We start from the raw sequence: 57,671 nt of genomic DNA, 5'->3' as shown, positions 1-57,671 counted from the left end.
GCGATCTACCGCTTCTGTTAAGATGGTTTCTTGGTCCATCTCTACTTCAAAATTGGTGGGTATGTCTAAATCTTTGGCAAACGTGCGTAACAGCCGGTGGGTAAAACCATCTATTGTAGAAACTTCAAAGCCTGCATAATTGTGCAATATTTGCTCTAATATTTTTTTTGATTTTTGCTGAATTTCCTCTGCGCTTAAATTGGTTTGGCTTTGTACTTGCTTAAATAACGGCGATGTTTTTTCGGCAGAATTTGTTTCCGCGAAAGCGCGCAAACTATCTATAATTCTGCTTTTCATTTCGGCCACAGCCTTATTCATAAACGTAATAGCCAATATATTTTGGTAGGCATCCAAACGTTTTTCTGAGAGTAAAATACTCAAGTAGCGACTAACGAGCGTGAAGGTTTTTCCGGAGCCGGCCGAGGCATCGTAAATTTTAAAAGGAGAGTTTTGCTGCAAGATGAATTTTTGTCTAAAAATAAGAACTGCAAACGGTAATCAAAAATTTTATTCGGGTTGGTGCTTAAATTGTAATTAAATTTTAAAAAGACGCTGCCTATCCCTTATTTTTAGGTAATTTATAACATTTTAAAACCTTTAGTGTAGCAGATAATAGTTAATTTTGAGAGAAACTAAAGTTTAACAATTAAAAAAAATTAAATTATGGCTTTTGAACAACCAAAACTGCCTTACGCATACGATGCATTAGAACCTAATATAGATGCCGAAACCATGAAAATTCATTATGGGAAACATCACGCAGGTTATACCAAAAAATTAAATAATGCAATAGAAGGAAGCGACCTTGAAAACAAATCTATAGAAGAGATTCTTAAAGGTTTAGATATGTCTAAAAAAGCGGTTAGAAATAACGGCGGCGGTTACTATAACCACAATTTATTTTGGGAAGTAATGTCTCCTAACGGTGGCGGTAACCCAAGCGGAGATTTAGCTAAAGCAATAGATGATGCTTACGGTTCTTTTGATAAATTTAAAGAAGAATTTTCTAATGCTGCAGCAGGACAATTTGGTTCTGGTTGGGCTTGGCTTTGCGTACACAAAGGTGGCAAAGTAGAAGTTTGCTCTACACCAAATCAAGATAACCCATTAATGCCAGATACCGGTTGCGGTGGTTATCCAATCTTAGGTTTAGATGTTTGGGAACATGCCTATTATTTAAAATACCAAAACAAACGTCCAGATTATATAGATGCGTTTTTTAACGTGATAAATTGGGATAAAGTTGCAGAGAAATATAACGAGGCTAAGTAAATTTTAGTCCATTTTTAGAAACTGCCTAAAAAGTATAATTTGTCACTTTTCGCTTTACGCGGAAGTTTTACAAAACTACTCTTTAGGTGGTTTTTTTATTTCTTAGGAATTGCAATGCGCACCAACGTGCCATATGTTCCATCTTTATCAACATCTAAATCTTTATAAGTTACCGAAAAATTATACCGGTGATTCTTGTAAAAATTGGTAAGTAACTCTTTGGTAATTTTAATACCTACAGATTTTTTGGTAGATTTCTTTTTGGCATTTGTAGAAGCCGCTTGTTTTCTGCCAACACCATTGTCTTTAACTTCTATAAGTAAATGCCTGGCATCTTCTAAAACACGAATGTCTAAGTTTTTTTCCCCTTCTTTTTTAGCCAATAGACCGTGCCACAAAGAATTTTCTATAAAAGGTTGTAAAAACAACGACGGCACAAAAATATCTTCCAAATCATAATTGGTTTCAATAGCGGTTTTAAAAATAATCTGTTGGTCAAACCTAATATTTTCAATTTGTAAATAAAGCGTGGCGGTTTCCAGTTCTTCTTTTAGTGAAACTTGCTTAGATAGAGAAGACTCTAAAATCTTTCGCATTAGTTTAGAGAATTTGTTGAGGTAATATACCGCGTTCTTTTTGTCGTTTTGAATTACGTGCAATTTAATAGCGTTAAGCGCATTAAAAATAAAATGCGGATTCATTTGAAAACGCATTAATCGCTGCTCTAATTCTAAGATATTTTTCTCTGATTTTAATTGCCGCTGACGGTAAAATAAGTAAAAACTTATTAATCCTAAACCAGTCAAAACCGCAATTACAATCCAGATATTTTCTTTGCGCTCATGTTGCAATTGGTTTATTTTATTTTGCGCAGAAAGAGTTTTTATTTTCTCTGTTTTTTTAACCGACTCATATTTAATAATCAAGTCGTTAATGTATTTTGCTTTTTTTAATCCGGTAAGCTCATTCTCTAACTTCTGGTATTGTTTAAAATGTTTTAGAGCATCTTGTGGTTGTTTTACTGCTTCATAAAGCAGAGTAAGATGTTGGTGTAAAGAAACCTCTAAATCTTGTAGGCCCTTTTCTCTAGTTTCAGTTAGGCTAGACAAGAATATTTCTTCTGCCAAGTCATAATCTTTTGTTGCAAATGCCAATTTGCCAGCGTTTATATTTACTAACAAAAGATAGTAATCACTATTAACGCTTTTTGCTATAGGCCTTGCTTTTTCTATAAACTCTTTAGCTTTAACAGAATCTTTTTTTTTGAGGTAAATACTTGCCAACCTATTATAACAAATCATTCTTCCAAAATGGTTGCCTAATTCTGTGTCTATCTTCAAAGCTTTATTAACGTGAAAAATCGCGTCATCGTAGTTTCCTAATTTCTCGTAGGTTTTACCAATGTTCTCGTTGTTTATAGAAACAGACCATTTATTACCAGATTGCTCTGCTATGCCCAGAGCTTTTTGAAAACTTTCTAATGCCAAATCATATTGCTCCAGCAAAATATAAATATTACCAATAGAGTTGTAAGATACCTCTGTACTTCGTAAAATTCCTTTAGAAGGGTTTTCTATTTTTTCTGCAATAGTAAGCGCTTTTGTATGGTAATCTATAGAAGATTCGTAGGCATTCATTTTGCGATAATCTACCCCAATCATATTCAAACTAAAAATCTCGAATTCTTGATTATTGGCTTTTTTCGAAAAATCTAGCGCTTTAAAATGCATTTTTAAAGCTGGTTGGTGTTTGGCAAATTTTCTATATATGTTACCCAATTTGATTGCTTCATAACTTGCGCCGGTGTAGTAAGTTTCTTGATCAAAACGCTTAAGCGCTTCTAATACTTTTACAGAATCTCGTTGAAAAAATTTAAGCCGGTCGTTTATATTTTTATACGTCTGCGGCCTATCTGTTAAAATGCTGTCTAATGCAGAAGAGAAATTGCCTTGCGCTGCTAATTCGAATTGAAATAATAGAAAGCAAAAGATTGCCGTAAGTCTAACAACTTGTATTTTTAAAGCCATTTTTTTAATCTATGTAGCGAAGGTAAACTTTAAAAACGAATTAAATAAAAAAGGTGATTATAGAAACCACCTTTTTTGCCCCAAATTTTACCATAAACTTAACCTACTTAAATTATGGATGATAAATATATAAATTTTATATCAAATTAAGAAAAACAATATCGTTATTTAAGATAAAGTGTTTTAAAAACACGGTTATAGTTACTTAATAGGCTCTTTTTTTATTGCCTTCATAAAAGTTAATAAAGGCTTGGTTTACTACTCGGTTTCCGCCAGGGGTAGGGTAATTACCTGTAAAATACCAGTCTCCTAGATTTTTTGGACAGGCTTGATGAAGTTTTTCTATACTTTGGTAAATAACCTCTAAAGCCGCATTTAATTTATTATCACTTAAAATTTCGGCTATTTTGGCAGATATTTCTTGTGGACTAAAAGGTGCATAAATTTCTTTTACAAAATTTTGTACTTGGTTGTCGTCTAAGTCTACTTGCTCTTTGCATTTTGTATAAACGTTTTCTACAACGTGATATTGGTCACGCTCTTTTAGCAAAGCCAGGGCAGCTTTAAAAGCAACAAAATCTTCTAAACGCGCCATATCTATCCCATAACAATCGGGATAACGTATTTGTGGGGCAGAAGAAACTACAATAATTTTCTTGGGTTCTAATCTATCCATCATTGTTAGAATACTTTTTTGCAAAGTAGTGCCTCGCACAATACTATCGTCTATAATTACCAGATTGTCTTGTGGCTTTACCACACCGTACGTCACATCATAAACGTGGGCAACCAAGTCGTCTCTACTACTATCTTCTGTAATAAAGGTTCGTAATTTTGCATCTTTTACCGCAATTTTTTCTGTACGTAAACGGCGCGATAAAATTTCGCTTAAACGGTCATTAGTTAAATTTTCTTTTTCTTCTAGAATAGCTTCATTTTTTTGTCGGTTTAATTCGTCTTGCGCCGCTTCTACCATTCCGTAAAAAGAAGTTTCTGCCGTATTAGGAATAAAAGAAAATACAGAGTTTACCGTATCATGATTTATAGCCTCTAAAACATCTGGCATAATAAATTTCCCCAAATTTTTGCGCTCTTCATAGATTTCTGCATCGCTTCCGCGGGAAAAATAAATACGCTCAAAAGAACACGCTTTGCGTTCTAGAGGTTCTATTATTTTTTTTATTGTAGTGTTCCCATTTTTTTCGGTAATTAATGCGTGGCCGGGTTCTAACTCTTTTACATCTTTAAATTTGACATTAAAAGTAGTTTGAATTACCGGTCGTTCTGAGGCCGTTACCACAATCTCATCGTCTTTATAATAATATACAGGACGTATGCCAGATGGGTCGCGCAGCACAAAAGAATCTCCGTGGCCCAACATTCCCGCTATAGCATAACCGCCGTCCCAGTCTTTAGAGGACTTTCTTAATATTTTGGCCAAGTTTAGCTTTTCTACTATATGGGGCGAAGCCTCTCGTTTACTGTAACCTTTCTTTTTAAGTTTTTTGTATAATTTGTTTACTTCGGCATCTAAAAAATGACCTATTTTTTCCATTACCGTGACCGTATCTGCTTTTTCTTTAGGATGTTGTCCTAGCTCTACTAATTTATTAAATAGCTGAAAAACATTGGTCATATTAAAGTTTCCTGCAACAATAAGATTTCGATGCATCCAATTGTTTTGGCGTAAAAACGGATGCACATTTTCTATGCTGTTTTTCCCAAAAGTGCCGTAGCGTACGTGGCCTAAAAAAACTTCTCCTAAATAAGGAATATTGTTTTTTTGTAACCCCGTATTATCCGCGTACTCCGGGTGTAATTCTAGTTCTTGGTTTATTCGCTCGTTAATTCTAGCAAAAATATCTTGTATGGGTTGCGCATCGTTAGAGCGTATTCTGCTAATGTATCGTCTACCGGGCTCCATGTTTAATTTAATGCTGGCCAATCCGGCACCATCTTGTCCGCGATTGTGCTGCTTTTCCATCATCAAATACATTTTATTTAGACCATAAAAACCTGTGCCGTATTTTTCTTTATAATACTCCAAAGGTTTTAAAAGTCTAAGTAATGCAATACCGCATTCATGTTTTATAGCGTCGCTCATAATTGTTGTGTTGTTATGTCTTTACTAATAAAAACGCCCTGAAATTTCAGGGCGTGTAATTTTAGTTTAAGTCTATCTTAAATTGCGTTAAGGATTTAAAAACCTTTAGACGCTCGTCAATTTCTTCATCAGAGAGATTTAGCATTCGTTCTGTGCCAAATTTTTCTACGCAAAACGACGCTAAGTTAGAACCGTAAATAATTGCGTTTTTCATGTTTTTAAAAGAGGTGTTATTGGTTTTTGCCAAATAACCGGCAAAACCTCCTGCAAATGTATCGCCAGCTCCGGTTGGATCAAAAACTTCTTCTAAAGGCAAAGCAGGAGCAAAAAACATTTGATTGTCATGAAAAAGCAATGCGCCGTGTTCTCCTTTTTTAATAACCACAAATTTTGGACCCATTTTCTCTATTTTCCGGGCAGCTTTTACCAACGAGTATTCTCCCGAAAGCTGTCTGGCTTCTTCGTCGTTAATGGTTAATACGTCTACTTTTGCAATAACTTTCAGTAAATCTTCCAGTGCATTGTCCATCCAGAAATTCATAGTGTCTAAAGCTACCAGTTTCGGATTTTTTACTTGTTCCAAAACGCTTAATTGCACCAATGGGTGCAGATTACCCAACATTACAACTTCTGCATCTTTGTAATTTTCTGGTACTTTGGGCTGAAAATCTGCCAAAACATTTAATTGTGTGTCTAAAGTATCGCGTGTGTTCATATCGTTATGGTAACGCCCGCTCCAGAAAAATGTTTTACCTCCTTTTACAACTTCCAGACCTTCTAAGTTTACATTTCTGTCTTTTAAAAGTTGCATATAATCTTGTGGAAAATCATCTCCAACCACCGAAACAATTGCGCTGTCTACCCCAAATTTTTCGGCTGCTAAGGCAATATATGTGCCGGCGCCGCCTAATATTTTATCGGTTTTTCCAAAAGGGGTTTCTATCGCGTCAAAGGCTACGGTGCCCACAATTAAAAGCTTGCTCATGTTTGTTGTTTTTTGCAAATATAAGGTGTTTTTCAAGGAATAATTAATAGGAAGATGTTTTTTAGTACAATAGCTTAAAAATTACCAAAGAGCCTTCAAGTAGAAGGCTTGATTATTTAAACTTTACGGAAGAAAAAATTCTAAAATTTATTAGGTTTAGCTTTTCCGTAAAGCAATTTAAACTTCGCTATTTTCTGCCAAAATCTGCTGGAATTTCTCCCCAGGTCTTGGTGTTCCACTTTATAATGCGGTTTTGATAGTTGTTTTTTTGCAACCAGGTTTCGGCTCTTTTTATCAAATCAAATAGAGCTGCATTTTTGGCATTTGGTGTTAATTTAGTATTGCATTTTCTTTTGCGTACCCAAGCCATGGCGGTTTTAGAATCTGTATAAATAATATAATTGCTGTCGTTTTTTTGCAAAAAAGCGAGCCCGTGTACAATAGCCAAAAATTCGCCAATATTATTGGTGCCTTGGGCAAACGGTCCTTGTTTAAATAGTTCTTTGCCTGTTTTGGTAACCACGCCGCGATATTCCATTTTTCCCGGATTTCCGCTTGAAGCGGCATCTACGGCAATAGATTTAAAGTTTACTTCCTTTAATTTTTTGTGTGTTTGTTGTGCAGTTGTAGCTTTTGGTTTGCTTTTGTAGTCTTCAAACTTCCCGTCAAAGGCTTTTTTTGCTAATTTCAAATCGGGGAAAGCTTTGTATTGCGCGCCTTTAAAATTATCTATTTGTTCTTTGCACGCTTTCCAAGATTGATAAATGCCAGGTTGCTTGCCTTTCCAGACCACGTAGTATTTTTTGGTTTTGGCCATACTTGCTTATCGGTCTAAAAGTTTTTCGATTACTTTAGGGAAATGTTTGTGTTCCAGTTTTTTTATTTTCCGCGTAAGCGAAGTTAATGTGTCGTCTGGAGTGATTTTTACTTTAAATTGTTTTATTATTTCGCCTTCGTCATATTTCTCATTGACATAATGAAAACTTATTCCTGTTTCTGTTTCTTTATTTTCTAAAATAGCTTTGTGCACACGCTCACCATACATGCCTTTACCTCCATATTTTGGCAAAAGCGCCGGATGCACATTAATAATTTTATTAGGAAAAACCTCGATTATCTTTTCTGGCATTTTCCATAAAAATCCTGCTAGCACTATTAAATGCGGATTTGCATCTTTAAGTACATTTAAAACTTCGTTGGTTTCATAAAGTGCAGCGCGATCAAAATGCAAAGCATTTACTTCTAGATCGTGTGCGGTTTGTAAAACTTTTGCTCTAATGTTGTTAGATAATACGTGCACTACCTCTACAGCATCTGTTGCTTGAAAGTATTCTATAATATTTTTTGCATTGCTTCCTGCTCCCGAAGCAAAAATTACAATTCTTTTGGGAGAATAGGTTATATTTGTATCCAAAACGACTGAAATTAACAATTATTAAAACGTAAAAATAGTTACTCTATTTAAAATTATGTAAATTGACGCCACATTTTTGGTATTAAAACTTGTTTTAAACTAAAGTTTTTTATTTTTGCCACTTAATCAAATTTAAAAATTAAAAGATTATGTCAGACATTGCATCAAGAGTAAAAGCAATTATCGTTGATAAATTAGGAGTTGACGAGAATGAAGTTGTAAACGAAGCAAGCTTCACAAACGATTTAGGTGCCGATTCTTTAGACACCGTAGAATTAATTATGGAGTTTGAAAAAGAATTTGATATTCAAATCCCAGATGACCAAGCAGAAAACATCGCTACGGTAGGTCAAGCTATTTCGTACATTGAAGAAGCAAAAAAATAACAAGCTATAACTATGGAGTTAAAGCGAGTAGTAGTTACAGGTTTAGGTGCATTAACCCCAATTGGTAACAATGTTGAAGAATATTGGGACGGGTTGGTAAATGGTAAGAGTGGGAGCGCTCCCATAACCTATTTCGATACCGAAAAATTTAAAACGAAGTTCGCTTGTGAAATTAAAAACTTTGACTTCAAATCGTATTTTGACCGCAAAGAAATTAGAAGGTTAGACAAATTTGCTCAATATGCTTTAATAGCTTCTGATGAGGCTATAGCCGACTCTAAAATAGATTTAGAGACAGTAAATAAGCATCGTGTTGGGGTAATTTGGGGCGCCGGAATTGGTGGCTTGGAAACATTTCAAGAAGAAGTGAAGAATTTCGCAAATGGAGACGGAACTCCTCGTTTTAACCCTTTCTTTATTCCCAAAATGATAGCAGATATTGCTCCTGGTAATATTTCTATCAAACACGGCTTTATGGGGCCCAATTACACAACGGTTTCTGCGTGCGCATCTTCTGCTAATGCAATGATAGACGCTCTCAATTATATAAGATTGGGATATAGCGATGTAATTGTAAGCGGAGGGAGCGAGGCTGCCGTCACACAAGCCGGTATGGGTGGTTTTAATGCCATGCACGCTCTATCTACCAGAAACGAAGATATGGAAAAAGCTTCCAGACCTTTTGATGCCACTAGAGATGGTTTTGTTTTGGGAGAAGGTGCCGGAGCTCTTATTCTAGAAGAATATGAGCACGCTAAGGCAAGAGGAGCAAAAATTTATGCAGAAATAGTTGGCGGCGGAATGTCTTCTGACGCTTACCATATGACAGCGCCACATCCGGAAGGAACAGGTGTTGTTGCAGTTATGGAAAACTGTCTGCAAAATGCCGGTCTAAAACCCGAAGATGTAGATGCCATTAATACCCACGGTACTTCTACGCCTCTAGGGGATGTTGCAGAACTAAAAGCGATTAAAAAAGTTTTTGGCGAACACGCAAAATCTATAAATATCAACTCTACCAAATCTATGACAGGTCACTTATTAGGTGCTGCAGGAGCTATAGAGGCAATTGCTTCTATTTTGGCTATGCGCGATAATATTGTGCCACCTACTATTAATCACGAGGTAGCAGACGAGAATATTGATCCGGAATTGAATTTGACCCTAAATAAAGCGCAAAACCGCGAGGTGAATATTGCTATGAGCAATACTTTTGGTTTTGGAGGGCATAATGCTTGTGTTTTATTTAAAAAATTGGGCGAGTAAACCCGCTTTTTATGAGCCTTATAAGTAATATATTAAGTTCCCGTTCTAAAAAGGACGGGAATTTTTTTTCGGCTATTCAAGATATTATTGGTTTTAAACCCAAAACCATAAAACCTTATGAACGCGCTTTTATTCATCGTTCTTTAAATAAAAAAGACGAGCACGGGAACGCATTAAATTATGAACGTTTAGAATTTTTGGGAGATGCGATGCTTAGCTCTATCATTGCAGCATATTTGTTTGATGAAGTGCCAGAAGGTAATGAAGGTTATCTTACTAAAATGCGCTCTAAAGTGGTGAGTAGAAAGCACCTTAATGAACTGGGGAAAGACCTAAATTTACTAAAATTTGTAAAAACCAATTTACCAAAAGAGCATTTTGGCGAGAATATTCATGGTAATCTTTTTGAGGCTTTGGTAGGTGCTATTTATCTAGATCGTGGTTATAAATATTGCGAAAAATTTATTTATTCTCGAGTAATCAAGCCTTATGTAGATATTGAGCAGCTAGAAGGGAAAATTATAAGCTATAAGAGTTTATTGATAGAATGGTGCCAAAAAGAAAAAAAAGATTTTAATTACGAAATTTACGAAGATACTGGCAAGGCAGAAAATAAACATTTTGCCGTAAAATTATGGATTGATGGTAAAGTTGTGGCCAAAGCCAGAGCAACTTCCAAGAAGAAAGCGGAAGAAAAGGCATCTAAAAGAAGTTATTATGCGCTGCAAACCCATATAAATACCAGTCATTAAATTGTAAATTTTACTATAACTTAACAACATTGTGCCGGTTTTTGTTCGTAGATAAATGTATCTTTATTGGCAAGAATATGAGGTAATATGGCAGTAAATAAACTTTTCTTAACAGATGTATATAACGATGACTATAAGCTTATAGCAATCCATTCCTCTTTAGAAGCTTATAAATTGGCTTTTTTTATTAATCAGTATCTAGAAATACAACTTAAGCGTGAAGAAGTAGATGTAGATTTTACCCACGAACACTCTATTGGCTTTTATCCGCTTTATTACCATTATTGCACAGCTACCGGATGCGATTTTAATTTGGTAGCTAATAAATGTAGAGCTAATGCTACCAATTTACAAAGCAATGGTAGTTTATTTCCAAAATCTGGAAGTGCTCAACTTACCTATCTAGTGCCGGAATATAAATGGGCAGACTTTTTTTTCAAAATAGACGACTTTTCCAAATTGGTAAATGTGCCATCTCTTGTAGAAAAAATTAATACCATTAAGCAAGTTGTAACTGCTTATGAAGTAGTTACCTCTACTTTAAAATCTAAACAAAATTTAATCTTTAACTAATACTAATGCAAACGCAAAAAAAAACAAAGATAGTAGCTACTTTAGGACCTTCTACCAGCAAAAAAGAGGTTTTAAAAGCAATGTTGCAAGAAGGCGTAAATATCTTTAGAATAAATTTTTCGCACGCCAATTATAAAGACGTACAACAAAAAATTAAAATTATACGAGAGCTTAACGAAAAGTATAATTTTAATGCTGGAATATTAGCAGATTTACAGGGGCCAAAATTGCGAGTAGGAATGATGAAAGAAGAAGTGGTGGTTTCTAAAGGAGACCGTATACGTTTCTTAACCGGAGAAGAATTTGAAGGCAACGCGCAAAAAGTGTATATGAATTATGATGCTTTTCCTAACGATGTAAATCCTAAAGAACACATTTTACTAGATGATGGAAAGCTCATTTTTGAAGTAATAAGTACTAATCGAAAGAATGAAGTAGAAGCTAAAGTAATTCAAGGCGGTCCACTGCGCTCTAGAAAAGGTGTAAACTTACCCAATACTAATATTACTTTACCAGCTTTAACAGAAAAAGATGTAGAAGATGCCATTTTTGCTATCCAGCAAGAAGTAGATTGGCTGGCATTGAGTTTTGTAAGACGATCAGACGATTTGAAGGTGCTTCAAAAAATTATAGAAAAGCACGGTACGCATAAAATTCCTATTATAGCAAAAATAGAAAAACCCGAAGGCGTAAAAAATATAGATGAAATTATAGCGTTCTGTGACGGAATTATGGTAGCGCGCGGAGATTTAGGCGTAGAAGTTCCGGCTAATGAAGTACCGTTAATTCAAAAGGAATTGGTGTTAAAAGCTAAAAAATCTAGAATACCCGTTATTATAGCTACACAAATGATGGAAACTATGATTACCAGTCTAACTCCAACTAGGGCAGAAGTAAACGATGTAGCCAACTCTGTTATGGATGGAGCCGATGCGGTAATGCTTAGCGGAGAAACTTCGGTTGGGAAATATCCTGTAGAAGTAATTCAGAAAATGACGCAAATTTTAAAAAGCGTAGAAAACTCTAATTTAATAAACGTACCACACGACCCGCCCAATATTATTACCAAACGCTACTTAACGAAATCTGTATGTTACCACGCCTCATTAATGGCCAACGAGATAGATGCCAAAGCAATTTGTACGCTTACTAACTCTGGCTATACGGCGTTTCAAATTAGCGCTTGGCGACCAAAAGCACATATTTTAGCATTTTCTTCTAACCGCCGAATTTTAACCCAGCTAAGTCTGTTATGGGGCGTTAATGCTTATTATTACGATAAATATGTTAGTACAGACGAAACGGTAGAAGACGTAAACCAAATTGCGTGCGATAAAAATTTTGTGACTAAAGGCGATTATATTATTAATTTGGCAGCCATGCCCATCGCAAATAAAGGAATGGTAAATACCTTACGGGTTACAGAAATAGAGTAATTGCATTAATAATTTCCCTTTACGGAAAACATAAAACGCATATATTTTGTAGATGCCAAATAACTCTAGAGCGATAAGCCATTGTAATAAATAAAGAAGCGAAGATTTCTCAAAGTATGAAAAAAGTAATTTATAAATTCTTGGCTCTACAAGGAGCTTTAATGGTGGTAATCTATTTTGTGGTAGATTACTATTTTTTCAATAAAGGCCACAATTTTATAGAAAGTTTGATTACTGCTGTCTTGTTTTCGTTGGTTTTACTTTTTGTTTTTCCGCTGGTTTTAAAACTTTTCGGAAAGTTACGCAAGCAAAAAAATTATACTTTGCAAGAAGGAGAAAAGTTACTATTGCAAGCAGAGGTTGCAATACCAGCCTATATGTCTGTGCAGAAAACCTACTTGAAGCTTACCAACAAACATTTACTATTTTTACAAGGCAGAGAAGAACAAGTCTACCCTTATAATAAAGTGAAATTGGTAGATAACAGAAACTTGTTAAATAGTGAAGAGCACACTTTTTATTTAAGTTTAGATACAAGAAAAAACATTTTATTTATAACCAACCACAAAGAAAAAATTTTAAAAATCTTGCGTTCTAAAATTTAGAAGTTAAACTTTAATTGTTGGTAAGTATCTTTTCTCTCGTTTTTATCTTGGAGATTGGTATTTAAATTAGATAAAGACAAACCCAATAATCGGACAGAATTTTTTAATTTTTCTTGGTATAAAAGTTCCTTTGCAATTTCTAAAAAAGCCTCTTTAGAGGCAACAAAATGTTCTACGGTTTTACTTCTGGTCTGTATACTAAAATCGCTATATTTTAGTTTTAAAGTAATGGTTTTCCCTGCCAATTGCTGTTTTTTAAGACGGTTTTCTACTTCCGTTGCAATATGTTCTAATTTTTCTAAGATATAAATTTCAGAAGATATATTTTCCGTAAAGGTGCGTTCTGCACCCAAAGATTTTCTAATGCGGTGCGGTTTTACTTCACTCAAATGTATACCGCGTACTACATTATAATAATGCTTACCGCTTTTGCCAAATTGCTTTTCTAAGAAATCTAACTCTTTTTTCTTTAAATCTGCCCCGGTAAAAATTCCCAGACTATACATTTTTTGTGCGGTAACTTTTCCTACGCCGTGAAATTTTCTAATTTCCAGTTTCTCTAAAAATGCTGCTACCTCTTCCGGATGCACGGTTTTTTGTCCGTTTGGTTTATTAAAATCGCTGGCAATTTTAGCAACAAATTTATTTATAGAAATTCCTGCAGAGGCATTAAGTCCTGTTTTTTCTTTTATTTCTTTACGGATTTCTTCCGCGATAAGCGTAGCACTGCCAAGGTCTTTTTTATTATGGGTAACGTCTAAATATGCTTCGTCTAAAGATAATGGTTCAACCAAATCTGTATATTCAAAAAATATAGAACGTATGCTTTTAGAAATTTCCCGGTAACGGTCAAAACGGGTTTTTACAAAAATTAAATGCGGACAAAGTTTGGCAGCCAATGCCCCGCTCATTGCACTTTTTACACCAAATTTACGCGCTTCATAACTTGCTGCTGCCACAACACCGCGCTTGCTTCCGCCGCCAACGGCAATTGCTTTTCCGCGCAAATCCGGGTTGTCCAGCTGTTCTACAGAAGCGTAGAAAGCATCCATATCTACGTGAATTATTTTACGGGAATCCATTTCCCTGCAAAGGTAAAATAAGTTTTAAGATTTGATGCGCAAGAACTTGCTTTGCTACCCGCTACAAGTGTTAAATCTACGCTTTTTATAACTTATTATTTTTTTTCGTACCTTTTCTCATAACTTTCAACAGCTTGCCTATGCATCATTTTTCCTTTTCTAAACTCCTATATTATTTTATTACTCTTTTATTTTTGGGCTTTTTAAGCGCTTGCAAAAATAATCCCGCAACAGAAAAATCTGTAGAAGAAAATATGGCCGGAATACCGTCTGTAGAAAGAGATTTTGAGACAATTAAAAGCGATGGCAAACTAAAGGTAATTACCATTTATAACTCTACGGGCTATTTTATTTATCGTGGTAAACCAATGGGTTTTGAATATGAATTGGTAGAGCAATTGGCAGAAGATTTAGGTTTGGAGTTAGAAATTAAAGTAGCCAAAGACATAGATCAGCTTTTTAATATGTTAAATAGAGGCGAGGGAGACTTGATTGCGTATGGTTTATCTATCACAGAGGCAAGAAAAAAAACTATACAATTTACGCAACCATTATATCTCACACATCAAGTTTTGGTACAAAAAAAGCCTGCCAACTGGCGGCGTTTACCACGCTATAAAGTAGAGCGGCAACTTATTGGAGATCCTGTAGATTTAATTGGCGAAACCGTTTATGTGCGTAGAAATTCATCTTATTTTGAGCGACTAAATAACCTTGAAGAAGAAATTGGTGGTAGCATTAACATAAAAACCCTTCCGGGGAAGAAAACTACAGATGAAATTATAAAATTGGTGGTAGATGATAGTATAGAATACACCATTGCAGATTATAACGTGGCGTCTATTAACCAAACTTATTATCCTATTTTAGATATTGAAACAGAGATAAGCTTTTCGCAAAGAGTAGCTTGGGGCGTAAGGAAAAAGTCGCCGGTTTTAACCAAAAAAATTAATCAATGGATCAAAAACATCAAGAAAAAAGACTTTTATTATGTGGTTTACAACAAATATTTTAAAAATAAGAAATCATACCGACGTCGTATAAAAAGTGAATTTTATAGCAAAAACGAAGGTAAGATAAGCGTTTATGATGCTGCCATAAAAGCCAATGCCCAAAAGTTAGGTTGGGATTGGCGATTGCTTAGTTCTTTAGTATATCAAGAATCTAGATTTAAACCAACAGAAAAATCTTGGGCCGGCGCAGGTGGCTTAATGCAAATTATGCCTGCTACCGCCAAAGATTTGGGAGTGGCCAATGTAAACAACCCTACCGAAAATCTGCGTGCCGGCAGTCTTTATCTTAAGCAAATGCAAAGTAAATTTGAAAAAGTTACAGATAGTGTTCAAAAAATAAAATTTACGATGGCGGCATATAATGCCGGCTTGGGTCACGTACGCGACGCCCAACGACTAACCAAAGCTGCAGGAGAAAATCCGCTGCAATGGGATGACCACGTAGAAGATTTTATGCTAAAGTTAAATTCTAGAGAATATTATTCACGACCAGAAGTAAGATACGGTTTTGTGCGTGGGAGAGAACCCTTTTTGTATGTAAAAGAAATATTTTTGCGCTATGAACATTATAGAAAATTAATACCACTAGAACCCTCACCCGAACAAGAAATTTAAATAATTATGCAGGAAATTGAACGTAAATATTTGGTAAAATCTAATGTATATAAAGAGCTTGCACACACTTCTTTTTCAATTATACAAGCCTATTTAAATTCTCATCCAGAGCGTACTACCCGTATTCGTACAAAAGGAGAGCAAGCTTTTATAACGGTAAAAGGAAAATCTTCTGCAGATGGTGCTTCTAGATTTGAGTGGGAAAAAGAAATTGAACTTAGTGAAGCAAAAGAGCTTTTAAAACTTTGCGAAAAAGGAAAAATAGAAAAAACCAGGTTTTTGGTAAAAAATGGAAATCATACCATAGAGGTAGACGAATTTTACGGAAATAATAAAGGGCTAACCCTAGCAGAAATAGAACTCAACTCTGCAGACGAAAGCATAAATGTTCCCGATTGGCTTGGTAAAGAAGTTACCGGAAAACCGGAATATTATAATTCCGCTATAGCGAAAAACCCTTATAAAAATTGGTAGATTAAAAGGTTATAAAAAAAGAGCTTTCTACAATTTCTTGTAAGAAAGCTCTTTTAACACTAACCAAAAAAAATCAATCAAAAAATCATCTTCTATTGCCAACCACCACCTAGCGCGCGGTATAAATCTACCATAGAATTTAGTCGGTTATACTTGGCATCTATTACACCCAATTGAGAATTTAAAGCATTTTCTCTTGCTGTTAATACTTCTAAATAATTGGCTAAGCCGTTGTTTAGTAGCTCTTCAGAATAGTCTGTGGCATTTTTATATGCTTGGTATTCTTTTTCTTTTAAATCTATCTTTTGCGAAGCTGCTTTGTAAGAATACATAGCGTCAGAAACTTCTTTGCTGGCTTGCAAAATAGATTCTCTAAAACGCAGCCTTGCTTGTTCTTGTTGTGCTTGCGCTACTTCAAACTGGGTGCGTATTTGTCTTTTATTAAAAATTGGTTGCGCAATGCCCGATACAATGTTGGCAAAAAGCGAATTTGCATTTAGCAAATTATCTAATTCTAAACTTTGAAAACCACCACTTGCAGAAATAGTTAACGATGGGTAAAAGTTACTTCGTACCACGTTGGTCATTTCAAAAGCATTTCTATAGGCATATTCGGCAGCCATTACATCTGGTCTGTTACTAAGCAATTGTGCCGGTACACCGGTATTTAAATCTAACATGATTTTTTGCTCTTCCAACTCTGTACGCGGAATAAACATAGGTGCTTCTCCTAATAAAATAGATAAGCTGTTTTCTAGTAACCTGGTTTGCTTTTGTAAATCTACCAAAATTGCTTGGGCGGTATAGAGTTGAGCTTCTGTTTGTTGCACACCAACTTCTGTCACGTTACCTGCCTCTTTTAAGGCTTTTGTAGTTTCTAAACTGTTTTGGCGGTTACTAATGGTTTCTTCGGTAACTTTTATCTGTTCGTCTATAGCTAATAATTGGTAATATATAGAGGCTACATTGGCAATTAAACGGGTTTTTACAGCTTTGTGTGCTGCTACACTTTGTAAATAGTTGGCTCCAAATGCTCGTTTTTGACTTCTTATTTTTCCCCAAATATCAGCTTCCCAAGATAAGTTGGCAGCCAATTGGTATTGGTCTGAAGAATTACTTAAGAAAGAACCTAGCTGGCTGTTTTCTGAGTTTTCTTGGTGTGTCCACTGCGCATTCACGCCTAGAGTCGGAAAATAACCGGCTTTGCCTTGTTTTAAATAGGCTTCTGCAGCCATAATTTGCTGTATAGCCACCCGAATATCTATATTGTTTTGCAAGGCCGTCTCTACGTGACCTTGCAAAACATCATCTTCAAAAATTTCCCGCCAAGAGATAGTTGCCATCGTAAGACTATCTGTAGGAATTTCGTCTGTTCTATAATTTGCTTCTTCTACCACTTGAGGTTTTTCGTACTCTTTTGCGGCAAAACATGAGACCAACAAAAAAGGTAACGCGCCCGTAAATAAAATGGTATATATTCTGTTATTTTTCATTACTTGTTAGTTTCTGATATTTGATTTGTCTCCTTTTTTTCTACTGCTTCCGGTTTACCGGAAACTTTTTCTTGCAAGTATTCAAAGAAAATATAAAGTATAGGAATTATAAAGACTCCCAGAATAGTACCAATTAGTAAACCTCCTACAGCACCGGTGCCAATAGAGCGGTTACCTTCGGCTCCAATTCCGCTTGCAAAAACCAATGGTAATAGACCAATAATAAATGCTAGTGAGGTCATTAAAATAGGGCGTAATCTAACTTTTGCACCATCTAAGGCAGCATCTACAATACTCATGCCTTCCCTTCTTCTTTGCATAGCAAATTCAACAATAAGAATAGCGTTTTTTGCGAGTAGACCAACCAACATAATTAATGCAATTTGGAAATAAATATTTGCTTGTAATCCCATTAAATTGGTAACCAGATATGCTCCCATTACCCCAACAGGTAAAGAGAAAAGTACTGCAAAAGGAATAAAATAACTCTCGTATTGTGCAGATAGAATAAAATAAACAAAGACAATACTTAGCAAAAATATAAATAAAGCTTGCGAGCCGGCATTTACTTCTTCTCGTGTTAAACCGGAATAATCTATCCCAAAATCACTAGGTAATTTTGCTGCCTCTTGTTGAAGCGCTGCAATTGCATCTCCAGAAGAATAACCCGGCGCCGAAGCACCACTAATACTGGCAGAGTTAAAAAGGTTAAATCTAGTAACCTGCTGCGGACCGTATACGCGGTTTAATTCTATAAATTCTGTAATAGGAGACATTTCGCCACTAATGTTTCTTACGTACATAGCATTTAAATCTGCTTTTTTTGCCCGGTCTTCCGGTAAAGCTTGTATGTAAACGCGATATTGTTTACCATATCTAGAAAAATCTGCTGCATAAATACTACCTATATAACCTTGTAGGGTACCAAAAATATCGCTAACAGATACACCGGCTTCTTTGGCTTTAGGAATATTAATATCTAATTGGTATTGCGGGTAGTTGGTGTTAAACGAACTTTGTGCGTAAAGAATTTCGGGTCTACCGGATAAAGTGGCCAAAAATTCTTGTGATTTTCTATCGAGTTCTTTAAAACTACCACCACTGCGGTCTAACAATTGAAATTCAAATCCTGCCGAAACTCCAAAACCGGGTATACTTGGCGGAGCAAAGAAAATCATTTCTGCACCGGGTATTTGTGCACCAATACCAAACAATTTTCCGGTAATGGCTTCCGCCGAAACCTCATCGCCTTCTCTTTCTTCCCAAGGCGCCAAACGTATAAAGGCAATAGCAAAGTTACTTCCTTGTCCGCTAATTAAACTAAAACCATTTACTACGGTAACACCGGTAACGCCGTCTAGTTGGTTTACCCTTGTTTTTAAATTGTTAGTAATAGCAACTGTACGGTCTAATGTAGCTCCGGCCGGCAATTCTATATTGGCAAAAAGCACTCCACGATCTTCGTTAGGAACAAAACCGGTTGGTGTTTTTTCTACCCCATAGTAAATTCCGCCCACGGTTAATAAAATTACTACCGGAGTAATCCATTTATGTTTGTATAAAAACGATAAACTGCTTACGTAGCGATTGGTGGTTGTCTCGAAAGCAGTGTTAAACCTGCTATAAAATTTCTGTAACCAACTCTTGTTTTTGTCTTTTTCTTTCTCGTGCTGAGGTTTTAAAAATAGAGCACAAAGCGCAGGACTCAAAGTCAAAGCATTTACTGCCGAAATTGCAATAGCCACAATTAGGGTAATCCCAAATTGCTCATAAAAAACCCCTGTAGGACCGGTTATAAAAGTAACCGGAATAAATACCGCGGCCATTACCAAAGTAATAGAAATAATAGCTCCGGTAATTTCATCCATTGCGGTTCGCGTGGCAGAAAGTGCCGAGTCTGCACCTTCTTCTAACTTAGCGTGTACGGCCTCGACGACGACAATGGCATCATCTACCACAATACCGATAGCCAATACTAAAGCGAACAAGGTTAATAGGTTGATAGAATAACCAAATAGGTTAAGGAAAAAGAACGTACCAATAATAGAAACCGGTACGGCAATAGCCGGAATTAAAGTAGACCTAACATCTTGTAAAAAGATAAATACTACAATAAATACCAAAATAAATGCTTCTATTAAAGTAGTAATTACTTTACTGATAGAAGCCTCCAAAAACTCATTGGAATCTAAGTTGATATAAACTTCTAAGCCTTCCGGGAAATCTTTTTCTGCGGCATCCAGCTTTTCGTGTATTTGCTGAATAATCTCTTGCGCGTTAGATCCTGGAGTTTGGTAAACCGCCATATTAATTGCAGGATAACCGTTGGTAGTTGCGTGCGTACTATAACCTTCAGCATCTAATTCTACATCGGCAACATCAGATAAACGCAAATACTCTCCTTGGTCTAAAGCTTTTATAACAATACTTCTGTACTGATCTTCGGTTTTAAAACGACCGCTGTATTTTACTACATATTCAAAAGCTTCTGCGTTGTTTTGACCAATAGATCCTGCAGCTGCTTCCAAACTTTGCTCGTTAATAGCTTTGGTAACATCAGATGGTATTAAGCCATAAGCTTTTAATTTTTCCGGTTTTAACCAAATTCGCATGGCATAGGTTTTACTACCAAAAACAGATACATCTCCAACCCCGTTAATACGTTTTAACTCCGGTAACAAATTAATGTTCAGGTAGTTTTGTAAGTAAGTCGAGTTGTATTCTTCGTTTTTAGAAAGCACCGCCAAGAACATCAAAGCACTGGTTTGCTGCTTTTGGGTAATTACCCCAGATTGGGTTACTTCTCGCGGTAATAAAGGATTTGCCCTGGCTACACGGTTTTGCACGTTTACCGCTGCAATATCGGGATCATAACCTTGTTTAAAGAAAACCTGAATTTGCGCCCGACCGCTATTACTGGCAGTAGAAGTAATATAATCCATTCCTTCTACCCCATTAATTTGTTCTTCTATAGGAATAATTACACTCTCTAGAACCGTTTCTGCGTTAGCACCCGGATAATTTGCTGTAACTTGTACAGTTGGCGGGGCAATATCTGGATATTGCGAAACCGGTAAACTGGTAATACCAAGTATACCTAAAATTACTATGATAATTGAAACAACCGTCGATAAAACAGGTCGTTCTATAAATTTCTTTAACATGAGAATTATATATTTTTATTTAAAAACAGGCTTAATAGGTTGCGCAACACTATCAAATGGTACAGGCTGCGGTTTTATGGGCGCATTGTTACGCAACTGTCCTACACCTTTTGCAACAAACTTTTCTCCTTTTTTAATACCAGATTTCACTACAAGAAAATTATCTACCCGGGTTGTAATCTCTATAGGTTTGTTCACTGCAAGCGTATCGCCTTGTATTCCGTAAACATATACACGACCTTGTCGCTCAAAACTGGAAATTTCTGGAATAATTAAAGCATTTTCATACGTTTCAGGAATTAAAACACTACCACTGTTTCCGTTGCTTAAAATCCTATTTGGATTAGGAAATTGTGCCCGAAAGCTTACAGTTCCTGTTTTAGGGTTAACTTGGCCAGATACAGTTTCTATTTTTCCCTTCTCCTTATAGATTTCTTCGTTGGCCAAACGTAATTTAACCAGCGGAAAATTGGCTAATTTTTCTTCAATATCTTTTCCTTCTGCTTCGCTCAAAAAGTTAAGGTATTCTTTCTCATTCATGCTAAAGAAAGCATAAACCTTATCGGTTTGTGAAACGGTGGTTAACACATCATTAGGGCTTACCAACGCACCATTTCTATGGTTTATAGACCCAATATAACCGTCTACAGAACTTTTTATGTTTGCATAGTCTATATTAGCGGCTACACTATTATAACTGGCTTTTGCTTGTGCAAGCTTTGCTTTGGCAGTTTCTAATTGCACTTGACTTATAATTTCTTTTTCTACGAGTGGTTTTAACTTGTTTACCTCAACTTGTGCCGCATTTACATTGGCTTTTGCAGCTTCTGCATCTTGACTTAAACTTTCTGTTTCTAGTTTAAAAAGCATTTGCCCTTTTGTTACTTTTTGGCCTTCGTCTACCAAAACATCTGTGATGTAACCTTGTACTTTAGGACGTATTTGGCTATTTATAACACCTTCTACACTGGCAGGATAACTCTCATATCCGGTAACAGTTCTGGTTACCGTCTCTGTTACCGGAAACGGTTTTGGCCCTTGGGTTTGCTGTCTTCCTTGTGCTTGATCGCCGCAGGAACTTAAGGATAAAGCAAAAATTACTATAATGCTTAGGATAATATTTCTCTTTTTCATGGTTGTTTCTATTGTGTATCTTGTATTTCTGAAATTTTCTTAAGGGTATTCTGTAAATTTTTTTGCTGATTTTTTAAAAACTCACGGTATAAAAGCCGTACTTGAAATTTGTGGTTAGACTCTTTTTCATCACCTTGGTTAAATTCGTCTATCAACTCCAAAACCTCTAATTCTTTCTCTACTTTAGAAAGATTGTCATTTAAAGCCAACTTTAAATGGTTTCTGCTTGCTCTAAAATACCGACGTCTATCGCCCGGCTTTGTGAAGTAATCTATAATTTTAAGCTGCAACAAAAGATTAATATTGGTAGATATAGAACTTTTGCTGGCACAAGTAATGTTGGTTATGTCTTCAAAACTTAAATCTTCTGAAGGCGATAAAATCAACAATCCTAAAATACGTGCTGCTAGCGGCGATAAATCCATTTCCTTTTCAAAATGAATACCTATGCGCTCTATAAGTTTTCTTTTTTTCTCTGTACAATTAGTCATTTTCACTTTTTCTTCAAATCGAGTGCAAAAGTACACTTAGTTCGTATATAACCGAACAAACTAAACATAAAAAAGTGTTAAAGGTTTATCAACAAATATCAGGAAGTTTCCTTATGGGGAATTTTTATCTGCTAAGCGCAAGCAATCAGCAATTTAGAAGCTTTATTTTTCTCTTTCTATTCGTATGCGTTGTTGTATCTTATTTCCTGCCTCGTCTATAACCGTTAAACGACGCAAGCCCGAAGCAGGAGAAAGGTACTTTTCATGAAAGTTTTGGGTGCTGCCCAGGTAGGTGTTATCCAAATACCAATAAACACGAGTTTGCGGAGAACGATGTATCAGTTTTAAAACAAGCGGATTACTTTCTTCTTTGAAATTTTTAGGTAAAATTATGCTGGTGTTTTTTTTGGGGTAGATAAATTGCATAACCGCGCTATCTTCTCTAGAACAACCATCTTTAAACGACGGAATTTCTTTATAACCGGGATGTTCTTCGGCATAATAGTGAGCCATTATGGGCGGCAAGACAAACCAGTTTTTAAAACGCATGTTTTCTAAAGAATAGCAAGAAGCATTTACTCTAAAATTTTCTTCAGTATCTAAAATAATTTGTTGATGATACCCACAGGTCTGCGTCTGTTTGCCACGAATAGGAATTAATTCTTTTGTGGTGTTTTCACAATAAATTCCGGCTAAATCACCACTTTTGTTGCAAATAGTTGCTTGTTCTAAATCATCGTGCGGTACTTGAAAATTTCCGCCGAAAGGCAATTTCTTAAAGACATCAAAAAGTAAAGGTGCCGCAGCTTGTACGCCAGTAAGTCCGGGTCTTCCCTCACCATCTGCATTTCCTGCCCAAACACCAACCGCATATTTTGGAGTAACGCCAACTGCCCAAGCATCTTTAAAACCATAACTGGTGCCCGTTTTCCAAGCAATAGCTTGATTGCTGCTAAAAAACTCCCAATTACGTTCTTCTTCGGGTCGGTTTACATTTTGTAGGCTTTTTAAGGTGTGATAAATACTTCCTGCAGAAAACACTGATGGCAATGCGATTTTTTTACCAAAATTTGTAGTAGTATTTTTTATATAATGGGCTTTTAAAAATTCATTAGAGCGGTATTGGCTGGAGTTTTCTACATAAAAATTTAAACTCCCTGCCATAGTGGCAAAAGCATTGGTAATATCCCACAAAGAACTTTCTGCACCGCCTAAAATTAACGATAAACCATACGAATTTGCACTGCGGTTAATATCTTTTAATTTTAATTTCTGTAACAGATTATAAAATTTTGCAACACCATAATCTTGTAAAATCCTAACAAATGGCACATTAAGAGACATTGCTAAAGCTTCTCCTGCCGGCGTGGCTCCTCGATATTTCTTATCATAATTTAATGGAGCATAACCGTTAATGTTAGTGGGTACATCTTCTATCAAACTATGCGGCAAAAACTGTCCGGCATCTAAAGCGGCAGCATATAAAAAAGGTTTTAATATACTGCCGGTACTTCGCGGTTGCTGAATTATATCTACAAAAGGATCTTTTTGCGTATTTGGGGCATTACCAATATAACCAACAACTTTTCTTGTTTTTATATCTAGTACCACAACGGCCAGGTTGTGAATTTTGTTTTGTTTTAATTGTAAATAGTGCTTCTTTGCTAATTGTTGCAATTCTTTTTGCAAATTGTACGATAAAGAGGTAGTAATCTGTTTACCTCTATGTTCTTTACGGATTTTTTCTGTTAAATGCGGAGCCAGGTCGGGTAGAGCTAAAGGTTTTTGTGGCAAAGGCTCTTGCAAAGCTAATTCTAAACTTATTTTATCTATAACTTGATTTGCGTGTAATTTATGTAATAATCGGTTTCTTTTTTTTCGCAGAATTGCTTCGTTTTTTCCCGGAAAAATTAAGGCCGGCGCGTTAGGTAAAACGGCTAAAGCTGCTGCTTGTCCCCAACTTAAATCTTTTGCCGGAATGCCAAAATAACGCCAAGCTGCGGTTTCCAAACCAACCACATTTCCGCCGAAAGGTGCATAAGAAGCATATAGATTAAGAATTTCTTTTTTAGAAAAAGCTACCTCTAGCCGGGTTGCTTGCACCAGTTCTATACCTTTTTCAAGATAAGTACGATTTTGGTTTTTCCGCGAAAGCCTAATTACCTGCTGCGTTATTGTACTTCCGCCACGACGTTTATTTGTAGTGATATTCTGCCAAAAAGCTTTTGCTATTGCCACGGGATTAAAGCCAGGATGTTGGTAAAAATATTCGTCTTCAAAATAAAGTAAACACTTGGCAAATCTTTTTGGCACGTGGCTTGTTTCGGGAAATCGCCATTGACCGTCTCTGGCAATGCGTCCACCTAAAAATAAGCCTTCTTTGCTTTTTACAACGGTAGAGGTTGGCGCGGTAAAAAGCTGCTGCGGAAGACAAAACCACCAAACGCCAAAAGCAAGTAAAATACCAAGTAGTACAAACCGGTATTTTTTAAGAAATTTAAATAATTGTTTTTTTTGTGCTTGCAAAATTAGTAGAAGATTTTTAAAACTTCTTAAGGTTTTACTCTATTACCTTTACCCAAACTCCATTATTACGGGCAAAATAGTTATTATCGTACATGGCTTCTGCTTGCGTTCCCGGCAAATAATAGTTGCCCAAATAGGAAGCGTTTAGCTTTACGCGGAAGGTTTTTGTTTGTTTTTTATCCAAATCGAAATAAAAACTCACCCTATCATCCCGAATGTCTTTATACGTATAATTGGTGTTTTGCTCGTTTCCAAAATTGGTAAATCCGGTATTTACAATTTCCCATCCACTTGGAAAAAGTTGTGTTAATGCTACGTCTTTAATAGCGTCTAATCCGGTATTGGTAATTGTTATTTTTGACGTAATTTCTGTGCCTTGGCGTAAATTTTTAATGTTTAGTTTGCTGCCTTCTGCATCTACAAACTGTGTTTTTACTTGCAAATTGCGTTGTTCTTGTAATTCTTTTCCAACCGGTAACTTCCCGCTTTGGGTCAAGGTTACAAAAACCATCTGATTATTATGATTTGTCAGGTTTAATTTATTTTCGTCTGCTTTCAAGTGGAGCTTTTTACTAACCAAACTTTTATCAGATTTAGCATTAAATTCTTTTCCATTTAGGATATAGCCCACATTTATAGCTTTTTCATCTTGTTTTACTGCCATTTTAGATAACGCCAACAAGGCATAGGCCGTTTCTTGCGTGCTGTACCATTTTTGCGAAGACAAGCCTTTGGCTAAAGATTGTGCCAATTCTAGCTGATTTTTGTCTTCTAATAAAACCAAAGTTTCTAATGCCATTGCTTTGTTTCTAAATGCAGAACCGTAGGTAAACTTATTGTTTTTACTTTCGTCAAAATTAATATTGGTTGTAGAACGTAAATCGTTGGCAATATCTTTTTTACCATTTTGAGCATAGGCAGCAGCCAGACGCCATTTTGCAGCTGTGTTCATCTCATTAGATTCGCGCAAACGGTTCATTGCGGCCAATGCCGGTTGTCCTGCCAAAGCTAGAGTATATAAACGGTAAGCCTGATTTAGACTACTGTTATACGATGTATACGAATTACGCCAATGTTGGGCTTTACGTTTTTGGTGAGACAACCAATTAGAAAGCAAACTTACCGGCAAAACATAACCTTTCTGTTTGGCTTCCAGCATAAAATGTCCCGCATAAGTAGTAGACCAATCGTCTGGAGAATTACCTCCTGGCCAATACGCAAATGCGCCCGAAGCTAATTGATAATCGTTTAATTTTTGTAAAGTACTTTCTATGTTTTCTTTAATTTCTTGTTTTTTATCATAGGTAATTTCTGCCAAATCGTTGAGGTATAATTGTGGAAAAGCACCAGAAATAATCTGTTCTAAACATCCGTGCGGATAATTGATTAAAAAATCTAAACGCTTCTCCAAATTAATTGGTGGTAAAGTAGAAACTACAAGATTGGCGCTATTACTTCCAGAAACGCCAAAAGGTGAAAATGTAAAGCTAGCCTCTTGCTCGTTTTTTAAGGCTTTAGTTTGCACTTTATGGGTTACCGGATTTGGGTTAATTACATCTATCTCTACAAAAGACTTTGCTTTTTCGCCGGCGCTTGAGGCAAAAACTTGTATGTTTTGTGGCTTACTGGCAGAATTTACTTCAAATTCAAAGTTTACAATTTGTTCGCCTACTTCGTTAAAACGTATATTTTGCTTGGTTTCTTTTAGAGGTTTTAAAGCAGCATCTGTTTTTACCTTTACCTGCACATTTTTTATCTTTTTTTCCATCGCAAAGACGGTTACCGGCAGCGTTACTTTTTCTCCCGGCGATAATTTCCGCGGAAGCGAGGTTAATACCATCAATGGTTTTTTTACAGAAATCGTTTTTTCTGCATTTCCGTAAGCTGTATCTTCCTCATTGCCAGCAACTACCATTGCGCGTACAGAGCCTATATAATTTGGCATGTATAATTTGTGTGTTGCGGTTTTTCCGGCTTCTAAATAAAAAGGGCCTAAATAACTTACAACTGGTTTAAAACGATCTGCTTTTCTGTTTTTTGCGCCGGCAGCCAAATCTCCCCCACCAATTTCGTAAATATTGTCTACACTTCCGGTAAAAGCCCCTATCACATCATCATAAATGTCAAAGGTTTTTACGCCCAATGCCTCGCGGGCATAAAAAGCTTGGTGAATGTCGGGCGTTTTAAAACGTGTAAGATCTAACAAACCTTCGTCTACCACGGCCAACGTGTAGGTCATTGCACGGTTGTTTTTTTCAGATACCTTTACGGAATAATTCTGTTCTGGCTTTATGCTTTTAGGGAGTTGTAATTCTGGTTCTAGCTTGGTGTTTGGGTTTTCTACTAAAATTGGAATAACCCCATAAAGTCTGATTGGTAAATCGTTTTTGGTTTGTTCGTGTGCTTGCAATAACGTGATATTTACATAAATGTTGGGCGCCATTTCTTTACTTAACGGAATTTTTACTTGCGTCTCTCCTTTTTTGGTTTCTACCCATTGTTGCGATAAGACTTTGCTGCCATTTTCAATACTAATTAAAGCATTACCACCTTCTCCCGATGGAAAAGTAATAACTGCTTCTTCGCCTACTTTATAAGCTTTTTTATCTGCCGAAAAAACCAACATCTTAGCCGATTCAGATTGCGCATCAGATGGGTTTTTGTGCCAATCTTCATAAAAATAAGTTAGTTTTCCGGTGGCGTGACCAGAGGCTTCGTCTACAATTCTAATTAAGTATCTGCCGGCTTCGCGCTCGGGAATATTCAAGCTAAATGTTGCTTTACCATTAGCGTTGGTGGTTATTTCTGTTTTTTTAATTGCTCTGTGTACTTCGGCATTTTCGTAGCGGGAAAGATTGTCTTTTCCACGGTTCCACCACCAACGCCATTCTATTTTATAAGCATAAACTTTCAATTCCCGATTGGCGGCGGGTTTGGCTTCGTCGTTAAGACTAAGTACTTTAAAATTAATATCTTCTTCTGTGTTGTAGGAATCGTATTTTTCAGTTTTTGGGGTTTGCAAACCAACAAAATAGGGGTAAGGCGCTAATTTTTTTGAAATAACATCCATCGAGAAATCGCCGCCGCCTTCAAAAACTTTGGTTAGGAAATTGGCTTGTAGCATTCCCGGAGCTTTGGTGTTAAGCGGAATGTTTTTTTGAAAATTCACTTTACCGCTTTCCGAAAGTTGGGTTTCTAGAAATTTGTTTTCTATACTTTCAAAACTGCGCACCGGATCTGTAAAAATATAATTCTGGTAATTTGGGAAAGCACTGGGCGCCGGACTTAGCTCTACATTTATAGCTGCTTTTAAATTTCTGGCCGGTGCGCCGTGCAACCATTTTGCAGACAAACTGCCTTCTATCGTTTCTTCTGCTTTTAAGATTTCTTGATCAAAATCTATATTAATTTTTAAACGGTTGGGTTTTACCGTTGCTACTTTTAGGGTTTTGGTAAAATTTGCGCCACCAACACTTATTTTGGCCTCCCAATTGCCGGTAGGATCGTTTTTCTGGGTTGCGATGGGAAAATAATAAAAACCGTTTTTAGCTTTTCTTGAGGTTTTTGTTTCCCGTAAATTTTCTTCTAAAACCAACCTGCCGCGCGCGTCTGTAACAGAAAGTTGTATGGGATGTTCTTGCGGAATGGGATTTTCTTTATCGTTTAATACAAATGTTAGATGAATGCTGTCTCCGGGTCTATGAACACCACGTTCTGTATATAAAAAGCCTTTTAAACCGCGTCGTAATTCTTGTCCCGAAACATCAAACTTGCTTAACGAAAGGGCGTTGCCGCCGTCTAAATCCGCGTAAGCGTAATTATTTCCTTTTTTGGCAATAATAAAAGCTGCTTTCCGGTTGGTGGTAACTTTTGCAATGCCTTCTTGTTTGGTGGTAGCTTTTTTAATGAGCTGTTTTTGAAAATCGTACAAAGAAATTTTTACACCAATTTCCCGATTTCCTTTTAGCAAATTTGTAGTTACTACGTTATAGGTGTTTTTGTTGCTTTCTTTTACCAATAAACCAAGGTCTGACCCTAAAATATTGGTTCTGGCAAAGCGGTCTTCTTGGTAATAAGATGCGTGACACGGATTGTCTTTTTCTTGCCAATTGTAGGGTGTTTGGCGCCAGTTGTACAGCTCGTTATTCCAATATTGCTCTTCGCGATATTGCTCGTTTGGGTAAGCTTTTTCTGTTTGTACTACTGGTTTTTGCTCGTTTTTGTCTTGGTTACCGCATTTGTAGGTGCTGTAGTTTTTTCTAAAACTTATTTCTACTTGATAAACAGCACCTGGATCTGCTTTTATAAAATTAGATAAATTTATAGCGTGAGCTTGCCAGTTGCTAGTATTAAACGAGTTAGTGTTTTTTAAACGAATGGTTTTTTGCGCAATTTTTCTTCCAACTCTTCTTATATTATAGGTGTTGTATAAATTGGAAGTTTGCAGCAAAGACAAAATATTATCTTGGTAAATTTTGATAATGCGCACATCTACAGCGCGTAAGTTTACGGTTTCAAAATGTATGGGCGTGTTGGTAGATGCCGGTAAAATAACGCCTTTAGATAGCATTCTAACGGCCGGTTTTAATTCTTGAAAACCAATAAGTTCACTGAAGTTTTGCTGCAGCGTAGCGCCTTGCAGGTTTTGCAAACCGCTAAAAACTTCTACTTTTAGTTTGCCGGTTACGCGCTTTTTAGGATAAACGTGCAGAACGTTATTGTCTACTTCAAAACGTAGATTTTTTTGGTTTTCTATATTTACCAAACCCTGGAAATCTTGCTGCGGATTTATAGGATCTGAAAAATTGATAGCCAAAGAAACTTCCTCGTCTAATCTGCTGTGTATATCTACAATTTTAAAGTTGTCTTGCCCGGCTATTTTAAAGTTACGTTTACCTTTATGTTCTGCGCCAATAGGTTTCCCATTCCACGAAAGTGAAATTTGATCTTTTTGTTTTTTTCGACTTATGCTATCTATTTTAAAGTGAAAAATAGTAGACGTGGCGGCATTATTCCCCCAAGATATAGGCAAGGTTTTACCGTCTTGTTTGGCAATAAGCAATTGTTTTGCTTGTATTAAATTAATTACATCTGCGGTTTCTATTTCTCCAAATAAGTATTGTTTTTCTTTAGAGTATGATTGCAGATTACCTGTTTCTATTTTAAAATTGGGGGCAATAGTTTTAAAACTAAAAGTATACTTTTCTAAACCTTTTGGTAGGTTTCCGTAAACCTCTTTAAGGTTTATACTTAGAATGTATTTGGTGTCGGGTTTTAAGTTCTCTTTTGGTTGAAACAACAAAGTATTGCCGTTTTCTATGTACAATTTCCCGTTAATTTCAGGAGAAATGGCTATTAAGTTAGAGGGTATTTCCTGCGAAAGCTCGTATTGCGCAACTTGCTTGTTGAGTTTAATTTTAATGGGTGCCGCAACAGAATGTCTCCCGTTGGTGTGGTAACTTATATAATCTTTATACTCATAGAGATTGTCGGTTTTTTGAGTGTCATCATCTTTACAGGTAGTAAAAATAAGACTTATGATAAACAATAAGGTAAAATAATAAAAACGCATAAAACTTTTATTAAAAGAGGAAACTTAAAGGTAAGCAGAATGTTGGTGTGAAAAAACTAACTTTTACAAAAGGCTTCATTCTTCTTTAAACATGTTAATTCTCAACTCTCCGTTCACGTAGCTGGCGCGAAACATTCCTTTGGTATTAAATGGCATGCTAATGTTGCCATTTTTATCTAACGCAATCATACCGCCATTACCGCCCATTTTTGGTAGTTTTTTATAGATTACCTCTCGGGTAGCTTTTTCTAACGAAAAGCCTTTATATTCCATCAAAGCCGAAACATCGTATGCCAAAACGCCACGAATATAAAACTCTCCCCAACCGGTAGAAGAAATCGCGCAGGTTTTGTTATTGGCATAGGTTCCCGCACCAATTATGGGCGAGTCGCCAATGCGGCCCCATTTTTTATTGGCCATTCCGCCGGTAGAAGTTCCTGCTGCCAAGTTGCCTTCTTTATCTAAAGCAACACAACCTACGGTACCAAACTTAGAATTTTTAAGAAAAGGATTGTAGTTGGAAGCCTGTTTTAGAGAATCTTCTTTCTTTAAACGTTGTAGGGTTTTTAACTGCTTTGGCGTTACAAAATATCCCGAATCTACCATAGCTAAACCTTGTTGTTTTGCAAAGGCTTCTGCGCCTTCGCGTGCCAGCAAAACGTGTTTTGAGCTAAGCATAACTTCTTGCGCCAAAGCTATGGGGCTTTTTACATTTTTTACACCAGCTACTGCGCCGGCATTTAAGGTTTTTCCAGTCATTATAGATGCATCTAACTCGGCTTCTGCTTGGTTGGTGAGCACCGCGCCAACTCCGGCATTAAACAATGGCGAAGCTTCTAAAATTTGTATGGTTTGGCTTACGGCATCTACTGCTTTTCCGCCGTTTTTTAGAATTTCGTTGCCTTTAGAAATCGCTTCCTTTAGTTTATTGCGGTAAGCATTTTCAAGACTATCGCTTAGATTTTCTTTAACAATATAACCCGCTCCGCCGTGAATGGCAATTGCAAAAGGCGGTTTTTCTTTGGTAAACAAAGTGTCTTTTACCGTTACCAGCCTACCGGTTTTTGGTTGTTCTTTTTGGTTTTGACAAGCGATAAAGCTTAGGCAAAATACGAATAGATAAAAAAGGTTACGCATACTTTTTTTACTAAAAATAAACATTTTTAAACGCTATAAGAAGTTTTTTATTTTTTCTTTACGGAAGGTGGAAAGTCTGTCATTTTTTTGCGGCAGCGATAGTAGTGAAAATCCCGGCTTGTGCTTTTTTTGGTTTCAATTAGCCACAGCAAAAGGTAGACTGCTTTTATCTTTACGGAAAACATTGAAAAACAGCAACAACACAAACGGAATTGTAACGGATAGCGCGGTTTTGGTCTTTTTTGGCCAAAAGCTGCCCAAATTACAAATAGAAATTAGAGCTATTAAAATGCTTTTAGTAAATTTAAGCAATCAAAAAAACTTTATTATGGCTATTGCAAAACCTTTTAATTTAGATAAGTGGTTAGAAGAAAATCGTAAACATTTAAAACCGCCGGTAGGTAACAAAAATTTATACAAAGAATCTGACGATTATATTGTAATGATTGTGGCCGGACCAAACGCGCGTAAAGATTACCACTACAACGAGACCGAGGAATTGTTTTACCAATTGGAGGGCAATATAGAAGTACACATTCAAGAAGATGGCAAAAAGAAAACCATGCAATTAGGACCGGGAGATATGTATTTGCATCCCGCAAAAGTGCCGCATTCTCCGGCGCGTGGAGAAAATTCTATTGGTTTGGTGGTAGAGCGGAAGCGTAAAGATTTGCCGGGCAAAGACGGTTTGTTGTGGTTTTGCGATAATTGCAACCATAAACTATATGAGGTTTACTTTCCGTTAGATAATATAGAAAAAGATTTTTTAAAGCATTTTAAGCATTTTTACACAAGCAAAGACTTGCGAACCTGCGATAATTGCGGCGAAGTGATGCCGGTTGACAAACGTTTTGTAGCAGATGAGGAATAACCGTCTATTTTTGTTATTTTCGCAATTAGTTGATTATTAATTCGAAAAAAATAAAAATTTGATGAGTGAGATTGCGAAAAACTTTGGAATTGACAAAGCCTTGAAAGATTTAGGTTTAAATCAAGATATAAACAAAGGTACTTCTACCGGAATGGATTTTTTTAGTAACGGAGAGGTTATAGAATCCTATTCTCCTGTTGATGGGGCTTTGATAGGAAAAGTAAAAGCTACCACCAAAGAAGATTATGAAAAAGTAATTACTACCGCAGAAAAAGCTTTTAAAGAGTGGCGCACAATGCCGGCACCACAACGCGGTGAGGTTATACGACAATTTAATGACGAGTTGCGTCGCCTTAAAGAACCATTGGGTAAATTGGTTTCTTACGAAATGGGAAAATCGTACCAAGAAGGTTTGGGCGAGGTACAAGAAATGATAGATATCTGCGATTTTGCCGTAGGACTTTCGCGCCAATTGCACGGTTTGACCATGCACTCGGAGCGTCCCGGACACAGAATGTACGAGCAATATCATCCGCTTGGCGTGGTAGGTATTATTTCTGCATTTAACTTTCCCGTAGCAGTTTGGTCTTGGAACACAGCTTTAGCTTGGGTTTGTGGTGATGCTTGTATCTGGAAAGGATCGGAGAAAACGCCTTTAACTTCTGTTGCTTGTCAAAATATTGCAGCACGTGTGTTTTCTGAAAATGGTTTGCCAGAAGGGATTTCTTGTTTAATTACCGGAGATTATAAAGTTGGCGAAATGATGACCAACGATGAGCGCGTGCCGTTAATCTCTGCAACCGGATCTATTAGAATGGGTAAAATTGTAGCACAAGCCGTAGCAAAACGTTTAGGAAAATCTTTATTAGAGCTTGGCGGAAACAACGCTATTATTGTAACACCAGATGCCAACATTAAAAACACCGTAATTGGTGCTGTATTTGGTGCGGTTGGTACTTGCGGACAGCGTTGTACTTCTACTAGAAGATTAATTGTGCACGAAGATGTGTATGATAAGGTTAAAGACGCGATTGTAGATGCGTATAAGCAAATTAGAATTGGGAATCCTTTAGATGAAAACAACCACGTTGGTCCGTTAATTGACAAAGATGCGGTTAAAAATTACCAAACTGCTTTAGATAAAGTTGTAGAAGAAGGCGGAAACATTTTGGTTGAAGGTGGCGTTTTGGAAGGCGAAGGTTACGAAAGCGGTTGCTACGTAAAACCTGCCATTGCCGAAGCAGAAAACCATTATGATATTGTACAACACGAGACTTTTGGTCCTGTTTTATATATTATGAAGTATAAAGGCGATGTTGCTAATGCTTTAGAATTGCAAAATGGTGTTAGGCAAGGTCTATCTTCTGCTATTATGACCAATAACTTGCGCGAAGCAGAACGTTTCTTATCTGTAGAAGGATCTGATTGCGGAATTGCAAACGTAAACATTGGTACATCCGGAGCAGAAATTGGCGGCGCTTTTGGCGGTGAAAAAGAAACCGGCGGCGGACGCGAATCTGGTTCTGACGCTTGGAAAATTTATATGAGAAGACAAACCAACACGATAAATTATACAACCGAGTTGCCATTGGCACAAGGAATTAAATTTGATTTATAGAAATCATTTTTAAGTTTAAATAATAATAAGTAAGTGTCAGATTGCGCGATGTCGAAAGATGTCAGGTCGAGCGGAGTCGAGACCTTAACAATAGAACACGTTTAACTTAAATTTCAAAACCCTCTTGTTTTTGCAGCAAGAGGGTTTTTTATTTCTTTTTGGGTTTAGATTTTAAAAACGTTAAGAAACGCTAGGAGAAAAGACTAAACTATAATAGGGGTTTTATATTGAAAAAAATTAAGCAAAATTACGATTGTAAAATAGAAGCTAAAACTTACTTTATAGCTTTATGGCGTTTATTTTTTCAAAAAAAGCGGTTTTATAAGTTTCCCCTAAAGGAAGCTCTTTATTATTTATAAAAACCGAATAACTCTGTGTTTTTTCAATCTTATTAATTGCCACAATAAAGGATTTGTGAATTTTAATAAAATTGTTTTTTGGTAAATTTTCTTGTAGGTTTTTTAAGGTATTGTAAGTAACCAACTGTTCATTTTTGGTGTGAATTATTACATAATTTTTAATGCTTTCTAAGTAGAGGATCTGCGCAAGTTGCACTTTGCTAAAATTGTTCTTGCCGTCTGTTTTAATAAAAAAATAATCTTCTTGTTTAGTTTGCTCATTCTTGTTTTTAGTAGAACTCTTTTTTGCTTTTTCGATAGCTTCTAAAAAGCGTGGAAACGCAATTGGTTTCAAAAGATAATCTACCGCATTAAGCTCAAAACCCTCTACCGCAAATTGTGGGTAGGCGGTAGTAAAAATAATTTTAGCATCATATTTTATCAATTTAGATAATTCTAACCCGGTTATGGTAGGCATCTGGATATCTAAGAAAATAATATCGGGTTGGCGTTGTCTAATTAATTCTAAAGCTTCTATAGGTTTGGTAGAGCTCGCAAGCAGTTCTAGCTCTTTTACCATTTTTACAAATTTTTCTAAAACACGAATAGCCGGTGGCTCATCATCTATAATTAAACATGTAAATTGACTGGACATATTAGTTTTTTAGCGGAATTTTTAAGAAAACAAAATACCTATTTTCTTTTTGAAAATGCTTTAGTTCATAGGTTTTTTTGAACAATAAGTGCAAACGTTGTTCTATATTTTTATAACCTATACCGCCAACATCTAAGTGTTGGTCGGTTTTAATTGCGTTGTTTAAACTAAATTCTAAATATTCGTCCATAATGGTAAGCTTTAGAAAAACAGGCTCTTCACGATTATCTAAAACCCCATGCTTAAAAGTATTTTCTATAAAATGAAGCAAAAGCAAAGCAGGTATTTTATAGTTTTTGGTGTTTTTAGGAAAAGATTTTTCAATAAACAAATTATCGTCAAACCTTCTTTGAAACAAACTGATATAATTTTCTAGAAAGCGCAATTCCTCTTTTAAGAATACAAACTCTTTTTCTTGTTCGTAGGTGATGTAACGAAGCATTTCTGAAAGTTTTAAGATATCGTCGCTCAATTTGCTGTTTACATCCAAAGCCTCTGCATAAAAACTATTGAGTGTATTAAAAAGAAAATGCGGACTCAATTGCGATTTTAATGCGCGCAATTCGGCTTGCTTTTTCTTTAATTTTAACGCATTGATTTCTTGTTTGGTGTTAAGCAAATGCTTGACAAAATAAAACACCAAGGCCAGTAAAAAAATCCGAAAAGCGTAATAAGAATTGTCAAAAATATAATAAAGCGGCCGTAATGAGTCGGGGTAATAATTGTGATAACCAGTGATAGCATACAGTATTACTTCTTCAAAAATATAGCGTAAAGCTGCAAATAGTAAGAGAATGCCTAATAAACCCAAAAACAAATTTCCCCATTTTTTTTGCGGAACGCACTTCGGCGCAAGCCAAGAATAAACGATATAGAAAACACCTATTTGCAAAAGCAAGAACTCAATATTATGCAGTAAATAGAGGTTAAAAGAGTTTAAATTATCTTTTAAGACAATATCAGAGAATACTTCCATGATAATAAAAAGTATCCAAAAAATAAGATGGTATCGTATTTCTTGTTTTTTATTCATTTGTTAAATTAATCTTCTAATAGTGTTACTTTAATCTCCGGAAAGTCCTTTTTTAAAGATTTCTCCAAACCTATGATATGCGTTGCACCAACGATCACGATATTTTTTTTCGCCCTATTGGCTTTTATTTGACTTCCTATATTTTTTGCCATTCGTTGGTTTCTTTTATTCCAATACTTTTCGCCCAACGTACAACTTTTTGTTTTGTTTTTCACATAGGTAAATGCAGCAAGCTTATGCAATCTTGTTAGAGATTTTCTCTTATTCACATACCAGCCCAATCTGCCAAAAAGTGCCGGAATTATTCCACGATTATACTGCTTTTTATTGATTTTTTGGTTTATTTTATTATCGCCATTTTCTTTTCCTTCTTGAGCACATTTTTTCCAAGCCAAATGGTATTTTTTATTGGTCTGCTGGTCGTCCATAGATTGTAAACGTTTGATATTTAATTGCAAAGCGAGTTTTGCGGTTAAATCTCCATCTTCGTGTCGGCTTGGTTTTTTAGTACCTTTTGAACCGTGTTTTTTAATATAACGGTAAAATTTATAATTGGCGTAATCTCTTAGATAACCAAAAGAGTAAATTAGAGTATCTAATTGGCTTGCCGTTAAATTCTTAAAACTTTTTTTCAAAAGCCGGTTTAATTTCTCTTTACGGAAGGAAAAGTTATGCCGAAGCGAATCTGACAAAAAATAAAATTCTTTATAGGCTTTAGACCAGCCGTCTTTTAAATATTGCCAACTTATGGAATCTTGCGCACGCGGACTTTCAACATAAATAGCTTCTGGCTTGTAATCTAAAACTTTTTTTAAAAGGGTTTTATAACTGTTTTTTACAATTTTTGGAACCGTATGCATAGTTCCAATTAACAAAACTTCTTTCTTTTGCGCTAAAGAAGCCGGACCAATATAAATAACAAAAAAAATGAGAATTAAATTTTTCATTTTTAAAGGTTATTGAATTCTACGAGCTCATATTCTGGAGTACATTCAAATAACCATTTTAAAATAGGCACGTGTCCGGCACCAAATAAAACCAAAATGCGGTCGTTTTTAGTATTTTCAATTTTTTGAATATTTCTAAAAATCCTAAGATTTCGGTTTAACCAAAGCATAGAAAGTGCGTCGGGTCCCTCGTTTGCATCAGAAGTAAATTGGCCGCCGGCAATATAGGCGCCAAAACCGCGATTCAATGCTTTTTCAGAATTCATATATTTAAAACTTTGCAATAAAGTAGTATTAACTTCTACTTGATCTTTATAGCGGTAGTATTTGTAGTAGCGTTTGGAAATTTTATCTTCTCCGCCAAAATAATGCCTTTTAGTTATAGTGTCTATATAAGTTTCTGGGCTTGATGTATCTTTCTTCAGCTGCAATTCATACAGCAAAGAGGGAGCATCTACGCCATAAATTGTATCCAAATTAAAACGATTTACCAATCGCATTCCTATTTGGCTGGTTTCGCTGGCGCGTAATTTTTCTGTCCCGTTTTTATAAGCTTTGTAATTGGCAAAGAGATAACCAGTATTTTTCCCGGCTTCGACCATAATTTTTGTTGGATTAAATTTACTGATGTAATCCAGCAATTCTTGCAGTTCTAGTTGTCGTTTTTTTGAGTAGATATTAATTTTATCTTCTTCTGTGGTTTTATGAGCGTCTAAGCCCGGATAATTAAAATGAAAACTGCCAACCAAAAGTACTTGCGGCACTTGTTCTCCTTTCCGTAAAAACACATCGGGATCTTTAAAAGTTGTTTGTGCAATAGCTTGCGAAAGACTGCAACAAATCAAAAAGGGAATTAGAATAAATTTCATAAAAAAATGCTTTATAGGTTGAAAACTAAAACTATAAAGCATTTTGAAAGAAAAATTTTAAATAAAACGAACATCCGTTTTTTTAGGATGAAACCTGTTTTCTGTACAATTAAAATCTATACCCAACCGTTAAACCGGCATTAAACTCAATTGCAGAAAAACGATCTTTTACCTCTTCGCTAAAATTACGGGCAATATTGACATAAGGTCCAATTACAAATTTGTTGTTGAAATTCCATTTATAACCGGCGCCAATTCCTACCATAAAAGTATTCATATCTGTTTCTACAGTTTTTATTTCTGTAGTTTCCGGGCCGGTAGGTATTTGTTTATCCTGTTCAAAATCCCCAAAACGGTATTTTAAAAATGGATTAGCATAAATACCAGAGCCGGGAGTTTCTTCGCCAAAATAATAATTGTACCCAAGCTTAAAACTGTTGGTGTTAAATTTTCTGGAGCCGGACTCCGAATGATAATTTATACGGTCGTTAAATAGAATTTCTGCGCCAATAGACTGGTTAAAACCAATAAAACGTTCGTAACCAACCTCTACCGAAGCAATGGCTATGGTGTTGGCAATGTTTAATTTTACTTCATTTTGCGGAAAGTCGTTTTCTTGGGCTTGCATTGTGTAACCCAGAAAAAATAACGAACTTAAAAGAGCTATTTTTTTCATGATAAAATTGTTTTTTTGATTAATTTCTTCCCTTTTCATCAGGATAGAGTTGATAAACCGGTTCGCTTTGGTACACTTTTTTGCTTTCTACATTTATCATAGAAAGTTTGCCTTTAAAAGCGGCGCCGGTATCTACATTCCATACATTGGCAGCGTTTACCGGACTTTCTTTGTTAATTCTTGTTGTTGGGGTGTGCCCGATAAAAATTTCCTTAAAGAGTTTTAAACGTTTAGGATAAAATATATCGTCTTCTTCTAGGTTTTTATCAAGTGCCAAAGCCATTTCCCACAAAGTGCGGTCCCAATAAAAAACATAATCTTCATATTCCTGCGCCGGACCGTGAATATTGGCGAAACCTGCATGTAGAAACAAACGGTTTTCTTCGTTTATATAGTAGTTTTTGGTGTTTTCTAAAAAATGTAGATGTTCTTTAATTTCTGTTTCCGTAAAGTCTTCGTAAGCATTTAAGGTAGACCGACCGCCGTGTTCTAACCATTGGTCGTATTTTTTTCTGGTTCGCAACCAATAGGCTACTAAATCGTCATGATTGCCTTTTATAAAAATACAATCGTGGTCTTGCGATAAATTTATTAGGTAACCTATAACATTGGCAGAATCGCTCCAACCGTCTACATAATCGCCCAAAAAAATGAGTCGATCGTTTTTTGTGACTTCAGCGCGTTCTAAAACTTGTTTTAAGGCTTTTAAACCGCCGTGAATGTCTCCAATAGCAAATGTTCTCATAGTAATTTCTGAATGTGGTAAAAATAAGGAATGTTAAATTAATAGCGGGAAATTTTGGCGAAACTTTAATTATAGCGCAGTTTCCGCAAAATACGCATGCTTTCTTTATAGCGTTCGTAAGCTGCAACAGACCGGGTTTTTAAAAGGCTTTTTGCGTTTTCTAATTTTGGTAAAGCTTGTTCAAAATTATTAAAATGGCAAAGTAGGTAAGTTGCCGGTAATTTTAGTAAGTCTTTTTCTTCTTGAGCGGTAAGCTTTTGTGTTTTTTCCAACTTTTGAAGCAATGCATTGTTGCTGTTAAAAATGTGGTATAAGGTCTTTTTAGGGAATTTTGGCGGTACAAATACCATTTTACTTTCAATTTCGTAACTCATATTGTTTTTAAAATGAAAAGTAACTTCCTCTAAAGGGTAATATTTATAGCTTTCGTACAAACCTAAATGTACATATTCTACAATTTTAAAACTGTCTTTGTTATAAGCAATACTTATCTCGTCTAGATCTGAATAAAAGAGTTTTACCTGCTCGTTTATCAACTCGATATTTACGCGGGAGTGGTAAATGGTGTCTTCAATCTTTTTCTGTTTTGCCGCCCAGCAAACCACAAAATATTCTTTAAAAACTTTATAAGTAGGATGGTAATCTTCATTTTTACGCATAAACTCAAAGACGCCGTCTAAGGTGTCTGCTATAGTGTTTTGCGAGTGTTTTTCTATTGCAGCAACTATTTTAGAATTTATATCTTTTAATTCTACATCAAAAGCTTTGGGTAAACTTATGCTACCTTCCCTAAAGAAAACCATCCCGCCATAATATTTCCAGATGTTTTTTCTAAGCGCACATATTTTGTTTTTTTGTGCCCGAATACTTACCAGTCCTACTACTTTATCGTTGGGCAAATGTGGAAATAAAATATTCTCATAAGTAACTAAAGGCGGATTTTCTAAGTAAGCATTTATGAGGTTTTGAATTTTACTATCGTCAAAAAAATCTACTCCAACCACGCGGTTATCTTTATCTTCTACACCAATAACCAAATAAGAATTGTTGTTGGGGTTGCTGTTTGCCAGCGCACAAATATGTTTTAAAAATTTGCCTTTTCCCTCGGTTTCGTTGATGTTTATTTTGCGTTTCTTATCATAAAAACTATTCTCATCGTTGTGAGCTAATAGGTTTTTTATAAGAAGCCGCTTGTTTAACATGACAATTTATTTTTTATCTATAATAGTAGACGAAGCTTGGTCTGTACACATCACCATCAAATCTGCAATATTTACGTGTGCCGGCCGCGTTAGCATAAAATGAATAATCTCTGCAACGTCTTTAGGTTGTAAAGGCGTGTAACCCTCGTAAACCTTTTTGGCTTTTTCTTTATCGCCTTTAAAACGAATTTCGCTAAACTCGGTTTCTACCAAACCGGGATTTATTGCTCCAACTTTTACACCGGTGCCGTTTAAGTCTAAACGCATACTTTTATTTATGGCATCTACCGCGTGTTTGGTGGCAGAATATACATTGCCGGTCGGGTAAACTTCTTTTCCGGCAGTAGAGCCAATATGTAAAATATGGCCTTTTTTGCGCTCTAGCATTCCGGGCAAAATGGCTTTGGTCATATACAGTAAACCTTTTATATTTATGTCTATCATGGCATCCCAATCTGTCGTATTGCCGTCTTGTATCAAATCTTTTCCGTGAGCGTTGGCGGCATTATTGATTAAAATATCTATTTGCTGAAATTTCTCCGGCAAACTTTCTACTTTTTGTTGTAATTCTTCTTTATCGCGAACATCAAAATTTAAACATAAAACAGCGGTTTGTTGACTGAGTTCCTTTTCCAATTTCTCTAAACGCTCTAGACGTCTTCCGCAAAGAACAAGTTGAAAGTTTTCTTGGGCTAACCTTTCGGCAACGGCTTTTCCTATTCCGCTGGTAGCGCCGGTTATTAATACTGTTGAAGGCATATAATTTCTTTTTTGAATTGTTAAAACAATTTAGTTTTTGGTTAAAAATACGTTAATCTGAGCTTTTTGCTGCAACATCGCTACAAAGCCTTGGTCTATAAGGTAAAGCAAAGGAAAACTTAAGCTTGTTACAATATAATATTTTTAACCAATTGTTAACAGCTAATGCGTTAATAATTTTACACTTTGCAACGTTGCGAAAATAAGAGAACAGGTAAATTTTTTAACCTATGGAAAATGCAAATACGGCAAGCAATATTGCCGATTTAAACGAAAAAATAGAAAAGGAAAGCGCATTTGTAGATTTGCTTACCACAGAGATGAACAAAGTAATTGTGGGGCAAAAATATATGGTAGAACGTCTTTTGATAGGTCTTTTGGGACAAGGTCATATTTTATTGGAAGGTGTTCCCGGGTTGGCAAAAACCTTGGCCATTAATACACTTTCTAAAGCGGTTCACGGGAGTTTTAGCCGTATACAATTTACGCCGGACTTGCTGCCGGCAGACGTGGTTGGTACGATGATCTATAATATGAAACTCAACGATTTTAGCATAAAAAAAGGTCCCATTTTTGCCAATTTTGTTTTGGCAGATGAGATTAACCGGGCGCCGGCAAAAGTACAATCTGCTTTGCTGGAAGCCATGCAAGAAAAACAAGTTACCATTGGCGAAGAAACTTTTATTTTAGATAAACCCTTTTTGGTAATGGCCACGCAAAACCCGGTAGAGCAAGAAGGTACTTATCCGTTGCCGGAAGCACAAGTAGACCGGTTTATGCTTAAAACAGTAATAGACTATCCCAAACTTGATGAAGAACAATTAATAATGCGGGCAAACTTAAAAGGTGGTTTTGAGAGCGTAAACCAAGTGGTAAGCTTAGAGCAAATACTACGAGCGCAAGAAACAGCCCGCCAAGTCTATATGGATGAGAAGATAGAAAAATATATCTTAGACATTGTTTTTGCTACCCGTTATCCGGAAAAATATAATCTGGAAAGTTTAAAACCGCTTATATCTTTTGGCGCTTCGCCACGGGCAAGTATAAACTTAGGTGTTGCTTCTAAGTGTTACGCTTTTATCAAACGTCGCGGGTATGTAATACCAGAAGACGTTCGGGCGGTGGTTTTAGATGTTTTGCGGCACAGGGTTGGTTTAACCTACGAGGCAGAAGCAGAAAATATTACTTCAGAAGATATTGTTGGGAAAATTATAAACGAGATAGAAGTACCCTAGAAATTTGCAAGAAGGTGTTTAAAAAAACAACTACCAATCTTTCTTAATATGTTGCAAATAAATGGATACAAAAGACTTACTTAAAAAAGTTCGGAAAATAGAAATTAAAACCCGGCGCTTAAGCAATAACGTTTTTGGCGGGGAATACCATTCTACTTTTAAAGGAAGGGGAATGACTTTTAGCGAGGTAAGAAAATACCAATTCGGCGACGATGTTAGAAGCATAGATTGGAATGTTACCGCGCGCTACAACGAACCTTTTGTTAAGGTTTTTGAAGAAGAACGCGAACTCACCATGATGTTGGCGGTAGATATTTCCGGCTCCGAATTTTTTGGTACTTCCCAAGCTTTTAAAAAAGATATTGTTACAGAAATTGCCGCTACTTTGGCTTTTTCGGCTACCCAGAATAACGATAAAATTGGGTTATTACTTTTTTCAGATCAGGTAGAACTTTTTATTCCGCCAAAGAAAGGCAGATCGCACGTTTTACGTATTATTCGGGAGTTATTGGAGTTTAAACCCAAAAGCAAAAACACCAATTTGGACACAGCACTTAAATTTTTGCAGAATATGCTTAAAAAGAAAGCCATAGTTTTTATTTTGTCAGATTTTATGACAGAAGATTATGAAAAACCTTTAAAAATTTTAGCCAACAAACACGACCTTACCGGTATCAGGGTTTATGATGAGCGCGAAAAAGAAATGCCCAATGTAGGAATGGTAAATATGCTTGACGCGGAAACCAATCAAGCTATTATTGTAAATACAAGTTCTAAGAGCGTACGAAATAATTATGCAAAAAACTACCAAGACCAAGTTAGGTATTTTGACACCACTTTCAATTTAAGCGGTGCCGGACGTTTACATACCGAAGTAGGTGAAAGCTACGTAAAAAAGTTATTAGGATATTTTAAAAACAGGGCATGATGAAGGCAAAATGTAAACATACTACAGATTTTGCCAAATATTGGTTTTGGTTGCCAACGTTTTGTCTTTTTTTATTGGGGCAAACGGTTTTCGGGCAACAGGTAAAAACAGAAGTAGACACCACAACCATAAAAATTGGGGAACAAATAAATTATACTATAAAAGTATCTGCAGAGGCTTCTGCGGTTATAAAATTCCCGGAGAAAAAAGATTTTCTTCCTTTAGAAGCATTTGAAGTTTCGCCCACAGATACGGTTAAAAATGCTGCAGATTATAGCTTTATGCGGCGTTATGCTTTAACCCAATTTGACTCTGGTTCGTATACCATTCCGCGGCAGCGTATTTTAATAAACAACCAAACTTTTTATGCAGATTCTTTGCAAGTAGAAGTAAGAAATGTAGCGGTAGATACTACCAAACAACAATTATTTCCCATAAAACCATCTGTAGAAGTAGAAAAACCATTTCGGGTGCCAACTTGGCTTTGGTATACTTTGGCAGCTTTGTTAATTCTTGGGTTACTAACGTATTGGTTGCTAAAAACCCGTAAAAAAAGAAAAGAAGCCCAACGCCAATTGCCACCTTACGAACAGGCTAAAAAGACATTAGAAGAATTAGATAAAAGCCAAACTTTAGAGCAAGGCGAGGTGAAAAAATATTATTCGGTTTTAACCGAAGCGATACGAAGATATTTAGACAAAAAAGTAGACGGTCGCGCCTTAGAAAGCACCACAAACGAGTTGATTGCCTACCTTAAAAATGCGAAAAACGAAAATAAACTTTACGTAAAAGACAGTTTGATTGGTAGCCTTACGGCGATTTTAAATCGGGCAGATTTGGCAAAATTTGCCGGTATAAAACCAGACCGGTTAACAGCCAAAGAAGATCGCAAAACAATAGAAGAGCATTTAGATTCTTTGCAACAAGCAATACCGGAACCAACCGAAAAAGACACAGAAAAAGATGCTGCTTATTTGGAAGAAAAACGCCAAAAAAGACGCAAAAAACAATGGATTATTACCGGCGTTTCCGGTGTTGTTATTATTTTGGTCGCAGTCGGAATCTTTATTGGCGAAAAAGGTTTTAGCTATACCAAAGATTTAATTTTTGGGCATCCGTCCAAAGAATTATTGCACGGCGATTGGATTACGAGCTCGTACGGTACGCCAAGTGTAAAAATTACCACTCCCAAAGTCTTGGTTAGACAAGAATTAGATTCTATAATTCAAATTCCGCAGTTGCAACAAAAAGACGCCAAAGTAACCAGTTTTGCTTTTGGACCTTTATTGGGAGATTTTCATATACAATTAAACACCGTAAGCTTTAAAAACACTACAGAAGTAGATTTAAACAAAACAATAGATAAGATTTACGAATTTTTAGAAGATAAAGGTGCCACAAATATCTTAGTGAAAAACGAAGAATTTATAACCCCAGAAGGCGCCGAGGGCATAAAAGCTTTTGGTAGCTTTAGTTTAGAAAATCCAATTACCAAAGGCGCCATCCGTAAAGAATATGCTATTTTAAACTTTAGCGAAAAAGGCGGGATGGAACAAATTATCTTGATTTATAATCAAAAAGACGCTTACGCGGAAGAAATGGTAGGAAGAATTGCCAATTCAGTAAAATTTAAAACCGAAGATTAATGCTAGATTTCAACAACATAACGTTCGAGCATCCGCAGTGGTTTTGGTTGTTTTTGTTGCTGCCGGTTTTATTGGTTTGGTTTATTGTAAAGCGCCATAAGCAAACCCCCGAAGTTGAAATTTCGAGCATTAAAGGTTTTAAAGTAAAACAAGGTTTATTGCCCAAATTACGACCGGTTTTATGGGTTTTACAACTTCTGGCTTTAAGCTTGTTAATTTTGGCAATGACGCGACCCAGAACGGTAGATGTAACTACCCAAACCAGCACGACGCAAGGTATAGATATTATGATGGCCATAGATGTTTCGGCAAGTATGTTGGCCAAAGATTTAGAGCCAAACCGTTTGGAAGCTTTGAAAGAAGTAGCGGCAGATTTTATAGACGGTAGGCCTAACGACAGGTTTGGATTGGTGCTTTTTGCCGGCGAAAGCTTTACCAAAATACCCATAACCAGCGATAAGTCTATTGTAAAAAATGGTTTACGCGACATAAATTACGAAGAGATTAGTGAGATTATGGAAAGCGGTACCGCAATAGGAATGGGTTTGGCAACTTCGGTAAACCGAATAAAAGATAGCAAGGCAGAAAGTAAGGTGATAATTCTGCTTACAGATGGTGTAAATAATGCCGGCGTTATAGACCCGCAAACTGCGATGGATTTGGCTATAGAATATGGCATAAAAACCTATACTATTGGTATTGGTACAAATGGTATGGCTTTGAGTCCGGTGGCAATTGCGCCTAACGGACGCATTCGTTATAGAAATGTGCAAGTAGAAATAGACGAAGCTTTATTGAGAGAAATTTCAGAAAAGACAAACGCACAATATTTTAGAGCCACAGATACAGATAAATTGCAAGCCATTTACGACGAAATAGATAAACTCGAAAAAAGCGATATAGAAGAATTTAAATATTATAATTACGACGAAAAATACAGGCCTTTGGTTTTATTAGCCGGTTTGTTACTTATAATTCAAGTGGTTTTACGCTATACTATATTTAGAAGTTTTGTATAAATAATGATTTTAGAAGAAAAAATATATTTTTGGCTGTTCCTGGTTTTACCATTTATTTTACTGGTATTTCTAGCAATGCTTTGGTGGCGAAAAAGTGCTCAGAAAAAATTTGCCTCTCAAAAATTATTGCAACAACTAAGTCCTAATAAATCACGTTTTAAACCGTGGGTCAAACTAGTGCTTTTGTTTTTGGCTTTAAGTTGTTTAATTGTTGCTTTGGTAAACCCCATGGTGGGTTCTAAATTAGAAACCGTAAAACGCGAAGGCGTAGATATTGTCTTTGCTATAGATGTTTCTAAATCTATGTTGGCAGAAGATATTGCGCCCAACCGATTGGAAAAATCTAAGCAATTGGTTAACCAAATTATCAATAATTTAGCATCAGACAGAATTGGAATTATTGCCTATGCCGGTAGCGCTTTTCCGCAATTACCAATCACTACAGATTATGGTTCTGCAAAAGTATTTTTGCAAGCTATGAATACAGATATGGTTTCTAGTCAAGGTACGGCAATTTATGAAGCCATAGAATTAGCCAAGACTTTCTACGATAAGAATGCAGAAACCAATAGGGTTTTGGTAATTATTAGCGATGGCGAAGATCACGGTGGAAGGTTGGAAGATATTACAAAAGAAGCCGCCAAAGAAGGAATTAAGATTATTGGTATTGGAGTAGGAACGCAAAAAGGCGGACCAATTCCTATAAAACAAAACGGTCGAACCGTACGTTATAAAAAAGACAGAAATAACGAAACGGTAATAACAAAATTAGATCCTACCACGTTAAAAACTATAGCAGAAGAAAGCGATGGCAAGTACATTCACGGCGTAAATACACAAGAAGTAGTAAACCAAGTACAAGAAGTTTTAGAGAATATTGAGAAAACAGAATTCGAAACCAAGAAATTTGCAGATTATAAAGATCAATTTCAATGGTTTGTTGGGTTTGGCATACTTTTTCTAGTAGTAAATATGTTTGTATTAGAGAGAAAAACAGCTTGGGTAAAACGTTTAAATTTATTCAACGAAAGGAGTAAAAATGAGAGTAAATAAAAATACATATTTTAAAATAGCATTTTTGGGCTTGTTTTTTCTAAGTTTTTTCGGAACACTTTCTGCGCAAGAAAAAGAGAAAAAAGCTACCAAAGAAGCTAAGCTTTTTATGGCTGAGGCCGAAGAAGCTCTGGCTAATGATAATTTTGCCCTGGCCGAAGCAAAATACCGCGAGGCAATTGCCAAAGATCCAAATTTGGCAGATGCAAATTATAATTTGGGGAATCTTTACTATAAAAATAATATAGCAGAAGAATCTTCAGAGCGTTTGCAAGAATCGGCTACGGTAGCAAAAGAAAAAGCTTTAAAACACAAAGCTTTTCATAATCAAGGTAATGCTTTTATGGCGCAAAAAAATTATCAAAAAGCGGTAGAAGCTTATAAAAATGCTTTACGGAATAGACCCTCAGACGATCAAACCCGTTATAATTTGGCAGTTGCTAAAGAAAAATTGGAAAAAGAGAAGCAGAAGCAAAAAGACAAAGACAAAAAAGATAAAAAAGACCAGCAGGACAAGCAAGATAAAAACAAACAAAACAAAGACGGAGAGCAAGATAAAAAAGACAAATCTGGCGACGGCGAGAATAAAGATAAAAACGAAAAGCCTAGCGATAAAGAAAATCAAAAAGACAAAAAAGATAAAGACAAGCAAGGCGATAAAAAAGATGAAAAAGAACAACAGCCAGAACAGGAAAAAGATGGTAAAAACAAAGCAGACCAGCAACCACAACCCAGAAAAGGCGAGTTATCTAAACAACAAATAAAAAATTTGTTGGAAGCGATGGAAAATCAAGAGAAAAAAATTCAAGATAAAATAAATGCTAAAAAGGCAAAAGGTCAAAGATCTAACGTAGAAAAAGATTGGTAGATGAAACGAAAGTTATTAATAACATGCATGTTTTTTTTGATTGGGGCTTTAGGCTTTTCGCAAGTAAAATTTGAAGCAGAAGCAAGCCGTAAAAAGTTAGGTATAAACGAGCGTTTACGCATCGATTTTACAATGAATGAAGATGGCGATAATTTTAAACCCCCCCAGTTTAAAAATTTTCAGGTAGTTGGTGGTCCAAATCAATCAATTAGCTATAGCTACATGAACGGCCAGAAAACCTATCAGAAAAAATATTCTTATTTTTTAAAACCTTACAGCAGGGGAACATTTCAAATTGGACAAGCAGAAATTACCGTAGACGGCGAAGTATATAAAACCACACCGCTAAAAGTTGAGGTTGTAGCCGCCGTAGATAAACCAACAGACGGCAACAATGCGGCATTAACCGCTGCAGAAAATATACATTTGGTGGCAGAGGTTTCTAACACCAATCCGTATTTAAACGAGGGTATAACCGTGCAATATAAGCTGTATGTTAGTCCGCGTATAAATGTCACCAACTGGCGACCAATTGATAATCCTAAATTCACCAATTTTTGGAGTCAGAATATAGATATTCAACAACTCAATGTAAAAAACGGTACGTATAAAGGAGAACCTTACCGGTATGTAACTTTACGGAAAACGGTGCTTTATCCACAAAAAACCGGCGAGTTAACCGTAGAACCTTTAACGCTTTCTGTGGCCGTAGATGTGCCAACGGACAGACGCGATATTTTTGGTAGAAGATTATACGAAACCGTAGATAAAACCATCGCGGCCAATAATCGCACGATAAACGTAAAAGAATTACCTACCCAAGGAAAACCGGCCAATTTTACCGGCGCGGTAGGCGATTTTAATTTTGAAGTAAACGTAAATAAAACTAATTTAAAAGCATCAGAATCTTTACAAGCCGAGGTGAAAGTTTCTGGAAACGGAAATTTAAAACTCTTTAGTTTGCCAAAATTAGAAACCCCGGCTTCTTTAGAGGTTTATGAGCCGGAGCATATAGAAAAAGTTTCTACCAATTTGGGTGGTATGCGGGGCAGTACTTTAGATACGTATACTATTATTCCGCAAAGCAAAGGAAAATATCCAATTAGCGGTTTAAGTTTTTCCTATTTTGACCCGAATGCCAAAACCTATAAAACCCTTTCTTCGCAAGAAATTTTACTAGAAGTAGAAGCTGCGCCCGGTTCTGCCGGCAATCAGGTAATTACAACAACTTCTTCTGCCAAACAACCCGTTGTGGCAAAGGCAGAGCAGTTTAGATATATTAAATTAGAACCTAATTTAAAACCCGCGGGCAAACATAAATTCTTTAAAAGCACCTTATATTGGACGGGTTTAACGCTACCGCTCTTGTTAATTCCTATAGTTGTTTTTAAGGGAAACAAACAACGGGAAAAAGCCGGCGATGTAGAAGGCAAACGGATAAAAAGAGCCAATAAATTGGCTAAAAAATACTTGTCTAAAGCCAAAAATGCTTTGGGCGATAAAAATGCTTTTTATGTAGCTTTAGAAAAAGCCTTGCATAATTATTTACGCGCCAAATTGCATTTGCAAACCGCAGAAATGAGCAAAGACCGCATTGCTACTATATTAAAAGAAAAAAATGTGGCCCAAGAGAATATAGAACAATTTATAAGCTTGCTGCAAAGTTGCGAGCTGGCAAGATATGCCGCCGCATCTTCTACCGCTATGCAACAAGATTATGATAAAGCAGTAAACGTATTGGCAGAATTAGATAAACAACTTTAAAGATGAAAAAGATATTTTATTTCCTGCTTTTATTGCTGATTGCAAGTTTGCCGGTTACCGCGCAAAACGGCGAAAAACTGTTTGAAGAAGCCACCCAATTATACGCCGACGGTAAATTTGAGCAAGCCATAAAAAAGTACGAGCAAATTATAGAAAACGACCAAGTATCTACGGCGGTTTATTATAATTTGGCCAACGCGCACTATAAATTGAACCATATTGCGCCCAGTATTTATAACTACGAAAAAGCTTTGCAGCTTTCGCCAAACGACGAAGATGTAAAAAACAACTTGTCTTTTGCGCAAAATATGACCTTAGACGCCATAGAAAAAGCGCCGCAAACAGGAATATCCAAAAGCTTTAAAAATGTAATTTCTTTTTTTGATTATGACAGTTGGGCGTGGCTAAGCATTGTGTTTTCGGTGTTGTTTGCTGCATCTGCTTTGCTGTATTATTTTGCCACTTCTACCGTAAAAAAACGCTTGTTTTTTGTTACTGGTTTGCTGAGCATAATTTTTTTAATTGTGAGTGTTAGCTTTGCTTATTTACAATTTGGCTGGCAGGAATCTAAAGAGTTTGCCATTATCTTTACGGAAGAAATAGCTGTAAAAGCAGAGCCTAACAGTAAAGCAGAAGAAGTTTTTACCTTGCACGAAGGCACCAAAGTAAAAGTTCTAGACAACTTTAATAACTATACAAAAATAGAATTGGCAGACAAAAAGCAAGGCTGGATGCCCGAGAAGGCTTTAAAAAAGTTGTAGTAAAAATTTTCCTTTACGGAATATATTCTTCTTTTCAACCTGGTGTGTTGCTATTTACGCTCAAAAAAGAAGAAAAAGAACCAAACTTTTTTTTGAAAAAAAAACAGCAAATTTAAAAAGTGTCTTCTAAAAAAAATGCACTTTTACATTCAGAAGAAAAAAGTAAAACAGGATGGGACAAGAATTTTATAAGCAAATTTTAGAAAACAACAAAAAATGGGTTTCCGAAAAATTGGAAAATGATCCAGAGTTTTTTAAACGTCTGGAAAACGGTCAAAAACCACCATTACTTTGGATTGGTTGCGCAGATAGTCGCGTGCCGGCAAACCAGATTATAAACGCCCAACCAGGCGAAGTTTTTGTACATAGAAACATTGCCAATATGGTAATTCATACAGATATGAATATGCTAAGCGTTTTAGACTTTGCCGTAAATGCGTTAAAGATAGAGCACGTTATTGTTTGCGGTCATTATGGTTGCGGTGGTATAAAAGCAGCAATGGAAAATAAATCTATTGGTTTGATAGATAATTGGGTTAGGCATATAAAAGAAGTTTATAAAATGCACAAAAGTGAGCTAAACGCAATAGAAGATTTCAACAAACGCTGGGATCGTTATGTAGAGCTAAATGTGCAAGAACAAGCCTTTGATTTGGCCGAAACCAGTATCGTACAAAATGCCTGGAACAACAACCAAAAACTTACCGTGCACGGTTGGGCTTATGGCGTAGGTACCGGTTTGGTAAACGATTTGAACGTAAGCTTAAGCAGTAACGAAGATTTAGAAGATGTTTCTAAGTTAGACTTTTAAAATCACTTAGCGCTAAACAATTTATCGGTGGTTTGGTTTACTTCCTCTATAATTCCCGGTAAAACTATAGGAGCAATTTGTTTTATAGGAATATATAAAACAGATTGCTGCTGTTTTTCTTCCGTAAAGAAATTATCGTCTTCTAGCCAATTATTAGTAAACCATATTAATGTACTGCACACTAGAGCAACTTTTACCACGCCAAAAATTCCGCCTAAAATACGATTTACAATTCCTAGAGCTAAAACATTAGCAAACTTGGTCAAGAGTTTTCCTAAAATTAAAATACCTATTACTATAAGAAGAAAGGTTAGCGCGTAGGCCAATAATCGTATATTATCTGTTTGCCAATCTAAATTGCCGGCAAGCCAACCTACCATTAGGTGCGAAAAATAAATTGCGCCATAAATGCCTGCTATTATAGCAATGAGCGAAGCTACTTCTATTATAAAACCTTTTATAAAGCCGCGTATTAGACCAAAAGTTAGAAGCACGATTAAGATGATATCTATTACATTCATATTTCAAATATACGTCAATTTCAAAAATCAAACTATTATCTTTGCAGCATGGCAAGAGATGAAGAATTAAAACAACGTTGGGAAATGCTATCGCAAAAACTGTCAGCACAGTTTGCAGATGGCGATACTTTAGAGCTGGATGCTATTATTTATCTGGTTGGTGTGCAAGAGTTAGGACAATTGCACAGAAAATTTAAAAAAGATCAAAAAATAGATTTGATTCATATAGCTATTTGTAGGCTATTAGAGCCTTACGGCTATTATGAATTTGATTATTATGATGAAGAAGGTTGGCCGCATTATAAAACCTTAGACCAGTTACCACATTTAAAAGCTGGCGAGCAAAGCATAATGATGAAAGAAGCTATTGTAAATTACTTTTTGGAAAAAGAATACATTTCCTAAACCGCGATGTTTAGTGATTTACAAAATTTTCCGCACGATAGCGGTCCAATTTATCAAGAAACCCTTGCCGGGAGATTTCCTGTAGAACCGTTTAATACCTTTAGCAATTTGCTATTTTTGGTGGTTATTCTCTATTTTGGCAGAAAGATATATCCTAACTATCGGCAACATCTTTTTTTGGCTTTTTGTCTACCTATTTTAACTTTGGGTTTTGTGGGCGGCACGATATACCACGCCACCCGAAGTGCAGAAATTTGGTTGCTTTTAGATTGGGTGCCTATTGTTTTGTTGTGTTTTGCCACAGCGGTTTATTTTTGCTTTTCGCTACCTATAAAAATTCTTTTTAAATGGATTTTTATTGTAGGATTATTACTTTTTCAAATTATTGTTCGTTTAATAGAGCTTCCAAAAAGTTTAAGTATTTCATTAGGTTATATCGCATCTGCAATTGCAATATTGTTACCGCTAACTTTACATATTTGGTATTTTAAAGCTAACTATGCTTACAATATTTTATGGGCTGTGTTAAGTTTTAGTGCCGCCATCGGGTTTAGAATTTTAGATAAAAACCTACATATATTTTCTATGGGTACGCATTGGTTATGGCATTTATTTGGTGCAACGGCCGTGTTTTTTTTAATGAATTATATTTTTTTGCACAAAAAGAACCAAGCAAACTAGTAAAGTTACGTTTTAAAAATTACTAACTTTGCCGTTGCAAACAAGCTAATAATTATGATAGATAAGCTTACGAGTTATATTGTAGAAGTAGAAGATTTTTTTACTGATAAGGAAAAGGAAATAGAAGAATTCCGAATAAAATATTTAGGCAAAAAAGGTATTTTAAACGATTTTTTTGCAGAATTTAAAAACGTTCCTAACGAAGAAAAAAAAGAATACGGACAAAAGATAAATCGGCTTAAAACCGCTGCGCAGAACAAAGTTAAAGAACTGCAAGAAGCTTTAGAGAATCAGCGCGAAGAAAAAGGCGTTTATGGCGATTTGACAAGACCTGCAGAACCTGTAGAAATTGGCGCAAGACATCCTATTTCTATCGTAAAAAACCAAATTACCCAAGTGTTTTCTAACATTGGTTTTGATGTTTCTGAAGGCCCGGAAATGGAAGACGACTGGCATAACTTTACCGCATTAAATTTGCCAGAATATCATCCTGCCAGAGATATGCAAGACACGTTTTTTATACAAACCAACCCCGAAGAAATTTTGTTGAGAACGCACACTTCTAGCGTGCAAGTGCGGTATATGGAAAACAACCAACCGCCCATTAGAACAATTTCTCCCGGGCGTGTTTTTAGAAACGAAGCAATTTCTTCGCGTTCGCATTGTATTTTTCATCAGGTAGAAGGTTTGTATATAGACAAGAATGTAAGCTTTGCAGATTTAAAACAAACTTTGCTGTATTTTACCAAACAGCTTTTCGGGAAATCAGAAATTCGTTTACGACCTTCTTATTTTCCCTTTACGGAACCTAGCGCAGAAGTAGATATTTACTGGGGTTTAGAAACCGAAACCGATTATCGTATTACAAAAGGAACCGGCTGGTTAGAAATTATGGGTTGCGGTATGGTAGATCCCAACGTACTAAGAAATTGCAATATAGATCCGGAAGAATACTCCGGCTTTGCTTTTGGTATGGGCATAGAGCGTATAGCAATGTTGCTTTACCAAATTGGCGATATTCGTATGTTTTATGAAAACGATTTGCGCTTTTTAAAGCAATTTAAAACGGTTTTGTAACCAAGTTAGTGCAAGTTTAGGAAGCATGAAATAACTTAAAATTAAAAGATTACTCTATGAAAAAATACGTTTTTTTGGTTCTGCTTCTTATTGGTATAGCGGTGGTTATATATCTAACTTTTGTAATTGCAATGCTAAAAATTGCTATTGGTAGTGTCTTTTTGGGCATTATGGCAATTGCAATTATTGCCCTTTGGATTACTTGGAAGAAAAAAACACACGATTAAGTTTTGAAAAAAGACATTAACATACCTCCGGTAAAAAAAGTTTATATGGCCGCTGTGCGTAGTTACAACCAAGACTTTAGAACGCACGATTGGCATGTTTATCTTATAAATGAAAATAATTACGCGTTAGAAACCGTTCTAATAGTATCTAAAGGTTACGATAAAAAAGATACCACTTCTGTTATGCGGCATAAATTAAAAGTTTTGCCGGCAAAATCTTTTGCTAAAATAGAATTGCTACAACCGGACGTTTTAAAATTGAACAACCGATTTTCTGTTTCTTTCTTTACGGAAGAGGGTATGCTGCATAAAGATTTCGTATTTAAGAAAAATACAATTGCAGAAAGCGCGGTAAAAACATTGCCACTAATAAAGGAGAAAGGTATATTGGCAGATTAAGCTGTTTGTTTTTTCCGCTTTAGCTTCTTTAAATTCATTACCACAATTGCCGTTAAAATTAAAATTATACCTAACCATTGGTAAATATTAACGCGCTCTCCCAAAAGAAAATAGGCCATACTAACGGCAACCGGCAACTCTATAGAAGTAATAATAGCACCCAATCCCACATTTACTTTTGGCATTCCTGTGGTTAAAAATAAAGGCGGTAAAATAGTTCCGAAAAGGGCTAAGATAATTCCCCATTTATAAAAAACACTAAAATCTATGCCTTCTATAAGAGTTGGTAGGGCAAGAATACTTACTATAGTTAATGCTCCTAAAAGCATCCATTTGCTGCGTTTAATAGAGGGTAAATGCAACGCAACACTATTAGAAGTATAAATAGTTACTGTGTACGAAGTTGCAGCAAGTAGCCCAAAACCAATACCGCGTAAATCTACGGTTATATTTTCAAAAAGTACGTTAGTAGCCAATAGTGTACCTATTATTACAATAAAAACCGCTAATATTTTTAATTTACCCGGGCGTTGTTTATTAAGAATAGAATCTGCTACTACGCCCATCCAAACGCTTTGCATTAATAAAACTATACCAATAGAAACGCTAATATATTGCACGGCCAAATAATAAAACGTACTGGTAAGACCTAAAGAAGTACCCGCCAAGGCCAAATGAAGAATATTTTTCTTAGTAGCTGTTTTTTGTTGGTTTACCGGTTTTTTCTTTCTAAAAAAATCAAGCAGTACCAAGCCTAAAAAACCTAAAAGTACTTGAGCAAAGGTTACTTCAAAAATGGTAAACCCTTCTTCATAAGACATTTTTACAAAAGTGGTAAGCACACCATAACTAGACGCACCAAAAGCTACTAGGATGCCTCCTTTTAAAGCAGAATTTTTCAAAATTAAGAGATGTTTTACGAAGCTGCAAGATGCATATTTAAGCGGAGAAATTATGTAAACTTAGTCTAATTTTTCCACCAATTTTAGAAATACTTTTTTAGGATTTTTATGTTCATATAAAATAGCATAAACAGCATTAATTATTGGCATTTTAGCTTTCTTTTCTCGATTCTTATTAATCTTATAAGCACTTTTGGTGGCATAATAACCTTCTGCAACCATGCTCATTTCCATCTGGGCGCTTTTTACGGTATAGCCTTTACCAATCATATTACCAAACATCCGGTTGCGACTAAAAACCGAATAACCGGTAACCAGCAAATCTCCCAGATAAGCAGAATCGTTAATGTTACGCTTCATTTTATAGGTCTTTTTAATAAAACGCTTCATTTCTCTAATAGCATTGCTCATCAAAACACTTTGAAAGTTATCGCCATAACCCAATCCGTGTGCTATTCCGGCTGCAATAGCATAAATATTTTTAAGCATTGCGGCATATTCTGTACCAATTACATCTTCGCTGGTTTTGCAATTTATATAAGAGCTGCTCAGGTATTTTACCAAAAAATTAGCGTTTTCTTCTTTGGCGCAAGCAATGGTAATATACGAGAGTCGTTCTAAAGCTACTTCCTCGGCGTGGCAAGGTCCGGTTATAACACCAATATTTTCAAACGGAATGTCGTAAAATTTATTAAAATGATCGCCTACTATTAGTCCACTCTCCGGTACAATTCCCTTAATGGCACTAAAAATTATTTTATCTTTTAGTGGTAATTCTAATTTATCGAGCTCGCTTTTTAAAAAAGCAGAAGGTATAGCAAAAATTATATAATCTGCATAGGCTACCGCTTCGTTAATATTGCTGGTTAGCTTTAATTGCTTGGTGTCAAAAGATACCGAGCTCAGATAATTGGGGTTATGATCTTCTTGCTGTATATGCTCTACCGCATTTTGGTTGCGCATATACCAAGCAAGTTCCGACAGGTTTTCGGTTAGCATTTTTACAATGGCCGTAGCCCAACTACCGCCTCCAATTACTGCAAATTTTGGCTCTTTTTCCATACAAAATCATTTTCCTTTCAAAATTACATAAAATTTCAAGCATGACTCTTTACCACACTAAGAAACTTTTAACACAGCATAGTTGCTTATAAATACAATTTAGGACGCTTGTGTGCGTTATTATAGTATAATTTTTGGTTGGTTATTTAAGAAAAGTCGTTCGTTATTCTGCAAAGGTGCGAGCGGCTTTTTTATTTATAAAAATTCATCTCGTCTATATACTGCCAAACTTTTTCAGAAAGTAAAGGCTCTATATTTTTGCCTTCTTTTATGGCTTTACGAATAAAACTAGAAGAAATTTCCATTATTGGGGCATCTATTTTCTTAATTTTTTCGTGTTCGTAAAGTTCGGTTTTAGGACTTTTGTTGGTTATTCTGGGATAAACGTAAATTGGATGCCGTTCTAAAATAACCTCGTGATTTTTCCATTTATGGAAAGTTTTTAGGTTGTCTTCCCCAATAAGTAAAGCAAAATCTTTTTCGGGATATTTTTCTTCCAAATGAGCTAAGGTATTTACAGTATAATTAGGCTGCGGAAGATTAAACTCTATATTACTTGGCTTGAGGTTAAAATAATTTTCTGTAGCGCGAAAAACCATTTCCAAACGATGGTAATCTTCTAACAAAGATTTCTTTTTTTTAAACGGATTGTGTGGCGTTACTACAAGCCAAACTTCGTCTAACTCGCTAAATTCTACCATATGGTTGGCAATAACCAAATGCCCAATATGTATGGGGTTAAAGGTGCCAAAATAGAGACCTATTTTCTTTTTCACTACAATTGGTTTTGTGTAAATTCTTTTACCAGTTTATACGATTCGTCCAGGGCTTCCTGCAAATTATTGTTTACAATTATAAAATCAAATTGTGGGGCGGTTGCCATTTCTATAGAGGCTTTGGCTACTCGCATGTTTATGCGGTCTTCTGTTTCTGTTTTTCGTTTTTTTAGCCTTATTTTTAGCTCTTCTATGCTGGGTGGTTCTACAAAAACAGCCAAAGTTCTTTCAGGATAAATATGTTTTATGTCTAAACCACCAACTACATCAATATCAAAAACTACGTGTTTGCCATTGGCCCA

Annotated in this window: 52 protein-coding genes (2 of these 52 only partly in view); 25 read left to right on the top strand and 27 right to left on the bottom strand. The window is 35.9% G+C overall.

What is annotated here, in order from left to right:
• Window positions 1–459, bottom strand: the 5' end (the start) of a protein-coding gene (locus FKR84_RS00980) for a UvrD-helicase domain-containing protein (RefSeq protein ID WP_141420312.1). It extends 2,682 nt beyond the left edge of the window; 459 of the gene's 3,141 nt are visible here — the first part of the coding sequence; it begins with the start codon at window positions 457–459; the stop codon falls past the left edge of the window.
• Between the two features lie 204 nt (window positions 460–663).
• Here FKR84_RS00980 and FKR84_RS00975 point away from each other — a divergent pair, with 204 nt between their 5' ends.
• Window positions 664–1,272, top strand: coding sequence for a superoxide dismutase (locus FKR84_RS00975; protein WP_141420311.1), 609 nt, complete (start codon window positions 664–666; stop codon window positions 1,270–1,272).
• Between the two features lie 95 nt (window positions 1,273–1,367).
• Here the strand turns inward: FKR84_RS00975 and FKR84_RS00970 are convergent, their stop codons facing one another.
• From FKR84_RS00970 to purN, 5 genes are all read right to left on the bottom strand, one after another.
• Window positions 1,368–3,299, bottom strand: coding sequence for a tetratricopeptide repeat-containing sensor histidine kinase (locus tag FKR84_RS00970; protein ID WP_141420310.1), 1,932 nt, complete (start codon window positions 3,297–3,299; stop codon window positions 1,368–1,370).
• Between the two features lie 205 nt (window positions 3,300–3,504).
• Window positions 3,505–5,403 carry an amidophosphoribosyltransferase gene (locus FKR84_RS00965; protein WP_141420309.1) on the bottom strand — a complete coding sequence of 633 codons (1,899 nt, stop codon included), beginning with the start codon at window positions 5,401–5,403 and terminating at the stop codon, window positions 3,505–3,507.
• A gap of 61 nt (window positions 5,404–5,464) precedes the next feature.
• Entirely contained in the window at window positions 5,465–6,388 is a 924-nt protein-coding gene (locus tag FKR84_RS00960; RefSeq protein WP_141420308.1) for a PfkB family carbohydrate kinase, read from the bottom strand.
• A 187-nt stretch (window positions 6,389–6,575) separates the two neighbouring features.
• Entirely contained in the window at window positions 6,576–7,205 is a 630-nt protein-coding gene (locus tag FKR84_RS00955; protein WP_141420307.1) for a ribonuclease H1 domain-containing protein, read from the bottom strand.
• Between the two features lie 6 nt (window positions 7,206–7,211).
• On the bottom strand, window positions 7,212–7,802 hold the full coding sequence (gene purN, locus FKR84_RS00950; RefSeq protein WP_233357619.1) for a phosphoribosylglycinamide formyltransferase: 591 nt from the start codon (window positions 7,800–7,802) through the stop codon (window positions 7,212–7,214).
• A gap of 149 nt (window positions 7,803–7,951) precedes the next feature.
• Between purN and FKR84_RS00945 the strand changes: the two genes are divergently transcribed.
• From FKR84_RS00945 to FKR84_RS00920, 6 genes are all read left to right on the top strand, one after another.
• Window positions 7,952–8,188, top strand: a complete 237-nt coding sequence (locus tag FKR84_RS00945) for an acyl carrier protein (protein ID WP_093141106.1) — start codon at window positions 7,952–7,954, stop codon at window positions 8,186–8,188.
• A gap of 12 nt (window positions 8,189–8,200) precedes the next feature.
• Window positions 8,201–9,454 carry a beta-ketoacyl-ACP synthase II gene (fabF, locus tag FKR84_RS00940; RefSeq protein WP_141420306.1) on the top strand — a complete coding sequence of 418 codons (1,254 nt, stop codon included), beginning with the start codon at window positions 8,201–8,203 and terminating at the stop codon, window positions 9,452–9,454.
• Between the two features lie 11 nt (window positions 9,455–9,465).
• Window positions 9,466–10,206 (top strand): ribonuclease III, encoded by a 741-nt coding sequence (gene rnc / locus FKR84_RS00935; protein WP_141420305.1) that lies wholly within the window; start codon window positions 9,466–9,468, stop codon window positions 10,204–10,206.
• 87 nt (window positions 10,207–10,293) lie between these two features.
• Window positions 10,294–10,779, top strand: a complete 486-nt coding sequence (locus FKR84_RS00930; RefSeq protein WP_141420304.1) for an IPExxxVDY family protein — start codon at window positions 10,294–10,296, stop codon at window positions 10,777–10,779.
• Window positions 10,780–10,784: 5 nt separating this feature from the next.
• Complete coding sequence (gene pyk, locus FKR84_RS00925) at window positions 10,785–12,215, top strand: pyruvate kinase (protein ID WP_141420303.1); 1,431 nt, start codon at window positions 10,785–10,787, stop codon at window positions 12,213–12,215.
• A gap of 116 nt (window positions 12,216–12,331) precedes the next feature.
• Entirely contained in the window at window positions 12,332–12,820 is a 489-nt protein-coding gene (locus FKR84_RS00920; protein ID WP_141420302.1) for a hypothetical protein, read from the top strand.
• On the opposite strand, the gene dinB is transcribed toward FKR84_RS00920, so the two are convergent.
• On the bottom strand, window positions 12,817–13,902 hold the full coding sequence (gene dinB / locus FKR84_RS00915) for a DNA polymerase IV (RefSeq protein ID WP_141420301.1): 1,086 nt from the start codon (window positions 13,900–13,902) through the stop codon (window positions 12,817–12,819). The two genes, FKR84_RS00920 and dinB, sit on opposite strands and share 4 nt — an antisense overlap.
• 140 nt (window positions 13,903–14,042) lie before the next feature.
• Between dinB and FKR84_RS00910 the strand changes: the two genes are divergently transcribed.
• Both FKR84_RS00910 and FKR84_RS00905 read left to right on the top strand, forming a co-directional pair.
• On the top strand, window positions 14,043–15,530 hold the full coding sequence (locus FKR84_RS00910; RefSeq protein WP_141420300.1) for an MltF family protein: 1,488 nt from the start codon (window positions 14,043–14,045) through the stop codon (window positions 15,528–15,530).
• A gap of 6 nt (window positions 15,531–15,536) precedes the next feature.
• Window positions 15,537–16,004 (top strand): CYTH domain-containing protein, encoded by a 468-nt coding sequence (locus tag FKR84_RS00905; protein WP_233357618.1) that lies wholly within the window; start codon window positions 15,537–15,539, stop codon window positions 16,002–16,004.
• A 92-nt stretch (window positions 16,005–16,096) separates the two neighbouring features.
• Here the strand turns inward: FKR84_RS00905 and FKR84_RS00900 are convergent, their stop codons facing one another.
• The 7 genes from FKR84_RS00900 to FKR84_RS00870 form a co-directional block, all read right to left on the bottom strand.
• Window positions 16,097–17,497: an efflux transporter outer membrane subunit gene (locus FKR84_RS00900; RefSeq protein WP_141420298.1), complete on the bottom strand. Its 1,401-nt coding sequence runs from the start codon at window positions 17,495–17,497 to the stop codon at window positions 16,097–16,099.
• On the bottom strand, window positions 17,497–20,661 hold the full coding sequence (locus FKR84_RS00895; protein ID WP_141420297.1) for an efflux RND transporter permease subunit: 3,165 nt from the start codon (window positions 20,659–20,661) through the stop codon (window positions 17,497–17,499). The genes FKR84_RS00900 and FKR84_RS00895 overlap by 1 nt, the downstream gene beginning before the upstream one ends.
• A 15-nt stretch (window positions 20,662–20,676) precedes the next feature.
• Window positions 20,677–21,795, bottom strand: coding sequence for an efflux RND transporter periplasmic adaptor subunit (locus tag FKR84_RS00890; protein WP_141420296.1), 1,119 nt, complete (start codon window positions 21,793–21,795; stop codon window positions 20,677–20,679).
• Between the two features lie 8 nt (window positions 21,796–21,803).
• Window positions 21,804–22,286, bottom strand: coding sequence for a GbsR/MarR family transcriptional regulator (locus tag FKR84_RS00885; RefSeq protein ID WP_141420295.1), 483 nt, complete (start codon window positions 22,284–22,286; stop codon window positions 21,804–21,806).
• 162 nt (window positions 22,287–22,448) lie between these two features.
• Window positions 22,449–24,812: a penicillin-binding protein 1C gene (gene pbpC, locus FKR84_RS00880; RefSeq protein WP_233357617.1), complete on the bottom strand. Its 2,364-nt coding sequence runs from the start codon at window positions 24,810–24,812 to the stop codon at window positions 22,449–22,451.
• 34 nt (window positions 24,813–24,846) lie between these two features.
• Window positions 24,847–30,384 (bottom strand): Ig-like domain-containing alpha-2-macroglobulin family protein, encoded by a 5,538-nt coding sequence (locus tag FKR84_RS00875; protein ID WP_141420294.1) that lies wholly within the window; start codon window positions 30,382–30,384, stop codon window positions 24,847–24,849.
• Window positions 30,385–30,459: 75 nt separating this feature from the next.
• Window positions 30,460–31,521, bottom strand: a complete 1,062-nt coding sequence (locus FKR84_RS00870) for an isoaspartyl peptidase/L-asparaginase family protein (protein WP_141420293.1) — start codon at window positions 31,519–31,521, stop codon at window positions 30,460–30,462.
• 328 nt (window positions 31,522–31,849) lie between these two features.
• Here FKR84_RS00870 and FKR84_RS00865 point away from each other — a divergent pair, with 328 nt between their 5' ends.
• Both FKR84_RS00865 and amaB read left to right on the top strand, forming a co-directional pair.
• Entirely contained in the window at window positions 31,850–32,392 is a 543-nt protein-coding gene (locus FKR84_RS00865; protein ID WP_141420538.1) for a 3-hydroxyanthranilate 3,4-dioxygenase, read from the top strand.
• Window positions 32,393–32,453: 61 nt separating this feature from the next.
• On the top strand, window positions 32,454–34,010 hold the full coding sequence (gene amaB, locus FKR84_RS00860) for an L-piperidine-6-carboxylate dehydrogenase (protein WP_141420292.1): 1,557 nt from the start codon (window positions 32,454–32,456) through the stop codon (window positions 34,008–34,010).
• Window positions 34,011–34,289: 279 nt separating this feature from the next.
• Here amaB and FKR84_RS00855 read toward each other — a convergent pair whose 3' ends face one another.
• The 8 genes from FKR84_RS00855 to FKR84_RS00820 all read right to left on the bottom strand — a co-directional run bounded on the left by FKR84_RS00855 (window position 34,290) and on the right by FKR84_RS00820 (window position 41,234).
• Window positions 34,290–35,003, bottom strand: coding sequence for a LytR/AlgR family response regulator transcription factor (locus FKR84_RS00855; protein WP_141420291.1), 714 nt, complete (start codon window positions 35,001–35,003; stop codon window positions 34,290–34,292).
• 1 nt (window position 35,004) lies between these two features.
• Window positions 35,005–36,036 (bottom strand): sensor histidine kinase, encoded by a 1,032-nt coding sequence (locus FKR84_RS00850; protein ID WP_141420290.1) that lies wholly within the window; start codon window positions 36,034–36,036, stop codon window positions 35,005–35,007.
• 8 nt (window positions 36,037–36,044) lie between these two features.
• Entirely contained in the window at window positions 36,045–36,983 is a 939-nt protein-coding gene (locus tag FKR84_RS00845) for a DUF5694 domain-containing protein (RefSeq protein ID WP_141420289.1), read from the bottom strand.
• Window positions 36,984–36,985: 2 nt separating this feature from the next.
• Window positions 36,986–37,852, bottom strand: a complete 867-nt coding sequence (locus FKR84_RS00840; protein WP_141420288.1) for a DUF5694 domain-containing protein — start codon at window positions 37,850–37,852, stop codon at window positions 36,986–36,988.
• A 109-nt stretch (window positions 37,853–37,961) separates the two neighbouring features.
• The gene (locus FKR84_RS00835; protein WP_141420287.1) at window positions 37,962–38,528 is read right to left on the bottom strand and encodes an autotransporter domain-containing protein; all 567 of its coding nucleotides are present in this window, start codon (window positions 38,526–38,528) and stop codon (window positions 37,962–37,964) included.
• 19 nt (window positions 38,529–38,547) lie between these two features.
• Window positions 38,548–39,273, bottom strand: coding sequence for a metallophosphoesterase (locus FKR84_RS00830; RefSeq protein ID WP_141420286.1), 726 nt, complete (start codon window positions 39,271–39,273; stop codon window positions 38,548–38,550).
• Window positions 39,274–39,338: 65 nt separating this feature from the next.
• A complete protein-coding gene (locus FKR84_RS00825; protein ID WP_141420285.1) occupies window positions 39,339–40,475 on the bottom strand; it encodes an ATP-binding protein in 1,137 nt (378 codons plus the stop codon).
• A gap of 6 nt (window positions 40,476–40,481) precedes the next feature.
• Window positions 40,482–41,234, bottom strand: a complete 753-nt coding sequence (locus tag FKR84_RS00820) for an SDR family NAD(P)-dependent oxidoreductase (RefSeq protein WP_141420284.1) — start codon at window positions 41,232–41,234, stop codon at window positions 40,482–40,484.
• A gap of 230 nt (window positions 41,235–41,464) precedes the next feature.
• Between FKR84_RS00820 and FKR84_RS00815 the strand changes: the two genes are divergently transcribed.
• From FKR84_RS00815 to can, 9 genes are all read left to right on the top strand, one after another.
• Window positions 41,465–42,469, top strand: coding sequence for an AAA family ATPase (locus FKR84_RS00815; RefSeq protein WP_141420283.1), 1,005 nt, complete (start codon window positions 41,465–41,467; stop codon window positions 42,467–42,469).
• Between the two features lie 61 nt (window positions 42,470–42,530).
• Window positions 42,531–43,397: a DUF58 domain-containing protein gene (locus FKR84_RS00810; RefSeq protein ID WP_141420282.1), complete on the top strand. Its 867-nt coding sequence runs from the start codon at window positions 42,531–42,533 to the stop codon at window positions 43,395–43,397.
• On the top strand, window positions 43,394–45,043 hold the full coding sequence (locus FKR84_RS00805; RefSeq protein ID WP_141420281.1) for a BatD family protein: 1,650 nt from the start codon (window positions 43,394–43,396) through the stop codon (window positions 45,041–45,043). Before FKR84_RS00810 ends, FKR84_RS00805 begins: the two co-directional genes overlap by 4 nt.
• Window positions 45,043–46,062 carry a vWA domain-containing protein gene (locus tag FKR84_RS00800; protein WP_141420280.1) on the top strand — a complete coding sequence of 340 codons (1,020 nt, stop codon included), beginning with the start codon at window positions 45,043–45,045 and terminating at the stop codon, window positions 46,060–46,062. The genes FKR84_RS00805 and FKR84_RS00800 overlap by 1 nt, the downstream gene beginning before the upstream one ends.
• Window positions 46,063–46,065: 3 nt before the next feature.
• Window positions 46,066–47,115, top strand: coding sequence for a vWA domain-containing protein (locus FKR84_RS00795; RefSeq protein WP_394348472.1), 1,050 nt, complete (start codon window positions 46,066–46,068; stop codon window positions 47,113–47,115).
• Window positions 47,102–47,983, top strand: a complete 882-nt coding sequence (locus tag FKR84_RS00790) for a tetratricopeptide repeat protein (RefSeq protein WP_141420278.1) — start codon at window positions 47,102–47,104, stop codon at window positions 47,981–47,983. The genes FKR84_RS00795 and FKR84_RS00790 overlap by 14 nt, the downstream gene beginning before the upstream one ends.
• Window positions 47,984–49,747, top strand: a complete 1,764-nt coding sequence (locus FKR84_RS00785) for a BatD family protein (protein ID WP_141420277.1) — start codon at window positions 47,984–47,986, stop codon at window positions 49,745–49,747.
• A gap of 2 nt (window positions 49,748–49,749) precedes the next feature.
• On the top strand, window positions 49,750–50,508 hold the full coding sequence (locus tag FKR84_RS00780) for a tetratricopeptide repeat protein (RefSeq protein ID WP_141420276.1): 759 nt from the start codon (window positions 49,750–49,752) through the stop codon (window positions 50,506–50,508).
• A 172-nt stretch (window positions 50,509–50,680) separates the two neighbouring features.
• Entirely contained in the window at window positions 50,681–51,319 is a 639-nt protein-coding gene (gene can, locus FKR84_RS00775; RefSeq protein WP_141420275.1) for a carbonate dehydratase, read from the top strand.
• Window positions 51,320–51,321: 2 nt separating this feature from the next.
• Here can and FKR84_RS00770 read toward each other — a convergent pair whose 3' ends face one another.
• A complete protein-coding gene (locus FKR84_RS00770) occupies window positions 51,322–51,840 on the bottom strand; it encodes a CvpA family protein (RefSeq protein ID WP_141420274.1) in 519 nt (172 codons plus the stop codon).
• Between the two features lie 48 nt (window positions 51,841–51,888).
• Between FKR84_RS00770 and FKR84_RS00765 the strand changes: the two genes are divergently transcribed.
• From FKR84_RS00765 to FKR84_RS00750, 5 genes are read left to right on the top strand one after another with little or no spacing between them, the layout of a single operon-like run.
• Window positions 51,889–52,245, top strand: coding sequence for a hypothetical protein (locus FKR84_RS00765; protein WP_141420273.1), 357 nt, complete (start codon window positions 51,889–51,891; stop codon window positions 52,243–52,245).
• Window positions 52,246–52,251: 6 nt separating this feature from the next.
• The gene (locus FKR84_RS00760; protein ID WP_141420272.1) at window positions 52,252–52,926 is read left to right on the top strand and encodes a ceramidase; all 675 of its coding nucleotides are present in this window, start codon (window positions 52,252–52,254) and stop codon (window positions 52,924–52,926) included.
• Window positions 52,927–52,980: 54 nt separating this feature from the next.
• Entirely contained in the window at window positions 52,981–54,003 is a 1,023-nt protein-coding gene (gene pheS / locus FKR84_RS00755) for a phenylalanine--tRNA ligase subunit alpha (RefSeq protein WP_141420271.1), read from the top strand.
• Window positions 54,004–54,059: 56 nt separating this feature from the next.
• Window positions 54,060–54,230 (top strand): hypothetical protein, encoded by a 171-nt coding sequence (locus FKR84_RS13260; protein ID WP_233357616.1) that lies wholly within the window; start codon window positions 54,060–54,062, stop codon window positions 54,228–54,230.
• A 3-nt stretch (window positions 54,231–54,233) separates the two neighbouring features.
• Window positions 54,234–54,629: a hypothetical protein gene (locus FKR84_RS00750; protein WP_141420270.1), complete on the top strand. Its 396-nt coding sequence runs from the start codon at window positions 54,234–54,236 to the stop codon at window positions 54,627–54,629.
• Here FKR84_RS00750 and FKR84_RS00745 read toward each other — a convergent pair.
• The 4 genes from FKR84_RS00745 to gmk form a co-directional block, all read right to left on the bottom strand.
• The gene (locus tag FKR84_RS00745) at window positions 54,626–55,531 is read right to left on the bottom strand and encodes an EamA family transporter (protein WP_141420269.1); all 906 of its coding nucleotides are present in this window, start codon (window positions 55,529–55,531) and stop codon (window positions 54,626–54,628) included. The two genes, FKR84_RS00750 and FKR84_RS00745, sit on opposite strands and share 4 nt — an antisense overlap.
• Window positions 55,532–55,591: 60 nt before the next feature.
• The gene (locus FKR84_RS00740) at window positions 55,592–56,593 is read right to left on the bottom strand and encodes an NAD(P)H-dependent glycerol-3-phosphate dehydrogenase (RefSeq protein WP_141420268.1); all 1,002 of its coding nucleotides are present in this window, start codon (window positions 56,591–56,593) and stop codon (window positions 55,592–55,594) included.
• 191 nt (window positions 56,594–56,784) lie between these two features.
• Window positions 56,785–57,369: a nicotinate (nicotinamide) nucleotide adenylyltransferase gene (nadD, locus tag FKR84_RS00735; RefSeq protein ID WP_141420267.1), complete on the bottom strand. Its 585-nt coding sequence runs from the start codon at window positions 57,367–57,369 to the stop codon at window positions 56,785–56,787.
• Window positions 57,369–57,671, bottom strand: the 3' portion of a protein-coding gene (gene gmk / locus FKR84_RS00730) for a guanylate kinase (protein ID WP_141420266.1). It continues 276 nt past the right edge of the window; only the last 303 of its 579 coding nucleotides appear in the window; its start codon lies beyond the right edge, outside the window; it ends in the stop codon at window positions 57,369–57,371. Before gmk ends, nadD begins: the two co-directional genes overlap by 1 nt.

This window comes from Haloflavibacter putidus (genome assembly GCF_006546625.1).
In the GTDB taxonomy this organism is placed as follows: domain Bacteria; phylum Bacteroidota; class Bacteroidia; order Flavobacteriales; family Flavobacteriaceae; genus Mesonia; species Mesonia putida.
Note: the sequence above shows the minus strand (reverse complement) of the source record. Positions and strands in the feature narration are given on the sequence as shown.

Coding starts and splice junctions, on each gene's coding strand:
- fabF (WP_141420306.1), top strand. CDS start 8,201: ATGGAGTTAAAGCGAGTAGTAGTTACAGGTTTAGGTGCATTAACCCCA.
- FKR84_RS00840 (WP_141420288.1), bottom strand. CDS start 37,852: ATGAAATTTATTCTAATTCCCTTTTTGATTTGTTGCAGTCTTTCGCAA.
- FKR84_RS00790 (WP_141420278.1), top strand. CDS start 47,102: ATGAGAGTAAATAAAAATACATATTTTAAAATAGCATTTTTGGGCTTG.
- FKR84_RS00910 (WP_141420300.1), top strand. CDS start 14,043: ATGCATCATTTTTCCTTTTCTAAACTCCTATATTATTTTATTACTCTT.
- FKR84_RS00960 (WP_141420308.1), bottom strand. CDS start 6,388: ATGAGCAAGCTTTTAATTGTGGGCACCGTAGCCTTTGACGCGATAGAA.
- FKR84_RS00870 (WP_141420293.1), bottom strand. CDS start 31,521: ATGCGTAACCTTTTTTATCTATTCGTATTTTGCCTAAGCTTTATCGCT.
- FKR84_RS00835 (WP_141420287.1), bottom strand. CDS start 38,528: ATGAAAAAAATAGCTCTTTTAAGTTCGTTATTTTTTCTGGGTTACACA.
- FKR84_RS00945 (WP_093141106.1), top strand. CDS start 7,952: ATGTCAGACATTGCATCAAGAGTAAAAGCAATTATCGTTGATAAATTA.
- can (WP_141420275.1), top strand. CDS start 50,681: ATGGGACAAGAATTTTATAAGCAAATTTTAGAAAACAACAAAAAATGG.
- FKR84_RS00875 (WP_141420294.1), bottom strand. CDS start 30,384: ATGCGTTTTTATTATTTTACCTTATTGTTTATCATAAGTCTTATTTTT.
- FKR84_RS00770 (WP_141420274.1), bottom strand. CDS start 51,840: ATGAATGTAATAGATATCATCTTAATCGTGCTTCTAACTTTTGGTCTA.
- FKR84_RS00760 (WP_141420272.1), top strand. CDS start 52,252: ATGTTTAGTGATTTACAAAATTTTCCGCACGATAGCGGTCCAATTTAT.
- FKR84_RS00900 (WP_141420298.1), bottom strand. CDS start 17,497: ATGAAAAATAACAGAATATATACCATTTTATTTACGGGCGCGTTACCT.
- FKR84_RS00800 (WP_141420280.1), top strand. CDS start 45,043: ATGCTAGATTTCAACAACATAACGTTCGAGCATCCGCAGTGGTTTTGG.
- FKR84_RS00780 (WP_141420276.1), top strand. CDS start 49,750: ATGAAAAAGATATTTTATTTCCTGCTTTTATTGCTGATTGCAAGTTTG.
- FKR84_RS00970 (WP_141420310.1), bottom strand. CDS start 3,299: ATGGCTTTAAAAATACAAGTTGTTAGACTTACGGCAATCTTTTGCTTT.
- FKR84_RS00825 (WP_141420285.1), bottom strand. CDS start 40,475: ATGTTAAACAAGCGGCTTCTTATAAAAAACCTATTAGCTCACAACGAT.
- FKR84_RS00765 (WP_141420273.1), top strand. CDS start 51,889: ATGGCAAGAGATGAAGAATTAAAACAACGTTGGGAAATGCTATCGCAA.
- FKR84_RS00850 (WP_141420290.1), bottom strand. CDS start 36,036: ATGAATAAAAAACAAGAAATACGATACCATCTTATTTTTTGGATACTT.
- FKR84_RS00920 (WP_141420302.1), top strand. CDS start 12,332: ATGAAAAAAGTAATTTATAAATTCTTGGCTCTACAAGGAGCTTTAATG.
- FKR84_RS00865 (WP_141420538.1), top strand. CDS start 31,850: ATGGCTATTGCAAAACCTTTTAATTTAGATAAGTGGTTAGAAGAAAAT.
- pheS (WP_141420271.1), top strand. CDS start 52,981: ATGATAGATAAGCTTACGAGTTATATTGTAGAAGTAGAAGATTTTTTT.
- FKR84_RS13260 (WP_233357616.1), top strand. CDS start 54,060: ATGAAAAAATACGTTTTTTTGGTTCTGCTTCTTATTGGTATAGCGGTG.
- FKR84_RS00810 (WP_141420282.1), top strand. CDS start 42,531: ATGGATACAAAAGACTTACTTAAAAAAGTTCGGAAAATAGAAATTAAA.
- FKR84_RS00855 (WP_141420291.1), bottom strand. CDS start 35,003: ATGTCCAGTCAATTTACATGTTTAATTATAGATGATGAGCCACCGGCT.
- FKR84_RS00930 (WP_141420304.1), top strand. CDS start 10,294: ATGGCAGTAAATAAACTTTTCTTAACAGATGTATATAACGATGACTAT.
- FKR84_RS00885 (WP_141420295.1), bottom strand. CDS start 22,286: ATGACTAATTGTACAGAGAAAAAAAGAAAACTTATAGAGCGCATAGGT.
- FKR84_RS00890 (WP_141420296.1), bottom strand. CDS start 21,795: ATGAAAAAGAGAAATATTATCCTAAGCATTATAGTAATTTTTGCTTTA.
- FKR84_RS00795 (WP_394348472.1), top strand. CDS start 46,066: ATGATTTTAGAAGAAAAAATATATTTTTGGCTGTTCCTGGTTTTACCA.
- FKR84_RS00975 (WP_141420311.1), top strand. CDS start 664: ATGGCTTTTGAACAACCAAAACTGCCTTACGCATACGATGCATTAGAA.
- pyk (WP_141420303.1), top strand. CDS start 10,785: ATGCAAACGCAAAAAAAAACAAAGATAGTAGCTACTTTAGGACCTTCT.
- FKR84_RS00845 (WP_141420289.1), bottom strand. CDS start 36,983: ATGAAAAATTTAATTCTCATTTTTTTTGTTATTTATATTGGTCCGGCT.
- rnc (WP_141420305.1), top strand. CDS start 9,466: ATGAGCCTTATAAGTAATATATTAAGTTCCCGTTCTAAAAAGGACGGG.
- FKR84_RS00815 (WP_141420283.1), top strand. CDS start 41,465: ATGGAAAATGCAAATACGGCAAGCAATATTGCCGATTTAAACGAAAAA.
- FKR84_RS00805 (WP_141420281.1), top strand. CDS start 43,394: ATGATGAAGGCAAAATGTAAACATACTACAGATTTTGCCAAATATTGG.
- FKR84_RS00820 (WP_141420284.1), bottom strand. CDS start 41,234: ATGCCTTCAACAGTATTAATAACCGGCGCTACCAGCGGAATAGGAAAA.
- FKR84_RS00830 (WP_141420286.1), bottom strand. CDS start 39,273: ATGAGAACATTTGCTATTGGAGACATTCACGGCGGTTTAAAAGCCTTA.
- FKR84_RS00785 (WP_141420277.1), top strand. CDS start 47,984: ATGAAACGAAAGTTATTAATAACATGCATGTTTTTTTTGATTGGGGCT.
- FKR84_RS00895 (WP_141420297.1), bottom strand. CDS start 20,661: ATGTTAAAGAAATTTATAGAACGACCTGTTTTATCGACGGTTGTTTCA.
- FKR84_RS00965 (WP_141420309.1), bottom strand. CDS start 5,403: ATGAGCGACGCTATAAAACATGAATGCGGTATTGCATTACTTAGACTT.
- FKR84_RS00955 (WP_141420307.1), bottom strand. CDS start 7,205: ATGGCCAAAACCAAAAAATACTACGTGGTCTGGAAAGGCAAGCAACCT.
- dinB (WP_141420301.1), bottom strand. CDS start 13,902: ATGGATTCCCGTAAAATAATTCACGTAGATATGGATGCTTTCTACGCT.
- amaB (WP_141420292.1), top strand. CDS start 32,454: ATGAGTGAGATTGCGAAAAACTTTGGAATTGACAAAGCCTTGAAAGAT.
- FKR84_RS00905 (WP_233357618.1), top strand. CDS start 15,537: ATGCAGGAAATTGAACGTAAATATTTGGTAAAATCTAATGTATATAAA.
- FKR84_RS00740 (WP_141420268.1), bottom strand. CDS start 56,593: ATGGAAAAAGAGCCAAAATTTGCAGTAATTGGAGGCGGTAGTTGGGCT.